The organism is Curtobacterium sp. MCPF17_051, from assembly GCF_003234595.1.
In the GTDB taxonomy this organism is placed as follows: Bacteria; Actinomycetota; Actinomycetes; order Actinomycetales; family Microbacteriaceae; genus Curtobacterium; species Curtobacterium flaccumfaciens.
The window spans coordinates 1-56,831 of sequence record NZ_QKSE01000005.1 but is presented as its reverse complement, the minus strand read 5'-3'; the positions used below and the strand labels follow the sequence as shown (position 1 = coordinate 56,831).

At 72.3% G+C, this 56,831-nt stretch carries 51 protein-coding genes (1 of these 51 running past the window's edge); 20 read left to right on the top strand and 31 right to left on the bottom strand.

The features are described from left to right. Positions 1-205, top strand: partial view of a DUF4396 domain-containing protein gene (locus DEJ35_RS05025; RefSeq protein WP_220032948.1) — the 3' end only. It extends 368 nt beyond the left edge of the window; 205 of the gene's 573 nt are visible here — the last part of the coding sequence; the start codon falls outside the window, past its left edge; the stop codon is at positions 203-205. 69 nt (positions 206-274) lie between these two features. On the opposite strand, the gene DEJ35_RS05020 is transcribed toward DEJ35_RS05025, so the two are convergent. From DEJ35_RS05020 to DEJ35_RS05005, 4 genes are all read right to left on the bottom strand, one after another. Then, the gene (locus DEJ35_RS05020; RefSeq protein ID WP_110861105.1) at positions 275-1,249 is read right to left on the bottom strand and encodes a zinc-binding dehydrogenase; all 975 of its coding nucleotides are present in this window, start codon (positions 1,247-1,249) and stop codon (positions 275-277) included. Between the two features lie 27 nt (positions 1,250-1,276). Then, positions 1,277-1,699, bottom strand: coding sequence for an organic hydroperoxide resistance protein (locus DEJ35_RS05015; RefSeq protein WP_027466009.1), 423 nt, complete (start codon positions 1,697-1,699; stop codon positions 1,277-1,279). 111 nt (positions 1,700-1,810) lie between these two features. After that, positions 1,811-2,263 (bottom strand): MarR family winged helix-turn-helix transcriptional regulator, encoded by a 453-nt coding sequence (locus tag DEJ35_RS05010; RefSeq protein ID WP_181420085.1) that lies wholly within the window; start codon positions 2,261-2,263, stop codon positions 1,811-1,813. 36 nt (positions 2,264-2,299) lie between these two features. Then, entirely contained in the window at positions 2,300-3,904 is a 1,605-nt protein-coding gene (locus tag DEJ35_RS05005) for a Mur ligase family protein (RefSeq protein WP_110860905.1), read from the bottom strand. Between the two features lie 124 nt (positions 3,905-4,028). Between DEJ35_RS05005 and mvk the strand changes: the two genes are divergently transcribed. From mvk to DEJ35_RS04980, 5 genes are read left to right on the top strand one after another with little or no spacing between them, the layout of a single operon-like run. After that, the gene (mvk, locus tag DEJ35_RS05000) at positions 4,029-5,012 is read left to right on the top strand and encodes a mevalonate kinase (protein ID WP_110860903.1); all 984 of its coding nucleotides are present in this window, start codon (positions 4,029-4,031) and stop codon (positions 5,010-5,012) included. Continuing rightward, positions 5,006-6,007, top strand: coding sequence for a diphosphomevalonate decarboxylase (gene mvaD, locus DEJ35_RS04995; protein WP_110860901.1), 1,002 nt, complete (start codon positions 5,006-5,008; stop codon positions 6,005-6,007). The genes mvk and mvaD overlap by 7 nt, the downstream gene beginning before the upstream one ends. Next, positions 6,004-7,086 (top strand): phosphomevalonate kinase, encoded by a 1,083-nt coding sequence (locus DEJ35_RS04990; protein ID WP_111192171.1) that lies wholly within the window; start codon positions 6,004-6,006, stop codon positions 7,084-7,086. Before mvaD ends, DEJ35_RS04990 begins: the two co-directional genes overlap by 4 nt. Further along, a complete protein-coding gene (locus DEJ35_RS04985) occupies positions 7,079-8,143 on the top strand; it encodes a hydroxymethylglutaryl-CoA reductase (protein ID WP_111192170.1) in 1,065 nt (354 codons plus the stop codon). Before DEJ35_RS04990 ends, DEJ35_RS04985 begins: the two co-directional genes overlap by 8 nt. Continuing rightward, positions 8,140-9,291, top strand: coding sequence for a hydroxymethylglutaryl-CoA synthase (locus DEJ35_RS04980; RefSeq protein WP_111192169.1), 1,152 nt, complete (start codon positions 8,140-8,142; stop codon positions 9,289-9,291). Before DEJ35_RS04985 ends, DEJ35_RS04980 begins: the two co-directional genes overlap by 4 nt. 66 nt (positions 9,292-9,357) lie before the next feature. On the opposite strand, the gene DEJ35_RS04975 is transcribed toward DEJ35_RS04980, so the two are convergent. Then, a complete protein-coding gene (locus DEJ35_RS04975) occupies positions 9,358-10,341 on the bottom strand; it encodes an SRPBCC family protein (protein WP_111192248.1) in 984 nt (327 codons plus the stop codon). Beyond that, on the bottom strand, positions 10,341-10,724 hold the full coding sequence (locus DEJ35_RS04970) for a helix-turn-helix transcriptional regulator (RefSeq protein ID WP_110860892.1): 384 nt from the start codon (positions 10,722-10,724) through the stop codon (positions 10,341-10,343). The genes DEJ35_RS04975 and DEJ35_RS04970 overlap by 1 nt, the downstream gene beginning before the upstream one ends. A 79-nt stretch (positions 10,725-10,803) precedes the next feature. Here DEJ35_RS04970 and DEJ35_RS04965 point away from each other — a divergent pair, with 79 nt between their 5' ends. The 4 genes from DEJ35_RS04965 to DEJ35_RS04950 are packed head-to-tail and all read left to right on the top strand — an operon-like array spanning position 10,804 to position 13,787. After that, entirely contained in the window at positions 10,804-11,271 is a 468-nt protein-coding gene (locus DEJ35_RS04965) for a hypothetical protein (protein WP_027466017.1), read from the top strand. Next, a complete protein-coding gene (locus DEJ35_RS04960) occupies positions 11,271-12,176 on the top strand; it encodes a hypothetical protein (RefSeq protein ID WP_110860888.1) in 906 nt (301 codons plus the stop codon). The genes DEJ35_RS04965 and DEJ35_RS04960 overlap by 1 nt, the downstream gene beginning before the upstream one ends. A gap of 4 nt (positions 12,177-12,180) precedes the next feature. Continuing rightward, on the top strand, positions 12,181-13,383 hold the full coding sequence (locus DEJ35_RS04955) for a S9 family peptidase (protein WP_111192168.1): 1,203 nt from the start codon (positions 12,181-12,183) through the stop codon (positions 13,381-13,383). Between the two features lie 8 nt (positions 13,384-13,391). Continuing rightward, the gene (locus DEJ35_RS04950; RefSeq protein WP_110860885.1) at positions 13,392-13,787 is read left to right on the top strand and encodes an ATP-dependent DNA ligase; all 396 of its coding nucleotides are present in this window, start codon (positions 13,392-13,394) and stop codon (positions 13,785-13,787) included. Positions 13,788-14,188: 401 nt separating this feature from the next. On the opposite strand, the gene DEJ35_RS04945 is transcribed toward DEJ35_RS04950, so the two are convergent. The 6 genes from DEJ35_RS04945 to DEJ35_RS04920 form a co-directional block, all read right to left on the bottom strand. Next, positions 14,189-15,979 carry a sulfite reductase subunit alpha gene (locus DEJ35_RS04945; protein WP_111192167.1) on the bottom strand — a complete coding sequence of 597 codons (1,791 nt, stop codon included), beginning with the start codon at positions 15,977-15,979 and terminating at the stop codon, positions 14,189-14,191. Then, the gene (locus DEJ35_RS04940) at positions 15,976-21,546 is read right to left on the bottom strand and encodes a glutamate synthase-related protein (RefSeq protein ID WP_111192166.1); all 5,571 of its coding nucleotides are present in this window, start codon (positions 21,544-21,546) and stop codon (positions 15,976-15,978) included. Before DEJ35_RS04940 ends, DEJ35_RS04945 begins: the two co-directional genes overlap by 4 nt. Before the next feature lie 415 nt (positions 21,547-21,961). After that, positions 21,962-22,774, bottom strand: a complete 813-nt coding sequence (locus DEJ35_RS04935) for a fructosamine kinase family protein (RefSeq protein ID WP_111122878.1) — start codon at positions 22,772-22,774, stop codon at positions 21,962-21,964. Between the two features lie 53 nt (positions 22,775-22,827). Beyond that, complete coding sequence (locus tag DEJ35_RS04930) at positions 22,828-23,550, bottom strand: response regulator transcription factor (RefSeq protein ID WP_111192165.1); 723 nt, start codon at positions 23,548-23,550, stop codon at positions 22,828-22,830. Then, complete coding sequence (locus DEJ35_RS04925; RefSeq protein WP_258378433.1) at positions 23,538-24,752, bottom strand: sensor histidine kinase; 1,215 nt, start codon at positions 24,750-24,752, stop codon at positions 23,538-23,540. The genes DEJ35_RS04930 and DEJ35_RS04925 overlap by 13 nt, the downstream gene beginning before the upstream one ends. 63 nt (positions 24,753-24,815) lie before the next feature. Continuing rightward, a complete protein-coding gene (locus tag DEJ35_RS04920; protein ID WP_110860871.1) occupies positions 24,816-25,664 on the bottom strand; it encodes a LysR family transcriptional regulator in 849 nt (282 codons plus the stop codon). Between the two features lie 71 nt (positions 25,665-25,735). Here DEJ35_RS04920 and DEJ35_RS04915 point away from each other — a divergent pair, with 71 nt between their 5' ends. The 3 genes from DEJ35_RS04915 to DEJ35_RS04905 all read left to right on the top strand — a co-directional run bounded on the left by DEJ35_RS04915 (position 25,736) and on the right by DEJ35_RS04905 (position 29,211). Further along, positions 25,736-26,641, top strand: coding sequence for a DMT family transporter (locus DEJ35_RS04915; protein ID WP_111192164.1), 906 nt, complete (start codon positions 25,736-25,738; stop codon positions 26,639-26,641). Between the two features lie 71 nt (positions 26,642-26,712). Further along, the gene (locus DEJ35_RS04910) at positions 26,713-28,299 is read left to right on the top strand and encodes a long-chain fatty acid--CoA ligase (protein WP_110861101.1); all 1,587 of its coding nucleotides are present in this window, start codon (positions 26,713-26,715) and stop codon (positions 28,297-28,299) included. 42 nt (positions 28,300-28,341) lie between these two features. Continuing rightward, a complete protein-coding gene (locus tag DEJ35_RS04905) occupies positions 28,342-29,211 on the top strand; it encodes a UbiA family prenyltransferase (protein ID WP_111192163.1) in 870 nt (289 codons plus the stop codon). Positions 29,212-29,254: 43 nt separating this feature from the next. Here DEJ35_RS04905 and DEJ35_RS04900 read toward each other — a convergent pair whose 3' ends face one another. After that, positions 29,255-30,448, bottom strand: coding sequence for an NAD(P)/FAD-dependent oxidoreductase (locus DEJ35_RS04900; protein WP_111122887.1), 1,194 nt, complete (start codon positions 30,446-30,448; stop codon positions 29,255-29,257). Between the two features lie 138 nt (positions 30,449-30,586). Between DEJ35_RS04900 and DEJ35_RS04895 the strand changes: the two genes are divergently transcribed. Further along, positions 30,587-31,276 carry a hypothetical protein gene (locus DEJ35_RS04895; protein WP_181420084.1) on the top strand — a complete coding sequence of 230 codons (690 nt, stop codon included), beginning with the start codon at positions 30,587-30,589 and terminating at the stop codon, positions 31,274-31,276. 93 nt (positions 31,277-31,369) lie between these two features. Continuing rightward, positions 31,370-32,353 carry a DUF2382 domain-containing protein gene (locus DEJ35_RS04890; protein WP_111192162.1) on the top strand — a complete coding sequence of 328 codons (984 nt, stop codon included), beginning with the start codon at positions 31,370-31,372 and terminating at the stop codon, positions 32,351-32,353. 135 nt (positions 32,354-32,488) lie between these two features. Here DEJ35_RS04890 and DEJ35_RS04885 read toward each other — a convergent pair whose 3' ends face one another. Continuing rightward, positions 32,489-33,703: an acyltransferase gene (locus tag DEJ35_RS04885; protein WP_111090958.1), complete on the bottom strand. Its 1,215-nt coding sequence runs from the start codon at positions 33,701-33,703 to the stop codon at positions 32,489-32,491. A gap of 66 nt (positions 33,704-33,769) precedes the next feature. Continuing rightward, complete coding sequence (locus DEJ35_RS04880; protein ID WP_111090957.1) at positions 33,770-34,342, bottom strand: TetR/AcrR family transcriptional regulator; 573 nt, start codon at positions 34,340-34,342, stop codon at positions 33,770-33,772. Positions 34,343-34,436: 94 nt separating this feature from the next. Between DEJ35_RS04880 and DEJ35_RS04875 the strand changes: the two genes are divergently transcribed. Beyond that, a complete protein-coding gene (locus DEJ35_RS04875; protein WP_111192161.1) occupies positions 34,437-35,021 on the top strand; it encodes a hypothetical protein in 585 nt (194 codons plus the stop codon). A 321-nt stretch (positions 35,022-35,342) separates the two neighbouring features. On the opposite strand, the gene DEJ35_RS04870 is transcribed toward DEJ35_RS04875, so the two are convergent. From DEJ35_RS04870 to DEJ35_RS04860, 3 genes are all read right to left on the bottom strand, one after another. Then, positions 35,343-36,641 carry an NAD(P)/FAD-dependent oxidoreductase gene (locus DEJ35_RS04870; RefSeq protein WP_111192160.1) on the bottom strand — a complete coding sequence of 433 codons (1,299 nt, stop codon included), beginning with the start codon at positions 36,639-36,641 and terminating at the stop codon, positions 35,343-35,345. A gap of 102 nt (positions 36,642-36,743) precedes the next feature. Next, on the bottom strand, positions 36,744-37,292 hold the full coding sequence (locus DEJ35_RS04865) for a dihydrofolate reductase family protein (RefSeq protein ID WP_111192159.1): 549 nt from the start codon (positions 37,290-37,292) through the stop codon (positions 36,744-36,746). 21 nt (positions 37,293-37,313) lie between these two features. Then, positions 37,314-37,757 (bottom strand): hypothetical protein, encoded by a 444-nt coding sequence (locus DEJ35_RS04860; RefSeq protein ID WP_111090954.1) that lies wholly within the window; start codon positions 37,755-37,757, stop codon positions 37,314-37,316. Between the two features lie 82 nt (positions 37,758-37,839). Here DEJ35_RS04860 and DEJ35_RS04855 point away from each other — a divergent pair, with 82 nt between their 5' ends. Further along, on the top strand, positions 37,840-38,613 hold the full coding sequence (locus DEJ35_RS04855; protein WP_146244746.1) for an alpha/beta fold hydrolase: 774 nt from the start codon (positions 37,840-37,842) through the stop codon (positions 38,611-38,613). Between the two features lie 71 nt (positions 38,614-38,684). Further along, positions 38,685-39,368 carry a triacylglycerol lipase gene (locus DEJ35_RS04850; RefSeq protein ID WP_111192156.1) on the top strand — a complete coding sequence of 228 codons (684 nt, stop codon included), beginning with the start codon at positions 38,685-38,687 and terminating at the stop codon, positions 39,366-39,368. 61 nt (positions 39,369-39,429) lie between these two features. On the opposite strand, the gene DEJ35_RS04845 is transcribed toward DEJ35_RS04850, so the two are convergent. The 7 genes from DEJ35_RS04845 to DEJ35_RS04815 all read right to left on the bottom strand — a co-directional run bounded on the left by DEJ35_RS04845 (position 39,430) and on the right by DEJ35_RS04815 (position 47,209). Next, on the bottom strand, positions 39,430-40,437 hold the full coding sequence (locus DEJ35_RS04845) for a LacI family DNA-binding transcriptional regulator (protein ID WP_111122891.1): 1,008 nt from the start codon (positions 40,435-40,437) through the stop codon (positions 39,430-39,432). Positions 40,438-40,527: 90 nt separating this feature from the next. Continuing rightward, entirely contained in the window at positions 40,528-42,723 is a 2,196-nt protein-coding gene (locus DEJ35_RS04840) for an acyltransferase family protein (protein ID WP_111122892.1), read from the bottom strand. A 157-nt stretch (positions 42,724-42,880) separates the two neighbouring features. After that, entirely contained in the window at positions 42,881-43,906 is a 1,026-nt protein-coding gene (locus DEJ35_RS04835) for a Gfo/Idh/MocA family protein (RefSeq protein WP_111122893.1), read from the bottom strand. Then, positions 43,903-44,925, bottom strand: a complete 1,023-nt coding sequence (locus DEJ35_RS04830) for a Gfo/Idh/MocA family protein (protein ID WP_111122894.1) — start codon at positions 44,923-44,925, stop codon at positions 43,903-43,905. Before DEJ35_RS04830 ends, DEJ35_RS04835 begins: the two co-directional genes overlap by 4 nt. A gap of 108 nt (positions 44,926-45,033) precedes the next feature. Further along, a complete protein-coding gene (locus DEJ35_RS04825; RefSeq protein ID WP_181435511.1) occupies positions 45,034-45,888 on the bottom strand; it encodes a PASTA domain-containing protein in 855 nt (284 codons plus the stop codon). Positions 45,889-46,141: 253 nt separating this feature from the next. Next, positions 46,142-46,522 (bottom strand): VOC family protein, encoded by a 381-nt coding sequence (locus DEJ35_RS04820; RefSeq protein WP_111192154.1) that lies wholly within the window; start codon positions 46,520-46,522, stop codon positions 46,142-46,144. Positions 46,523-46,555: 33 nt separating this feature from the next. Beyond that, positions 46,556-47,209, bottom strand: coding sequence for a CatA-like O-acetyltransferase (locus DEJ35_RS04815; protein WP_111192153.1), 654 nt, complete (start codon positions 47,207-47,209; stop codon positions 46,556-46,558). Between the two features lie 41 nt (positions 47,210-47,250). Here DEJ35_RS04815 and DEJ35_RS04810 point away from each other — a divergent pair, with 41 nt between their 5' ends. After that, the gene (locus tag DEJ35_RS04810) at positions 47,251-47,808 is read left to right on the top strand and encodes a YbaK/EbsC family protein (protein ID WP_071246993.1); all 558 of its coding nucleotides are present in this window, start codon (positions 47,251-47,253) and stop codon (positions 47,806-47,808) included. Here DEJ35_RS04810 and DEJ35_RS04805 read toward each other — a convergent pair. From DEJ35_RS04805 to DEJ35_RS04780, 6 genes are all read right to left on the bottom strand, one after another. Beyond that, positions 47,789-48,157 carry a VOC family protein gene (locus DEJ35_RS04805; protein ID WP_110860834.1) on the bottom strand — a complete coding sequence of 123 codons (369 nt, stop codon included), beginning with the start codon at positions 48,155-48,157 and terminating at the stop codon, positions 47,789-47,791. The two genes, DEJ35_RS04810 and DEJ35_RS04805, sit on opposite strands and share 20 nt — an antisense overlap. A gap of 19 nt (positions 48,158-48,176) precedes the next feature. After that, positions 48,177-52,028, bottom strand: a complete 3,852-nt coding sequence (gene hrpA, locus DEJ35_RS04800) for an ATP-dependent RNA helicase HrpA (RefSeq protein ID WP_111192152.1) — start codon at positions 52,026-52,028, stop codon at positions 48,177-48,179. 39 nt (positions 52,029-52,067) lie between these two features. Further along, a complete protein-coding gene (locus tag DEJ35_RS04795; RefSeq protein WP_111192151.1) occupies positions 52,068-53,900 on the bottom strand; it encodes a thioredoxin domain-containing protein in 1,833 nt (610 codons plus the stop codon). Positions 53,901-53,991: 91 nt separating this feature from the next. Continuing rightward, positions 53,992-54,522: an AAA family ATPase gene (locus tag DEJ35_RS04790; RefSeq protein ID WP_111122899.1), complete on the bottom strand. Its 531-nt coding sequence runs from the start codon at positions 54,520-54,522 to the stop codon at positions 53,992-53,994. A 4-nt stretch (positions 54,523-54,526) separates the two neighbouring features. Continuing rightward, the gene (locus tag DEJ35_RS04785; protein ID WP_111192150.1) at positions 54,527-55,594 is read right to left on the bottom strand and encodes an NAD(P)-dependent oxidoreductase; all 1,068 of its coding nucleotides are present in this window, start codon (positions 55,592-55,594) and stop codon (positions 54,527-54,529) included. A gap of 99 nt (positions 55,595-55,693) precedes the next feature. After that, entirely contained in the window at positions 55,694-56,554 is an 861-nt protein-coding gene (locus tag DEJ35_RS04780; protein WP_181435510.1) for a sulfurtransferase, read from the bottom strand. An 83-nt stretch (positions 56,555-56,637) separates the two neighbouring features. On the opposite strand from DEJ35_RS04780, the gene DEJ35_RS17435 reads away from it, so the two are divergent. After that, the coding region (locus tag DEJ35_RS17435; RefSeq protein WP_220036874.1) for a hypothetical protein at positions 56,638-56,831 on the top strand (194 nt) is incomplete at its 3' end.

Here is a 56,831-nt window from a genome sequence, read left to right as displayed (position 1 = left end):
GTCGATCATCGCGTGGCAGGTCGGCATGTACGGACTGATGGCGGTGTGGCAGCTGGTCGTGTTCCCGGCACTCGTCGGCGGACGCGCGAGCGTCTTCTCGCCGGAGTTCTGGGTGGCGATGCAGCTGGCGATGGTGGCCGGCTTCGTCTGCTCGTACCCCGTGAACGTGTGGCTGGTGCGTCGGGGGATCAAGGAGGCCATGTGACGGACCAGCGAACGGACGGGAGGCCCGGTGCCAGCTGGCACCGGGCCTCCCGTCCGTTCTGTGGTCGCGCTACGGGCGCAGGAGCACCTTGCCGACGCGGCCGGCGGTGTCGCTGGCGCGCACGGCGTCGCGGACCTGCTCGAAGGCGAAGGTCTCGGCGACGGGGAGCGTCAGCGAGCCGTCGAGCACGCGGGTGATGAGCTCACCGAAGAGCTGCCCCTTCGTCTCGTCCGGCATCGTCTTGCTGACGACGGAGCCCCAGAAGCCCTTCACGGTGAGCTGGCCGAAGATGACCTTGCCCGACGGGATCTCGAGCGTCGGCGACGCCATCGCGCCGAAGACGACGAGGGTGGCGTTCTCGCCCAGCACCGAGGCGATGTCGCCGGCGGCCTTGCCACCGACCGACTCGACGCCCGCGATGATCGGGGCGCCACCGGTGATCGCGGCGACCTGGTCCTGCCAGTCGTCGGCGTCGGTGGCGACGATGCGCTCGATGCCCTGCTCGCGGAGCTCGTCGACACCGGCGGCGCGACGGACGAGTCCGATCACGTTGATGCCGCGGGCGGCACCGAGCTGGGCGACCATGCGACCGACCGCACCGTTGGCGGCGTTCTGGATGATCCAGTCGCCCTCGTGCAGGTCGAGCGAGTGCAGCAGGCTGATGGCGCTGAACGGCATCGAGACGAGCTGGGCTGCGGCCTCGTCGGTCATCGCGTCCGGCACCGGCACGAGTCCGGCGGCGTTCGCGGTGTAGTACTCGGCCCAGACGCCGAAGGCACCGCCGGCGACGCGCTGGCCGACCTGCAGGTTCGTGACGCCCTCGCCGAGTGCCTCGACGACGCCGAGTGCCTCGGTGCCCGAGGCGGCGGGGAGCTCCGGCTTGAAGCCGTAGGTGCCGCGGACGGTCCACAGGTCGTGGTTGTGGATGGGGGAGAGGACGGTGCGGACGAGGACCTCGCCGGCGCCGGGCGTCGGGACGGGGCGCTCCTGCACCTCGAGGACGTCGGCGGGCTCGGCGAACGTCTCGTGGACGACGGCGCGCATGGTGGTGGGGGTGGTGGTGCTCATGGGTCAGTCCTCCGAGACGACGATGGTGACGTCGATGTTGCCGCGGGTCGCGTTCGAGTACGGGCAGACCTGGTGGGCAGCGTCGGCGAGGGCCTGGGCCTGGTCGTGCTCCAGGCCGGGGATGACGACCTCGAGCATGACGGCGAGCTGGTAGCCACCGTTGCCGTTCGGGCCGATCGACACGCGGCCGCCGACGGAGGAGTCGGTGATCTTCACCTTCTGGCTGCGGGCGACGCCCTGCAGGGCGGAGTGGAAGCAGGCGGCGTAGCCGGCGGCGAAGAGCTGCTCGGGGTTGGCGCCGTTGCCGGAGCCACCCATCTCCTTCGGGATGGCGAGGTCGAACTCGACCGTGCCGTCGCTCGTGGCGACGTGGCCGTTGCGGCCTTCGCCGGTGGCCAGGGCCTCGGCGGTGTAGAGGGCTTCCATGGGGTTCCTTCCTTGTGGGCGGATCGTGCAGGACGTGGGCGCTGCGTTGGGGTGCTGCGTGCTCTCGCGCTCAGCGACAGTTCACGGGCGCACGTGGGCGTGAGCTGTCGCTCAGCGCGAAACGGCGCCAGCGGGATCGGCCGCCGCGTGCATCGTCTCGGTCAGCCGGTGCAGCGTCGCGATCAGCTCGGCGGCGGCGCGTTCGTCGGCCAGGCCCATCCCGGCGGCGATGCGCGCGGGGATGCCGCTCAGCTCGGACCGCAGTTCGCGGCCGCGCTCGCCGACGGTCACCGTGACGACGCGCTCGTCGGTGCTGCGGCGCTCGCGGCGGACCAGGTCGCTCTGCTCCATGCGGCGGAGCAGCGGCGAGAGGGTGCCGGAGTCGAGCTGCAGGTGTTCTCCGAGGCTCGAGACGGTCTGGTCGCCCTCGACCCACAGGGTGACGAGCACCAGGTACTGCGGGTACGTCAGGCCCCAGGGTTCGAGCATCGTGCGGTACGCCTGCGTGGTGGCGCGGGACGCCGCGTAGAGGGAGAAGCACACCATCTCGTCGGTCACGGGCATGCGTCCACACTGTCACGCAACTGAGTTGTGTGCAACCTACATCGACGGTTCGCAGGCGAGCTCACAGCGAGCGCCGGGCAGGTGCCCCGCCTCGGCGAGTGCGGCCTGGGCGTCCCGGAACGACGAGTAGGGCACGTGCACCCCGCGGACGTCCCGGTAGTCGGTCAGGCCCGGACCGGCCCAGTACACGACCCCGTCGTCACCGACCTCGGCGATCGCCCGGCGGATCGCCCGCGCCGGGTCCGGCTCCTCGACGACCAGCGCGTCGTGCCCGCTCGCCCGCGCACCGTCGACGATCGCCGCCCGGATCGGGGCGGGGGCCTCGAAGCGGGGATGGTGGTCGGCCACGACGACCACGTCAGCGGCCTCGGCCGCCACCGCTCCCATCGCCGCCCGCTTGCTCGGGTCACGGTCGCCGTCCGCCCCGAGGACGATCCCGACCCGGCCCGGCGCGAACGCACGCACCGCCGCCAGGCTCTTCGCGAAGGCGTCGGGGGTGTGCGCGAAGTCCACGAAGACACGGGGCCCGGTCGCCGCCGACGCATCCGCCATCCGCCCGGGCACGACGACGTCGAGGCGGCCTCGTGTCGCCTCGAGCAGGGCGGGCACCGGCACGCCCGCGGTCGCGAGCATCGCCACCGCCAGGCCCGCGTCCGCCGCCATGTGCACGCCGAGCAGCGGGAGGTCGAGGTCGATCGTCGTGCCGTCCGGTGCGGTCAGGGTCGACCGGGTGCCGTCGGGCCGCTGCTCCCGCACCAGCACGGTCCAGTCGGCCCCGGCCGCGGGGGCGGTCGAGATCGTCGTCACCGGGACCGTCGCCCGCCCGACGATCCGTCGGCCGGCAGGGGAGTCGAGTGACACCACGCCGGCGCGCGACCGAGCGGGCGTGAACAGCAGGGCCTTCGCCGCCAGGTACTCGTCCATGTCGGCGTAGTCGTCGAGGTGGTCGTGTGACAGGTTCGTGAAGCCCGCCACGTCGAACCGGACGCCGTCGGTGCGGTGACGGGAGAGGCCCTGCGCACTCACCTCGAGGGCGGCTCCGTCGACCCCGCGTTCGGCTGCGCGTGCCAGGAACGCGTGCAGTTCGGGGGCTTCCGGTGTCGTCAGCGCACTCGGCAGCGACTCGTCGTCGACACGGCGCTCGACCGTGCTGCTGATCGCCGACCGCCACCCGAGCCGGCGCATCAGGGCGTCGAGCAGGTGCACCGTCGACGTCTTGCCGTTCGTGCCGGTCACCCCGAACAGCGGGAACGGCAGCGACTCCGTGCCGGCGAGGAGCCGTGCGACGGCGCCCAGGTGGGCGCGGACGTCCGGGACGACGAGGACCGGCAGCCCGCTCCGTCGCGCCGCGGCCTGCCCGTCCGGGTCCGTCAGCACCGCGGCAGCACCGGCGTTGCGCGCCGCCTCGGCGAACTGCGCGCCGTGTGCGAGGCGGCCGGGGAGCGCGGCGAACAGCATCCCCGGCCGGAGTTCGTCGGTGGCGAGCGCCAGGCCGGCCACCGGGACGGCGCCGGGGCCGACACCGCCGCCGGCACCCGCGAAGGGCCCGGCACCCCCGCCGGGACCGTCGACACCGAGTGCTCGGGCGAGCTCGTCGAGCCGGACCGGGCGCGGTCGGGCCGGTCGTAGGGCGTGCGGCATCGCGGCTCCTCGTCGTGGGCGGACCCCGATGGTGCGCCACGCTCCCGGAACGGCGTCCCAGGTCCGCCCGCAGCGCACGACGAACACGCCGACGGCCGAGGCGGTTAGGCTGACGTGACCCACGATGACCAGCAGCGACCTCGACACCACCACGACCCCCGGCAACGGATCGGCGTCCTCCCACGGCAAGACGATCCTGATCGGTGAGCACGCCGTGGTCTACGGCGCACCCGCTCTCGTCCTGCCGGTGCTCGACGCACGGGTCGTGGCGACGGTCACCCCGGTCGCCGCCGACGCCGAGCAGCCCGGTCACAGCCTGCAGTCGACCGTGCACACCGGCCCCCTCGACCTCGCACCAGCGGCCGTGATGCCGACCGTCACCGCCGTCACCGCGACCCTGCGCCACTTCGGGGTCACCGACCGCCACTTCCACGTCCGGGTCGACAGCGAGGTCCCGACCGCCCGCGGCATGGGCTCGAGTGCCGCGGTCGCCGCCGCCGTGACCGCCGCCGTCGCCGATGCCCTGGGCGAGACCCTCGACGTCGAGACCCACCACGAGCTCATCCAGGAGTGCGAGCGCGTCGCCCACGGCCGACCGTCCGGCCTGGACGCCCGGGGCGTCGTCGCGTCCGCGCCGGTCTGGTTCGAGGCCGGCCGGATCGAACCCGTGACGCTCGGCGCCCGGTTCACCTTCGTCGTCGCGGACACCGGCGTCCCCGGGCACACCCGCGAGGCCGTCTCGGCCGTCCGCGCCCGCCACGACCAGGACCCGGTCGGTGTCGGCGCCGTGATCGACCGGATCGGCGCGCTCGCCCGGCGGGCACGGGGGACACTCGAGGACGGCGATGCCCAGGCTCTGGGTGCCACCATGGACGCCGCGCACGACCTGCTCAGCACACTCGACGTGTCGAGTGGCGACCTGGACCGGCTCGTCGACGCCGCACGCGATGCGGACGCCCTCGGCGCGAAGCTCACCGGCGGCGGGCGGGGCGGGTGCGTCCTCGCGCTCGCCGCGGACGACGACCACGCGGACCGCATCGCGGCCGCACTCCGCGGCGCAGGGGCCGCAGCCACCTGGACCACCACGATCGGAGCCCGCGCTTGCTGACAGCCACCGCCGTCGCGCACCCCAACATCGCCCTCGTCAAGTACTGGGGGAAGGCGGACGCGCAGCTCGCGCTGCCCGCCACGGGCAGCGTCTCGATGGGGCTCGACGTGTTCCCGACGACGACCACCGTCACGGTGGACGGCGGACGGGAGGCCCGTGACGCGTTCACGCTGAACGGTCACGTCGTCGACGACGGTGCGCTGGTGCGCGTGCAGCGGTTCCTCGACCTGGTGCGCGAGCTCGCGGGGTCGTCCGAGCGGGCATCGGTGGTGTCCGAGAACACGGTCCCGACCGGTGCCGGGCTGGCATCGAGCGCGTCCGGCTTCGCCGCCCTGGCGACCGCGGCCGCCGCGGCCTACGGCCTCGACCTGTCGCCACGGGACCTGTCCCGTCTGGCCCGTCGCGGTTCCGGCTCGGCCACGCGCTCGATCCCCGGCGGTGTCGCCGTCTGGCACGCCGGCGACGACCAGGGCTCCTTCGCCGAGCCGATCCCGGCCCCGCCGATGGCGATGGTCGTGGTCACGATCGACGCCGGCCCGAAGCCGATCGGGTCGCGCGAGGCCATGCGCCGCACCATCGCGACGTCGCCCTTCTACCCGGCCTGGGTGACCTCGACGACCGAGACCGTCGGCGACATGCTCACGGCCTGCGCGGCCGGTGACTTCACCCGCATCGGCGAGATCACCGAGAGCAACGCGCTCCGCATGCACGCGACGATCGAGGGCGCGTTCCCGCCGATCCGCTACCTCAACGCCCGCAGCGTCGCCGTGTTCGACGCCGTCGCCGAGCTGCGTGCCGGCGGCACCGAGGCCTACGCCACGGCCGACGCGGGCCCGAACGTCGTCGTGCTCACGAAGCCGCAGGACCGGTCGGCGGTCGCCGGCGCGCTCGCGTCGCTGGGGGACGTCATCGAGTCCGGCACCGGACCTGCCGCGCGGGTGCTCCGCTCCGAAGAGATCGGGAGCAATCCCGACCAGAAGGAGTCCGCGCAGTGATCGAGTTCCGTGCACACGGCAAGCTGTTCGTCGCCGGCGAGTACGCCGTCGTCGAGCCGGGCCAGCCGTCCGTCCTGATCGCCCTCGACCGCGCCATCACGGCGAAGGTGCGCGAGGGCCACGGCGCGGGCAGCGTGCACTCCGAGGAGTACGGGCACCTGCCGCTCACGTGGACCCGTGCCGAGGACGGCCTCGCGCTCGACCGTGAGCACCACCCGTACGACTACGTGATGGCCACGATCGACCTGGTCGAGAAGCTCCGCGCCGAGCACGGCATCGCCCCGCGGTTCCACGACCTGCGCATCGAGAGCCAACTGGACGACGCCAGCGGCCGGAAGTTCGGGCTCGGGTCCTCGGCCGCGGTCACCGTCGCCACCGTCGGCGCTCTCGACCGGTTCTACGGCATCGGCCTGACGCAGCGCCAGCGCTTCCAGGTCGCGCTGCTCGCCACCATCCGGGTGAACCCCCGGGCCTCCGGCGGCGACCTCGCTGCGAGCACGTTCGGCGGCTGGCTGCGCTACAGCGCCCCCGACCGCGAGCGTCTCGCCGCGATGCTCGGCGACCACGCCGTGTCCGCGATCCTGACCGACGCCGACGCGTGGGACGGCTTCGACGTCCAGCGGCTGCCCGCCCCCGAGAACCTGCAGCTCCTCGTCGGCTGGACCGGCTCGCCCGCGTCCACCACGAAGCTCGTCGACGTGGTGCGTCGGCACCGCGACGGCGGGTACCAGGCGTTCCTCGACGAGAGCCGCAGCTGCGTCGACGACCTGACCACGGGCCTCCAGACCGGCGACGCCGAGCGCACGCTCGGGGCCCTCCGACGCGCCCGCGGGCTGCTGCAGCGCCTCGGTGCATCCGTCGGGTCGCAGATCGAGACCGAGCGTCTCGCGACCCTGTGCGACGTCGTCGAGGCCGCGGGCGGGGCGGCGAAGCCGTCCGGGGCCGGCGGCGGCGACTGCGGCATCGCGCTCGTCCCGGCGGACACCGACCCCGCCGGCATCCACCGCGCCTGGGAGGCGCACGACATCAGACACCTCAGCGTCGCGGTGCGAGCACCAGAAGGAGCCCTCGATGAGTGACCTGCTCACACCGATCCCCACCAAGTGGGTCGGCCCGATCCGCGTCAGCGGCAACGCCGTGCAGGGGGAGCACGAGGTCCCCCTCGCCACCTACGAGTCGCCGCTCTGGCCGTCCGTCGGCCGCGGCGCACGCATCTCGCGCATGGTCGAGGACGGCATCGTGGCGACCGTCGTCGACGAGCGCATGACCCGCTCCGTCGTCGTCCGTGCCGACAGCGCCGCAGCAGCCCACGTCGCCGCGGGCGAGATCCTCGCGCGCCAGGACGAGCTCGCCGCGATCGTGTCCGGGCAGAGCCGGTTCGCCAAGCTCATCGAGGTGCACCCGGAGATCGTCGGGGACCTGCTGTTCCTGCGCTTCGCGTTCACCACCGGCGACGCCTCCGGCCACAACATGGTCACGCAGGCGGCGGACAAGCTGCTGCCGGCGATCCTGGACTGGCAGCCGGGCCTGCGGTACGTCTCGGTGTCGGGCAACTTCTGCACCGACAAGAAGGCCACCGCCGTGAACGGCATCCGTGGCCGCGGCCGCAACACCATCGCCGAGATCGTGATCCCCGGCGAGGTCGTCGAGAAGCGCCTGCGGTCGAGCACCGCGCGCATCGTCGAGCTCAACATCGCGAAGAACCTGATCGGGTCGACGATCGCCGGGGCCATCCGCTCGGCGAACGCGCACTACGCGAACATGCTGCTCGGCTTCTACCTCGCCACCGGGCAGGACGCCGCCAACATCGTCGAGGGCTCGCAGGGCATCACGAGCGCCGAGGACCGCGACGGCGACCTGTACTTCGCGACCTCGCTGCCGCACCTGATCGTCGGCACGGTCGGCAACGGCAAGGGCGGTGACCTGCCCGTCGTCGAGGACGCCCTGGTGCGCCTCGGCTGTCGCGAGGACCGCGAGCCGGGCGGGAACGCCCGCCGCCTCGCTGCCCTGTGCGCCGCGACCGTCCTGTGCGGGGAGCTCTCGCTCCTCGCCGCACAGACCAACCCGGGCGAGCTGATGGCCGCCCACGTCGCCATGGAACGCCGCGGCCCGAAGCCCGCAGGGGGTGCGGCATGACCGGCGTCGGCATCCACGACATCGCGATCGCGACCGGCCACCACGTGCTCGAGCTCGACGACCTGGCCGAGCGGCTCGGCGTCGACCCGGCGAAGTACCACGTCGGCATCGGGCAGGACGCCTTCAGCGTGCCCGCGCCCGACGAGGACATCGTCACGATGGGCGCCGCCGCAGCGAAGGAGCTCATCGACCGGCACGGCGTCGACGGCATCCGAACGGTGCTGTTCGCCACCGAGTCCGGCGTCGACCAGTCGAAGGCCGCCGGTGTGTACGTGCACGGCCTGCTCGGGCTGCCGAAGGCCGTCCGCGTGGTCGAGCTGAAGCAGGCCTGCTACGGCGGGATGGCCGCCGTGCAGCTCGCACTCGGCATCGTCGCCCGCGCCCCGCACGAGCGGGTGCTCGTCATCGCCGCCGACGTCGCCCGGTACGACGTCGACACCCCTGCCGAGCCGACCCAGGGTGCCGGTGCCGCCGCGATCCTGGTGTCCGCCGACCCCGACCTGATCGAGATCGAGCCGGCGGCGGGCGTCTACACCGCGGACGTCGACGACTTCTGGCGGCCGAACGACCGCTCCACCGCACTGGTCGACGGGCGGCTCTCGGTGAGTGCGTACGTCAACGCGTTCGTCGGCGCCTGGGACGACCTGGCGGAACAGGGCGGCCCGGCGTACGACGACATCGCCCGGTTCGTGCACCACCAGCCCTTCACCAAGATGGCGATCAAGGCGCACCGCAAGCTCACGCAGCACGTCGGGGCAACCTTCGACGAGGCCGACCTGGCGATCGGGTTCACCTACAACCGGCAGACCGGCAACACCTACACGGCGTCGCTCTGGATCGGGCTCGCGGCACTGCTCGACCTCGACGACGATCTGGCTGGGGAGCGACTCGGCCTGTTCAGCTACGGCTCGGGCAGCGTCGGCGAGCTCATCACCGGCATCGTCCGGCCCGACTACCGCGAGCACCGTCGTGCGGGTCGCGTGCGGTCGCTGCTCGAGGCACGGGTCCCGCTGACGGTCGACGCGTACCGCGCGCTCCACGCCGCGGGTGCCGCCACCAGCGAGGACGTCGAGCGTCCACGCGTCACGACCGCGCCGTTCCGGTTCGCGGGCGTTCGCGGCGGCGCGCGCCACTACGAGGCGTCCTAGACCGGACACCGGGACGGACGGGAGGCCCGTGGCGGCGCCGCCACGGGCCTCCCGTCCGTCTGTCGGTCACGCTGCGGACAGGACCTCGCGTTCCAGCCGCTGGTAGCTGGCCTCCATGCCCTCCGTCATGCCGGTCGCGAGGATCGCGTCCCGCTGCTCCCGGTCCGGGTAGGTGACGAGCAGGGTCATGAGTGTGACGCCGTCGTCCTCGTCGAACTGCAGGTCGTTCGTGTTCGGCGGGAAGGGCGCCCCGGTCATGCGTTCGGTCGACACCATCCGGCGTTCCGGTTCGACGACGAGGTTCTCGCCCTCGAACCCGAAGGGCTCACCCTCGGTGTCACCCGTCGGCGCCCAGGCCTGCCGGAACGCGCCGCCCGGGGTCAGGTCGTTCTCGTACACCGTCATCTCCCACCCGTCGGGGCCGAGCAGCCACCGGCGCACCAGGTCGGGCTCGGTGTGCGCCCGCCAGAGCAGGTGTCGCGGCGCCGCGAACGCCCGGGTGATCCGGACGTGGGTGTCGTCGAGGACCTCGGTCTCGGTGCCCGCACCGAGAGCCCACTCGCGCAGGTCGGCGAGCACCCGGTCGAGCTGGCCGAAGGCCTGCTGGTAGCCCTCGAGCATGCCCATCTGGAGCATCGCGTCGAGGTCGGCGGCCGAGGCGAACGAGGACACCACGGAGACCCGGACGCCGCCCTCGGCCGGCTCGAACGACAACACGGTCTCGCCTGCGGGCAGTGACTCGTCGACGGTGCCCTGGGGGTCGGTGAACAGGTCGCGGAAGACGATGCGACGGGGCTCGTCGACCTCGGTGACCTGCCAGACGGCGTGGAACCGCTCGCCCTGCGGTGACGTCATCCGGTAGTCGGCACGGCCACCGGGGCGCAGGTCGAACGTCGTGAACGTCGCGGGGAACCCGGGCGGTCCCCAGAACCGCTCGAGCTGGCGCGGGTCGGCGAAGGCGGCCCATAGGCGTTCGACGGGGACGGGGAACTCGGCGACGAGGGTCATCGAGAGGGTGTCGGGATCGGTGTGGACGGACGTGGTGGGCATCATCGCTCCTGGTGTCGTCGGGTGTCGTCTGGTGCTGGGTGTCCGGAGGCGTCGCCGTCGAGGAGGTCGCCCAGACGGTCCATCCGGCTGTGCCAGAGGCGGCCGTAGGCGTCGAGGAGGGCACGGACCCGTTCGAGCTGCTCCGGCTCGGCGCGCACGATGCGGGTGCGGCCGCGGGCTTCCTTGCTCACGAGTCCGGCTCCTTCGAGGACGGCGACGTGCTTCTGGACGGCGGCGAACGACATCGAGTAGGCGTCCGCGAGCTCGCTCACGGACGACGACCCGACGAGCGTGCGCCGGACGATGTCACGACGGGTCGCGTCGGCGAGTGCGTGGAACACCCGGTCGACCTCGGCGTCGGACAGTTCGATTCGTACAACCATTTGGTTGTAGGTTACGTCCGGCCGGTCTCGTCCACAAGGGGGACCTGCCGGTAGTCTTGCCGCGGAGATCGGAGGGGCGATGGCGGAGCAGCTGGGTGCGTCCGGTGCCGTCCGTGCCCTCGTCGCCACCCTGCCCCGTGCGCCGCAGCTGTCCGACGTGGTGACCGGCGTCGGTCGGATGGTCGGCAAGCCCACGCGCGTCGTCGACGTCGACGGGCCGAGCTGGGGTCCGCTCACCGCGCTCGTGTCGCAGTTCGAGCACGAGAACCTGGTGCTCGTGCCGGCCGACGCACCGCCGCTCTACCGCATGCACTGCGTGCTGCACGAGCTCGGGCACCTGGTGCACGGCGACGTCGGCACACCCACCCCGTCATCCGTCGCCGAGTTCGCCGCCGGGGGTCACGTCTGCCGTCGTGCGCTCGACGCCGACTCCGGGCTCGTGAGCATCTCCGACGACGACGAGCACTTCGCCGAACGGTTCGCCTACGAGCTCGCGACGGTCCTGCTCGCCGGGGCCACGGGCGCGGACGAGCGGGCCTACGGCTGATGGCCGTCCTGCACGCCGCGGCCTTCTGGTTCGCGGCGCTGATCTTCCTCGCCCGCACGCCGTACGTGCTGCGGAACCCCCGTGGTCGGGCGGCCTGGGGTGCCACCGGCGTCGGGGCGCTCGGGCTCCTGACGCTCGGCAGCGTCGTGCCGCAGCCGGCGCTCGACGGCGCCCTGGGCGGCTCGAACCTCATCAACCTGGTGCAGAACGTCTGCGCGACCGTCGCGTTCTGGCTGATGCTGCGCGCGAGCACGGACGACCTGCCGGAGCGCCCGGTGCTCGCCAGGCCGATGGCGCTGCTCGTCGTGGTCGTGGCCTTCACGGTGCCGTTCCTGCTGGTCGAGGAGCGCGGCGGGACCGACTTCCACTTCATCGTGCGCGAGATCGAGCAGACGCCGATGTGGCTCTACGCGAGCGTGTACATGGTGGGCGTGGGACTGATCGCCGCGACGACACTGCGTCGCGGCGTGCTGCAGGACCCGGTGGCACTCGTGGTGTTCCGCGTCGGGCTCGCCCTGGTCGTCGTGGCGAGCGTCGACGAGGTCGCCTCGCTCACCGCCGACCACTTCGGACTCTTCCCGGCCGGGGTGCGGGACGGCCTGCGCCTGGCCTTCGATCCGCCGTTCTACCTCGGCATCGTGCTCATCGTCGTGGCGATGGCCTCGCTGACGTTCCGACGGTGGGGTCGTGACCTGCGGCACCGCGGGCACCACCGACGCCTGCGCCGCATCGCCCGTCGGCACGCGGTGCGGGCGGTCGAGCGGCCGGGGGACCCGCAGGCCCGGACCTACGACCTGGTCATCGCGATCCGCGACGCCGAGGTGCAGGGACGGACCCTCGACGACGCCGAACTCGCGCAGGTGCGGTCGGCGGAACGGACCCTGACCCGGAGCCTCGGAGGATGACGGCGTGACGATCGTGTGGTGGGTGCTCGGAGCGCTCCTGGTGCTGGTGGCGGTGTCGCTGGTGGTCCTGGTCGTCCTGCGGAAGGTCGTCGGCAGGATCGTGCTGCCCGGCGGCGATCGGTGGACGCCCGTGATCGAGTCCGACGCTGACTCCGTCCGGCTGCCGATCACCGACGACACCGTGCGGCCGGGGGAGTACGGGCTGTGGCACGACGGCCCCGGGCACACCACCGTCGGGCCGGTGCTCGAAGTCGACGAAGCCGCCGGGTTCGTGCGCCGGGCCGTGGTGCGGACGACCGGCGCGGTGTCGTCGCGGGTGCGGTGGAGCGGACACGTGCACCCCGACCCGGCGGCGATGGACGTCGACTGGTCCGAGGTGTCGCTGCCGACCCCGGTGGGGCCGGCACCCGCGTGGGTGGTGCGGCCGGGTCCGGGCGGCGCTGCCGACCGCGCTCCGTCTCCCGACCGCGCGGCTGCCCAGGGTGCGGACCCCGAGGCTGTCCGCACGTGGGCCGTCCACGTGCACGGGATCCGGACGACCCGGGTCACCGCGCTCCGGACCGTCCCCGCGGCGCTCGAGCTCGGCTGGACCTCGATCGTCCCGTCGTTCCGCGGCGACGGCGAGGCACCGTGGGAAGGACGGGCCTCGCACCTCGGCGCCCGTGAGTGGGCGGACGTCGAAGCGGCGCTCGACCACGCCGTCGCGAACGGCGCCGAACGGCTCGTCATCGTGGGGTGGTCGATGGGCGCGACGATCACACACGAGCTCCTCGCCCGCTCCGCGCACCGCGACCGCCTGGCCGGCGTCGTGCTCGTCGCCCCGGCCCTGGACTGGGCCGTCACCGTCCGGTCCCAGGCCCGCCGCGCCGGCCTGCCGGACATCGTCGTCTCGGCGGCCCTCGGGGCGATGGCGGCACCGGTCCTCTGCCGGCTGGTGGGGCTGCGCTCGCCGGTCGACGTGCGCGCGCTGTCCTGGTTGCGCGCACCCCGGTCGCTGCCCCCGACCCTGCTCATCCACTCCACGGGCGACACCACGGTGCCGTTCTCGGCCAGTCAGGAGTTCGCGGATGCGCACCCGGGCACGGTGACCCTGGCGGTCAGCGAGCCCGCCGAGCACGCGTGGGAGCGCAACGTCGACGCCGTCTGGTTCGACCGCACCATCACGAACTGGGCATCGCACCTCGAACACACCGGAGCGCAGGAGTAGAAGGAGCCATGGGGCAGCTCATCTACGACGGCCAACCGCTCGACCTGCGGATCGACGACCGCGCGCTCACGCACCTGCAGATCGTCATCGTCAACATGCTCCGACGCGACCACCGCTTCGCGTTCTCGTGGAAGGACGACGTCGTCCACGGCAACGGTCGCAGCACGATCTGGCTGAACCCCAACGTGAGCCTGCACTTCAAGTTCACGGGCAGCCGGGTGCCGTCGATCAACCGCAGCTGGCTCGAGGACCTCTACGCCTCGGCCACCTCGGGGTCGGGGCTCGTGCTGACGCCGGAGCCGCCGGACACCAGCACGGCGGCCGACTCCGCGTGGTCGCGGGCGGTGGCGCCCGGCGACGCGGACGACGCCTCGGGGACACCGAGCGGGAGCACGGCGCGCTGATCCCGGGAGCAGTAGCACAGCGGGCTGATCCGGGTCAACGGGTTCCACTCGAACTCCACACCTCGTACGGTTTCCGTACCGCGGTTCGCTGTCGTTCCCCCGCACCGGCCCGCCAGGGCGCCGGTGCTGGCAGTGTCCGCGGCAGGAGGGGAACCCGAACAGCCCGTGACGCACAGCGAGTCCGGTGCCGACCAACCACCGGTGGCCGAGACGAGCGAGGGACGTGAGTCCCGGATCAGGGGACTCCCTGCTCGGGTCACCGACGCCACGCGTCGGTGATGCGTGCGTCACGCTGCAGGGCTCGCCGGTCCGCCCCCATCGACCGGCGCTCCTCCGGGACCGCCCCGGCCATCGGATTCGGGTTCCGTGGCCGGGGCGGACTCATCCCGTCTGCATGCGGCTCAGTAGACGTCGCGCACGTACCGCTTCGCGCGACGCATGTCGGCCAGGTACGCCTGCGCGTCGTCCTCGCCGCGCCCGCGTCCGGTCCGGATGACCTGGAGCAGCGCGGCCTCGACGTCCTTCGCCATGCGTGAGGCGTCGCCGCACACGTACACGTGGCCGCCGTCCTCGAGCCAGGCGAACAGCTCCGCCGAGCGCTCGAGCATCCGGGTCTGCACGTAGACCTTCTCGGCCTGGTCGCGCGAGAACGCAAGGTCGAGGCGGTCGAGCACGCCCTGTTCCTGCAGCTCGGTGAGCTCGTCCTGGTACACGAAGTCGGTGTCCCGGTGCTGGTCGCCGAAGAACAGCCAGTTGCGCCCCGTCGCCCCGGACACGGCCCGCTCGTGCAGGAACCCGCGGAACGGCGCGACACCCGTGCCCGGTCCGATCATGATCATCGGGGCCGACTCCTCCGCCGGCACCCCGAACGACGCGTTCGGCTGCAGGTAGACGTCGACGGTGCCGTCCGGGTCGACCCGGTCGGCCAGGAACGTCGACGCGACACCGGCGTACATCCGGTGCGGGTCGCCGTAGCGCACCGACGCGATGGTCAGGTGGATGCGGTCCGGGTGGGCCAGCGGACTCGACGAGATCGAGTACTGCCGCGCCTGCAGCGGCCGCAGGTTCGGCAGCAGCTCGTCGAGTCCCGGGGCGGCCGGGCCGGCGTCGCGGAGCAGGTCGAGGACGTCGCGTCCCCAGAGCCAGCGGTCCAGCTCGTGCTTGTCGCCGTGCGCCACGACGGCCGCGAGCTCGCTCGACGGCGCGCGCTGCACCAGGTCGGCGATGAGGTCCTTCGAGGGCGTCCGGATCTCACGGTCGGTCCGCAGGACCTCGGTGATCGGCCGGCCGTCGAACGCCTCGCCACCGTTCGCGCCGACCTGCTCGAGCAGGTCCGCCACGAAGACCTCGTCGTTCACCGGCACGACCGCCAGGGCGTCGCCGGCCGCGTACTCGATGCCCGAGTCGCCGAGGTCGAACTCGTAGTGCCGGATCTCCTTCGCGCTGCGCGGCGAGGAGAGCAGCCGGTTCTCGACCAGGCGCGACGGGTACGGGTTGCGCTTGTTCCACTGCGACCCCGGACGGGAGGCACGGCTCGCGCCCGCCCCGCCGGTCGCGCCGGCACCGTCGCCGCCACCACCGCCCGTGGTCGCGCCGGGTGCGGCCGTCGCGCCGGCCTCGGCGGCGAGGCGGTCGAGGACCGCCGCGGTCCACAGTGCGGCCGGGTCCTCGAAGTCGACGTCGCAGTCGACGCGGTCGTGGACCCGGGTCGCGCCGAGCTGCTCGAACCGGGTGTCGAGGAGCTTGCCGGCCTGGCAGAACTCGTCGTAGCTCGTGTCGCCGAGGCCCAGGACGGCGTACTGCAGCCCCTCGAGCCGTGGCACGGTGCTCGCCTGGATCGCGTCCCAGAACAGCCCGGCGTTGTCAGGCATCTCGCCCTCGCCGTAGGTCGAGGTGACGACGAGCACGTGCGACATCTCGGCGAGCTGCTCGGGGGTGACGGCGTCGAGCGCGCTGGCACGACCGCCGAGTCCGCGGGCCTTCGCGCCGGCGACCAGCTCGTCGGCCAGGAACTCGGCGTTGCCGGTCTGGGTGCCGAAGAGCACGTCGATCGTCGTCGTGGGCGCGCTGGCTGCGACCTTCTTGCCGGCGGCGGCGATGCCCGCGATGAACCCGGCGAGCCAGGACTCCTGGGCGGCCGAGAACGGTGCGTCGACGGGGATCAGCGACCCGGTCGGGGGGAGCAGGCTCACGCGGTCACCGCCTCGGTCGGCGCCTGCGGTGCACGGCGGGCGATGTCCTCGAGCGCCGCGGTGGCGAGCAGCTCGTCGAAGCGCGCCTCGCGGACGCGGCCGTCGTTCTTGGCGTTCTGGTGCATGATCCACCCCGTGGTGCCCGGCGCGTCCATGCTGCGGTTGTTCCGCTGCGTGAGCGCGCGCTTGTAGTCGTCGAGCCGCTTGATCGCGATGAGGGTCGCGAGCTGGTCGTCGGCGAACCGGTCGAGCGTCCCGCGCAGGTACTTCACGACGCGCTGCTTGACGGAGAAGTCCTCGGTGAGCACGAGGTTCTTGACGGCCTCGGCGACCCGGGGGTCGGCGGCACCGAACGCACCCGGGACGCGCTCGAGGGCGACGTCCTGGGCGACCCCGAGCACGGTGTACGACGACAGCAGCGAGAACATGTCCTCGCCCTGGTCGCCGAGCGCCGGGGCACGGCCGTCGAGCACCGTGCGCTGGTCGCGGTAGTCGAGCTTGAACGCGCGGAGCTTGTCGGTGGCGATCGAGGTCGCGAGCTCGTCGAGGAGCTCGGGCCGGGTCGCCGCCGCGAGGATCTCGCCGGCGTCCTGCGTGAGCAGCAGGGCACGGGGCATGCCGACGTACACGTGCGCGCGGGCGGTGTCCCACTCGGCGAGCAGCCGCTCGGCGAGGGCCGAACCGGTCGCCTCGAGGTGCCACTCGAGCAGCAGGCGGGCGGCGGCCTCGTGGAACGCACCGCGCTCGGTGTCGGTGACCGGGAACACCAGGAGCGAGTCCGTGCTGGCACGCTCGGCGACCTGGCCGGAGGGGTCGTACTGGTACAGGAACCCGCCGGACATGCCGTTGCCGAGGCCCTTGCCGAACGCGCCGAGGTTGAACACGGCGCCGCCGGTCATGTACTCGCAGCCGAAGTCGCCGAGGCCCTCGACGACGGCGGTCGCACCGGAGTTGCGGACGGCGAACCGGTCACCGGCCTCGCCCTCGACGAAGGTGCGACCACCGGTGGCCCCGAACAGCGCGAAGTTGCCGACCAGCACGTTGCCGCCCCGCTCGGCGCTGCCGCCACCGGGGGCGCGGACGATGATCCGTCCGCCGCTCTGGCTCTTGCCGACGCCGTCGTTCGCGGTGCCGGTGTGCTCGAGCACGACGCCGTCGTTGTTGAAGACGCCGTAGGACTGCCCGGCCGAGCCCTGCGTGCGGATCGTGACCGCGCCGTCCACCAGCCGGCGGCGTCCGCGGTCGTCCGTCGTCACGGCGGGCAGGCCCTGCACGTCCTCGGCCCCGAGCTCGTGGTTGAGCAGACGCTCGAGGTCGATGCCGAGCTGACCGCCGACCGACTTGTCGGCGTTGCCGAGCAGCACGCCGTGCACGAGCACGTGCTCCTGCGCGTGGTCGACGAGGGCGGTGCGGACGCGCTCGAGCAGGGCGTCGTCGGTGTGGAAGTCCTTCTCCAGGTACTCCGGGTCCGCGACGACCTTCTCGGGCACCTGGGCGAGCAGGGCGCGGGCGTCGAGCCGGCCCACGCTCGCCGGGTGGTCCAGGAGCTGCAGCAGGTCGGTCCGGCCGCGGGCCTCCCGCAGGGAACGCAGGCCGAGACGGGCCAGGATCTGCCGCACGTCGTGGGCGATGTTGAGCAGGTACTGCGCGAGCGCGCGGGGGTCGCCCTCGAACGCCTCGGCGTTCGTGGTCAGGCCCGCCGGGCACTTCACGTTGCAGTTCTTGGCCATCACGCAGCCGAGCATCATGAGCGCGGTCGTGCCGAACTCGAAGCTGTCGCCGCCGAGCAGGGCGCTCGTGACGACGTCGCTGCCGGTCTGGTGCGCACCCGAGCAGCGGAGCGTGACCTTCTGGCGCAGGCCGTTCGCGACCAGGGCCTGGTGCACCTCGGCGACGCCGATCTCGGCGGAGCGGCCGGCGTACTTCAGGCTGGTGACGGCCGCGGCACCGGTACCGCCGGTGTTGCCCGCGACGTTGATCACGTCGGCGCCCGCCTTCGCGACGCCGACCGCGATGGTGCCGATGCCCTCGGACGAGACGAGCTTCACGATCACCCGGACGCGGGCGGCCTTGCAGTCGTGGATGAGCTGCGCGAGGTCCTCGATCGAGTACGTGTCGTGGTGCGGCGGCGGCGAGATCAGCTCGACGCCGGGTGTGCCACCACGGGCCGCGGCGATGTCCACCGTGACCTTGGGTGCGGGCAGCTGACCACCCTCGCCGGGCTTCGCGCCCTGGCCGATCTTGATCTCGAGCTCCTCGAGCATGGGGTCGGCGAGGTAGCCGGCCCAGATGCCGAACCGGCCCGAGGCGAACTGCTTGATGCGCGAGCCGCGGATGGTGCCGTACCGGGAGTGGTGCTCGCCGCCCTCACCGCTGTTCGACATGCCGCCGACCATGTTCGTGCCGTGCGCGACGGCCTCGTGGGCGGTGGCGACGAGTGCGCCGTGGCTCATCGCACCGGACGCCAGGGTCCGGGTGATCTCGTGGGCCGGCTGCACCTCGTCGAGCTCGACGCTCGCCGGGGCGCTCTGCAGCAGCGCGAGCAGGGCGACGGCCGCACCGGTGGCGCGGAGCGTCACCCCGGTGTCGTCGACGGCGTCGACGTCGATCTGCCCGGGGTGGAGCAGCGCGAGGCCGTCCGCCAGGGCCGCGTGGCGCAGTGCACCCGTGGTCCCCGTCGACGTGAGCTCCAGGCGGAACCGCTCCGTGCCTCCCGGCAGGTCCTGGTCGTCCGACGGACGCGAGCCGGAGAGCCCGCGCACGGTGACGCTGGCGTTGCCGCTCGTCGAGAAGCGGCCGAGCTCGCGGGCGAAGTCCTCGGCCGTGTCGATGCCGGTGACGTCCGCGGGCAGCGCGAGCACGTCGCGGAGCGCGGCGGGGCGGCGGGACCGCTCGTCGTGGGTCGTCTGCAGGAACGTGACGTAGCCCGGCGTGATGCGGTGTGCGTCGATCTCGGCATCGCTCAGCCGGTCGTACCCGGTGTTCCGGTACGCGGCGTCGGTGATGCCGAACGAGTCGTCGAGCTGGCCGAGCGTGAGCAGGCGCAGCGCGTCCGAGTCGCCGGAGCGTTCGAAGGCCGGGCGCTCCTCGGTCATGCCGCCGAACCCGCGGACGCTCGCGACACCGAACGAGTGGCCGGCGCCGTCGGAGCGTTCCTTGAACAGGCCGAGCAGCGGGACCTGGCCCTCGGACGCCACCGAACGGGCACGCTCGTGCCAGTCCGTCGCCGCCTGGGCGATGCGCGCGAAGCCGACGCCGCCGACCGGTGCCTGCATGTGCGGGAAGATCCGCGCGAGCACGTCGTCGCCGGTGTCGAGGTAGTTCGGCTCGAAGAACTCGCCACCGATGTAGCTCTCGGCGGTGCACAGGCCGACGCGGCCCATGGTCTTCGCCAGGGCCTTCTCGGCGGCCTTGCGGAACTGCTTGAGTGCCAGGTCGGTCGCGGTCAGCTCGCCGGCGGGTGCGGGTGCGGCGGGGTACTTCTCCTCCGCACGCAGCCGAGCGCTCAAGCTGTACACAGCGGCGGCACCGAAGCCCAGCGCGGTCGCGACGTGGTGTGACGATGGCAGCTGACCGCTCTCCGCGACGACGGACACCCGCAGGCGCAGACCGGTCTCGATGAGCCGCTGGTTCACGGCGGCCACGGCCAGGATCACGGGGAGGGGCGCATGGGTCGACGACACCTCGCGGTCGGTCACGACCGCGATCCCGCCACCGCGCGCCGCGAAGGCCTCGATCGCGTCGCACAGCGCGTCCAACGCGCCGCGCATCGCGTCGGCGTTGGCCTGCTCGTCGGCGGGCACCGGCACGTAGAGCATGTCGAAGCGCTCGAGCGGGACGATGTCCTGCTCGCGCAGCCGCACCATGTCGAGGTGCCCGAGGATCGGCGACTGCACGACGAGCTGACGCCCCGTGGTGCCCGTGCCGTCCGGCTTCGCGCCGAGTGCCACGCGCATCGACATCCCGTCCGCCTCGCGGATCGAGTCGAGCGGCGGGTTCGTCACCTGGGCGAAGCGCTGCGAGAAGTACTTCGCCATGCCGCCCTCGGTGTCGCTCAGGGCGTTGATCGCGTTGCCGTAGCCCATCGCCGAGATGCGCTCCGACCCGTTCTGCAGCATCGGGTCGAGCATGAACCGGAAGCTCTCCTGGTTCAACGAGTACGCCACGTACCGGCCGGCGAGCGACAGGTCGCCGTCGTAGCCCAGGGTGGACGTCGTGCGCTCGTAGTCCGGAGCGGGCACGTCGTCCAGGTTCACCCGGGCGGCGTCGAGCAGGGTGCCGTAGTCACGGCGGGCCGCGAGCATGCGCAGCACCTCGCCCGTGCGCATGCGGGTGCCGGTGCGGTGGTCGACGACGAGCATGCCGCCGGCCTCGATGCGGCCGCGGTGCACGACCTCGTCGGCGTCGAACTCGACCTGGCCGGCCTCAGACGACACCATCAGGTACTCGGCCGTCTCGACGGTGCGCAGCGGGCGCAGGCCCAGGCGGTCCAGGCGGGCGCCGACGACATCGCCGTCGCTGAAGATCACGGCGGCGGGACCGTCGTTCTTCTCCTCGTACAGCGAGAAGTACTCGAGCATGTCCCGGACGTCCGGGGTCAGGGTGCGGTCGTTCTCCCACGCCGGCGGCATGAGCGAGACCACGGCCTCGATGATCTCGAGCCCGTCGTCGAACACGCGGCTCTGCAGGGTCTGGTCGAGCCGGCTCGAGTCCGACTGCCCGGGCGGGCGGACGATGCTCCGGGTGCGGGCCCGCGCGAGCGCCTCGTCCGACAGCCGGTTCTTGCGGTCGGTGTTCAGTTCGCCGTTGTGCGCCATCAGGCGGAACGGCTGCGCCATCGTCGGGTGCGGCTCGGTGTTCGTCGAGAACCGGGTGTGGAAGTACAGCGTCCGCACCGAGTGCCGGGGGTCGCGCAGGTCGGTGAAGTACCCGATCACCTCGCCGGAGTTCAGCCGGCCCTTCAGGATCTGGGTCCGGGCGCTGAGCGACAGCGGGTACAGGGCGGCGTGCTCGGCGCGCTCGGCGGCGGCCTGGGCGTAGGAGACGGCCTCGATGGCGAGCAGGGCGCGGTTCGCGGCGGCGTCGACCTCGGAGCGGTCCCAGTCGGACGGTGCCCGGAAGACCCATTGCACGATCGGCAGCTGGTACTGCTCGGCCTCGGGGCGCGCGACGGAGTGGTCCACCGGGACGTCACGGACCAGCAACAGCTCGAAGCCCTCGGCCGTGATGGCGTCCGTGACGGTCTGCTCGGCACGGGCGCGCTCGTCGGTGCCGTCGGCTCCGTCGCTGCTCGGCACGAAGCAGTTCGCGACGCCGAAGTGCCCGGCGCGCAGCTGCTCACCGGTGATGGCGCTGAAGAACTCCACCGACAGGTCGATGCTGACGCCCGCGCCGTCGCCGACACCCTCGGCGGACTTGCCGCCGCGGTGCGGGATGGAGCAGAGCGCTTCGTCGCCCTTGCGGATGACGTCGTGGCTCGGCGTCCCGTCGAGACGGGTGATGAAACCGACGCCGCAATCGCTCGATTCGCGGGCAGGGTCGTAGAGACCGAAAGAGGTGGGGTTCACGTGCGGGTCCAGTGGGGCGTTGCCGGCAGCGGACGGCGCGGGCTGCATCGATGGAGCGCTCGCCGCGGGCAGACCGATGGTGGCAGTCGGGCCCTGTGGGGTGGTGGTGCGGTAGGGCGATGCTACGGCTTGGTATACCGACCGTGCAACACGGGTGGTGTGGGGCGCGGCGCGGGGTTCTCCGGCTGGTGCGAGGTCGATCACCCGGTGCGAGGTCGCAGCGCCGCACGGAGTGGACGACCTCGCACCGGGAGGGGCGAGGCGGCGGCAGGTGCCGTGCTGCTCGCACCCGCCACGCCCGCCCGTGGGACGGACCCGGTGACCGCCGTGCTGGCGTCGGCCGCCGGGTGGTTCCGGGGCGGATGAGCTCGCCGATCCCGCGCGGCACCGCGCGCTCCTCGCACCGTTCGAGGGGTCAGGCGTACCGCTGTGCTGCCCGGAGTGCGGCGCCGGTGTACGAGCCGCCGAACAGGAACACGTGCAGCAGCAGCGGTGCGAGCTGGTGGAGCTCGACGCGCTCCTGCCAGCCGTCGGCCAGCCGTGACTCCCGGTCGTAGGCGGCGAGCACCGTCTCGAGCCGGGGGAGCCCGAACAGCCCGAGCAGTGCCAGGTCGGTCTCCGCGTGGCCGCCGTGGGCGATCGGGTCGATGAGCACGGCGCCGGTCGGTTCGGACGGGTCCGTCGGCCAGAGGACGTTGCCGGCCCACAGGTCGCCGTGCAGGCGCGCGGGGCGGTCCCCGACGAGCACGGGCTGCGGCGACCCGAGGGTTCCGTCCTGCACGCGCTGCGCGACCCGCTCGAACACGGCGGCCTCGGCGCGGTCGAACCCGCCGGCGTCGACGATACGGCGGACGAAGTCGCGGATCCGGTACTCGGCGAAGAACTCGCCCCAGGTCGCCGGTGCCTGCTCGGCCGCGACGAACGGCGTGCGCGAGCGGCCCATCCGCAGTGCCGCACCGCGAGTCCATCCGGCGGGCGGCGCACCCCAGTGATCGGCGCCGGCGGCGTGCGTGTGGGCGAGGGAACGGCCGAACCGCTCGGCCTGGGCGGCGGTGGGCGAGCCGTCGGAGATCAACTCGAGGTCGAGCACGGTCGGGCCCGGACGCCCCAGCACACGGGCGATGCGGGTCCCTCCGGTGTCCTCGGCCTGGGCGAGCCAGGCGAGCCCGGCGGCTTCGGCTGCCGCCTCGTCCGCGGTGGTGAACGTCTTCACGTGCGTCTCGGCCATCGGCCCATCCTTACCGAGGAGCACCGTCGACCGTTCAGCCGACGGTCACCCGGTCACGCGCTCGGCTCTCCCCGCCGGGCCGCGTGCACCACGAGTGCCAGCTGCACCCGGTTCTCGACGCCGAACTTCTCGTACACGTGCCCGACGTGCGTCTTCACGGTGGCGAGTCCCACGTACAGGTCGGCGGCGATCTGCGCGTTGGACGCCCCGTTCGCCACGGCGAGTGCGACCTCCCGTTCCCGCTCGGTCAGCAGGGCGAGCAGCGGGCGCGCCTCGGTGTCGTCCGCAGCGGCGCCGGCGGTTCCGCCGCCCCGGCCACCGGCCGCCTGGCCCGAGCGTGGCCCGGCCGCGAACGCGATGACCCGGTCGAGCACGGACGGGGACAGGATCGAGCGCCCGGCCGCCACGGTCCGCACGGCCTGCACCAGTTCGTGCGGCGGGGTGTCCTTGAGCAGGAACCCACGGGCACCGGCCTGCAGTGCTCCGAGCACGAGGTCGTCACCCTCGAAGGTCGTCAGCACCAGGACGGCCAGGTCGGGTCGTCGGCGCAGTTCACGTTCGGTGGCGACGAGTCCGTCGCACCGGGGCATCCGGATGTCCATGAGCACGACGTCGGGCGCGGTCGACGCGATGACGCCCTCGGCTTCGAGCCCGTCGCCCGCTTCGCCCACGACCACCAGGCCGTCGTCGCCGCTGAGCAGCATGCGGAGCCCGACGCGCACGAGCTGGTCGTCGTCGACCAGGACGACGCGGACGGGAGCGGTCACGGGGTCCACGGCAGCACCGCCTCGACCACGTGCACGCGTCCGTCGTCGCTGCCGGCGCGGAAGCTCCCGCCGACGAGACGGGCGCGTTCGGCGAGCCCGCGCAGGCCGTGCCCGGCCGAGTGCCCGGAGGCGTGCGCGGGCGCAGGTCCGTCGGCCAGCGTGTTCGACACCACCACCCGGATCGCCGACCCGCGGACCGTCTCGACCACGACGTCGACGGGCTCTCCTGGGGCGTGCCTTCGGGCGTTCGTCAGTGACTCCTGCACGATCCGGTAGGCGTGTCGCCCCACGGCGGTCGGTACCGCCGCACTGTCGGCGTCGACGCGCGCCCGGACGGTTGCACCGCCGGCACGCGCCTGGTCGAGCAGGGTGGGCAGGTCGACGAGGGTCGGCTGCGGAGGCGCGGTGCCGGTAACTTCATCGCCGCCGTTCGCCGCGGGGTCGCGCAACACCCCGAGGACGTCGCGCAGGTCGGTGAGCGCGGAGTGCGCCTCGGCCCGCACGACCCCGGCCGCCGCGGCGGTCTCGTCGGGGGTGAGCCCCGGGCCGCGGTACTCGAGTGCACCGGCGTGCAGCGCGACCAGGGACAGCCGATGGCCCAGGACGTCGTGCATCTCGCGGGCGATGTGGGCGCGCTCCTGCTCGCGGGCACGGTCCTCGCGCAGCTGCTGGTCGCGTTCGAGCAGGGCCGCGCGCTCGCGCAGGGACAGCACGAGCGCCCGACGCTGTCCGATCCCGATGCCGATCGCGACGAGCAGGGCGATGCCGACGGCGCCGGCGACGAGGATCTGCCAGAGCGGCATGGCGTCGTCCTGGGGAGCCAGGACGACGTCGTAGAGCACCGTGGCACCGAGCAGCACCGCACCGGCGACGGCGAGCTCGACGGCCCGGCGCCGGGTGGCGAGCGACACCGTGGCGATCGCGGCCGCCCCGACCGCCAACGTCGACACCGAGCTGAGGGCAGCGATGACGACCGTGATCAACAGCGGTGCCCGGTGCCGGAACGGCAGGAGGACGAGGGCAGCCAGACCGGCACCCACATCGCCGAGGATCAGCGCGCCGACGTGCAGGTCGCTCCAGCCGCGGGTGTCCATGGACGGCCACACGAGCCCCGCCGTGAGCAGTCCGGTCAGGGCCGCGACGGCGACACGCCAGCTCTGGGACCACACACGCTGCCCGAGTGGCACAGCGGGGAGCGCGGTCGAGGTCACGCCCCGAGCCTAGGGAGCCGTCGGGACGAGCGGATCCGCCGAAGGTCGGAGGTGCCCCGTCTCTCAGACCGCGTCGACCAGGGCCCGCGCCAGCGGGTGCCACGCACGGGACGACGGCCCGCTCAGCACCAGGGTCCGTTCGAGCCGCCGGGCCATCGGGATCATCACGAGGTCGGGCGGCAGCATCCCGCGGCCCAGGGTCGGCACGATCGAGACGCCCTCGCCCCGCTGGATCATCCCGAACATCGTGCTCATCTCCCGCACCCGGTGGGCGTAGCGGAAGGGGCGGCCGTCGAGCTCGTGGAGCTTCTGGACCTGGTACTCGCAGCCGCCGCCGCCCGCCACCAGGCCGTCCTCGTGCAGGTCGTCGAGCGTGAGCGCGGGCAGTTCGGCGAGGGGGTGGTCGCGGCGGATCACGGCGGCCATCTCGTCCCGCGCCACGACCACGCCACCGGCGGGTGCCGGCGACGGGTCGACGAGCACTGCGGCGTCGACGGTGCCCGCCTCGAGCCACTCCGGCATCTCGTCGTCGTCCCCCTCGTAGACCTGCACGTCGACGTCCGGCAGGGTCACCGCCCACAGCTCGCGGAGCCGCGGCAGCAGGCCCTGGCAGACGGTGGGGACGGCGGCGAGGCGCACGGTGCCGCGCGCCGAGGCGGGCCGGACCACCGCCTCCAGGGCTTCGACCGAGGCGAGCACGCTGCGGGCGTGGGCCAGCAGGCGGTCGCCCAGCGGTGTGGCGGCGGCGACCGTGCCACGGCGCACCACGGGGCCGCCGACCTCGCGTTCGAGCCCGGCGACGGCGTGGGACACCGCGGACTGCCCGACGCCCAGGGCGGTCGCCGCCGCGGTGAAGGACCCGGCGTCGAGCGTGGCGACGAACGCGCGCAGTTGCTGGACCGAGACGGTCATGCGTCCTCCTCATGTCGGCATGAGCCCCATGCGTTTGCCGCATGTCACTCGCTGGTCCGACACTAGGCCACGTGAACGCCCTCCTCTACGCCCTCGTCGCACTGACCTGGGGCTCGAGCTTCCTCTTCGCGAAGATCGGGCTCGACGGTCTCGCCCCGCAGCAGGTCGCCACCGTGCGGACCGTGCTCGGTGGGGTGACGCTCGTGGTCGTGTTGCTCGCCGCCCGGCGCCGGTGGCCCCGGGAGCCGCGGACGTGGGCACACCTGGCGGTCGTCGCGGTGTTCCTCAACGCGGTGCCGTCGTCTCTGATGGCGTGGGCCGAGCAGACGGTGCCGTCCGGACTCGCGAGCATCTACAACGCGACCACGCCGATCATGACGCTGGCCGCGCTCGCGGTGCTCGTGCCGTCCGAACGGCTGCGCGGACGGCAGGTGCTCGGGATCGTGCTCGGCATCGTCGGGGTGCTCGTGCTGGTCGGCCCGTGGGACGTCCTGACCGACCCGGAGGTCCTGGCGAGCGTGCCGGGGCAGGTCGCACTGCTCGGCATGACCGCGTCCTACGGCATCGGGCTCGCCTACCTGCGCCGGGTGGCCGTGGCGAGCGCGTACGACCCGGTCACGCTGGCGACGGTCCAGCTGACGCTGGCCTCCGGGATGCTCCTGCTGGTCGCGCCCGTCATCGCGACCGGTCCGGTGCAGCTGGACGGGAGGATCGTGGCCGCGATGATCGCGCTCGGTTGCGTCGGCACGGGGCTGGCCTACGCCTGGAACACCCGGCTCGTGCAGGCGTGGGGCGCCGGTCGCGCCTCCACCGTCACGTACCTGACGCCGGTGGTCGGGGTGGCCCTCGGTGTGCTCGTGCTGGGGGAGCGGGTGCGGTGGAACGAGCCCGTCGGCGGACTCGTCGTCCTGCTCGGGATCGCCCTGGCGTCCGGGGTGCTCCTCCGGCGGCGGGAACCTGCGGCGTCCGCCGCCTGACCGGTCCGCCGGGTCGAGCCGTAGGATCGGCGGTGACGACGACGAGGTCGTCGACGAAGACGGAGACGGGCATGCACGACACCCACACCACCCGCGCGACCGCGTCGGTCGCAGCCATCCTCGCCGAGTCGGCGGCGCGCTACCCGGACGACATCGCCGTCATCGTGGGCGACGTCCGCACGACCTACGCCGAGCTGTGGGCGCAGACCCTGGCCTACGCCGGGGCGCTCCGCGCGCGGGGTGTGACCGAGGGGGCGAAGGTGGCGATGCTCGTGCCGAACGTCGCGGACTTCCCCCGCGTCTACTACGCCACACTGGCCCTCGGCGCGGTGGCCGTGCCCGTGCACGCGCTGCTGAAGCGCCGCGAGATCGAGTACGTCCTGCGCGACAGCGGAGCGACCCTGCTCGTCTGTGCTGCCCCGCTGCTCGGTGAGGGCGCTGCCGGTGCCGAGCTCGCCGGTGTCGACGTCGTGACCGTGCTCGCGCCGGCGACGACCGACGACGGGTCCGCGGTCGGCCCCGACCGGCTCGAGGCGCTGGCGCAGCAGAGCGTGCCGCTCGACACCTACGTGCCACGGCACCCGTTCGACACCGCGACGATCCTGTACACGAGCGGCACCACCGGCCAGCCCAAGGGTGCCGAGGGTTCGCACTTCTCGCTGCTCGAACAGGTCAACACGAACCTGATGACCACGTTCGACATGCACCGCGGGGACGTCCTGCTCGGCGCCCTGCCGCTGTTCCACACGTTCGGGCAGACCTGCACGATGAACACCGGGTTCCGGACCGGCGCGACGCTCGTCATGCTGCCGAGGTTCGACGGCGACTCGGCGCTCGCCGCGATGGTCGAGCACGGCTGCGGCATCTTCATGGGCGTCCCGACGATGTACATGGCGCTGCTCGACGCCGCGACCCGCTCCGAGGCCCGTCCGACACTCCGGTACGCGATCTCCGGCGGTGCCTCGCTGCCGCTCGCGGTGCTCGAGCGGTTCCAGCAGGTCTTCGACGCGCCGATCCACGAGGGGTACGGGCTGACCGAGACCTCGCCGGTCGCCACCTTCAACCACGTCGGACGGCCCCCGCGGCCCGGCACGATCGGTACCCCCGTGTGGGGCGTCGACGTCGAGATCGCCGACCCCGAGGTCCGCGACGCCATCGTCATGCTGCCGCACGGCGAGATCGGCGAGCTCGTGATCCGCGGCCACAACCTGATGAACGGGTACCTCGACCGGCCCGAGGACACCGCAGAGGCCATCGTCGACGGGTGGTTCCGCACCGGTGACCTCGGTACGAAGGACGACGACGGGTACCTGACGATCGTCGACCGCACCAAGGACATGATCATCCGCAACGGCTACAACGTGTATCCGCGGCAGGTCGAGGAGGTCCTCGCCACCCACCCCGACGTCGCGATGGCCGCGGTGTTCGGCGTGCCGCACGCGGTGCACGGACAGGAGATCGAGGCCGCGGTGGTCCTGCACGCGGGCGCGTCCGTCGAGCCGCAGGTCCTGGTCGACTTCGTCGCCGCCGAGATCGCCGCGTACAAGTACCCCCGGGTGGTGCACGTCCTCGACGCGCTGCCGCTCGGTCCGAGCGGCAAGGTGCTCAAGCGCGAGCTCGTCGACCGGTTCGGCGTCGCGGTGACGGCCGTTCCGTGATCCCTGCCACGACCGCGCAGGGGCGATCCGTACGCTGACCGGGTGACCGCCAGCAGCGCCCCTTCGATCGTCCGACTGCTCTTCGCGTCGTCGCATCCCGGGCCCACCGTCACCGTGACCGTCCTCGCCGCGGTGATCGCCGCGGCCGTCGGACACCCGGTGTGGCTCGTGGTCCTGGTGGCGCTGACGGTCGTCGCCGGGCAGCTGTCGATCGGCCTGGCGAACGACTGGATCGACGCGGACCGCGACCGGGCCGTCGGGCGGAGCGACAAGCCGGTGGCCCGCGGGCTCATCGCCGTCGGCACCGTCCGCACGGCCGCGTACGCCACGGCCGGGGCCGCCGTGGTGCTCTCGCTGTTCCTGGGTCCCGTCGCCGCGGTCGCGCACCTGGTGCTCGTCGCAGCGGGGTGGGCCTACGACGCCGGGCTGAAGCGTTCGGTGTGGTCGGTGGCGCCGTTCGTCGTCGCGTTCGGGCTGCTGCCCGTCGTGTCCGTCGCGGCCGGGCCGGAGGGGCAGTGGCCGGCGTGGTGGGCGATCGCCACGGGTGCCGTCTTCGGGATCGCCATCCACTGCACGAACGTGCTCCCCGACCTGGTCGACGACGCCGCCACCGGTGTCCGGGGGTTCCCGCACCGGCTCGGGCTCCGTGGCGCGGGGATCGTCGCGTTCGCCTCGCTCGTCGTCGCGGCCGCCCTGGTGCTCGGCGAACAGGTGCTCGGCGACGACCCGGTGCGGGGCCTCGGGGTCGTGCTCGCGGTCCTCGGTGCCGTCGTGGTGGCCGGGCTCGCGGTCGTCGGCGTCCGGTTGGTGCTCGCGGGACGGGCATCACGCATCCTGTTCCGGCTGGTCATCGCGTCGTCCCTCGTGCTCGTCGTCGAGCTCGGCTTCGCGGGCGCGCGACTCGTCGCCTGACGACGCGGAACACGCTGCGCGTCTGCGCGCCCGACGCGAGCCGTCAGGCCCAGCGCATCGCGTAGAGCCGGGCCAGGCCGTGCGCGGTCGGCAGTGCCAGGGCGGTCCGGAGCAGCGCCTCCCGGCCGGTCGCCGTGACGGAGCCGAGCGGACGGCCGAGGGCCATGTTCACCTCGGCCTGCCGGGCCGCACGACGGGCGGCTGCTTGACGGCGGGCGGCGTACCTCGGCCAAGGACCGGCGACTCCGGTGCGGACCGCACGCGCGAGCAGCGGCGCCAGCTCGGCGGCGTCGAGCCAACCGAGGTTCATGCCCTGCCCGCCGATCGGGCTGATCTCGTGGGCGGCGTCCCCGATGAGCACGACCCGGCCGACGCCCACGCGGTCGGCGGTGCGACGGCGTACCCGGAAGCCGCTGGTCATCGAGCAGCTCACGGGGTCGGGGACGACGCCGGTGCGGTCCGCGACGAGTGTGGCCAGACGTCTGACGACCACGGGGTCCGGAGCAGCCGTCGCGCCGCGTTCCGCCGCCGCGAAGGCGTCGTCGTCCGGCACCAGGGCGACGTACCGGCGCCGTGCACCCGGCAGCGGGAAGGACTCGACGACGCCGTCCGGGCCGACGTCGACCAGCGCGGCGGACCGGGCTGACGGCTCCTCTGGATCGGCGAAGTCGCCCATCACGTAGCGGTCCGGGTACTCGCGTCCGGTCGTGCCGATGCCGAGCAGATCGCGGACGACGCTCCGGGCACCGTCGGCACCGACGACGAAGCCCGCGCGGATCGTCACCGTGTCGCCGTCCGGTCCGGTCCCGGTGGCGTCGACGTGGTCGGTGTGCGGGGACAACGCGGTCAGGGTGGTCCCGGTGCGCAGGGCGTCCGGTGCGCTGGTGCCGAGCCGGGCCCGGAGCAGGGACTCGGTGCGGTGCTGGTCGAGGGTGGCCACGTACGGATGGGTCGGCGAGGCTCGCTCGAAGCGCAGGGTGCCGAGGGTCCGACCGCGGCTCCTGGCCACTCCGGCGTGCACCAGCGAGGCCTCGGCGAGCACCGCGGCGTCCAGCCCGATCTCGGCGAACGCGTCGAGGGACGGCGGGTGGATGCCGATGGCCCGCGAACCGGTCGGGGGTTCGACCCGTCGTTCCCACACACGGACGTCGACACCCCGCCTGGCGAGGAGCGTCGCGAGGAACAGACCGACGGGCCCACCTCCGACGACCAGGACGTCCGTTCGTTCCGCGCTCACGGGCCGAGCCTACGGAGCGACGGTGCCGCCGGGCCGGATGTACCGAGAGCGCAGTCCGGTGCCGGCGTCTGTCCGGCCTCACACGTGCGCCGGAGTTGCCTTCCGCCGAGGGGACGACCAGCACCTTGGAGGTTGACCATGAGCACACCCGACGACCGCACCCGACCCGACGTCGATGCCGCGCGGCGGGACGCAGGGACCGGGCCGGCGCACGACTCCGACGGCGCGACCCGAGCAGTCCCGGCGGAACGCGGCGCGACCCAGCGCGAGACCGTGCTCGAGCGCGAGAAGGAGGAGTTCTCCGGCTTCAAGTGGGGATCGGCCTTCTTCGGTTGGCTCACCGCGACGGGCACCGCCCTCATCCTGACGGCGATCCTCAGCGCGGTGGGCGCCGGGGTCGGCCTCGGCCAGAACGGCGGCGACGTCGACGACGCGGCGAAGGACGTGACCCGGAACGGTGACGTGGTCGGGATCGTCGGTGCGATCGCCCTGGCCGTGATCCTCTTCGTCGCCTACCTGTGCGGCGGGTACGTCGCCGGACGGATGGCCCGGTTCGCCGGTGCGAAGCAGGGCATCGCCGTGTGGATCTGGGCGGTCGTCATCGCCGTCGTCGTGGCGGTGGTCACCGCCGTCGCGGGGTCGCAGTTCAACGTCCTCGGCAACCTCAACAGCTTCCCGCGGATCCCGATCGACGAGGGCACCCTCACCGTGACGGGCATCGTCACGGCGGTCGTCGTCGCCGTCATCAGCCTGGTGGGGGCCGTCCTCGGCGGGATCCTCGGGATGCGCTACCACCGCCGGGTCGACCGCGTCGGCCTCGGCCGCTGAGCGCCGGCCGCCACGACCGCAGGACGGCACGTCAGCACGTCAGCACGTCAGCACGTCAGCACGTCAGCACGTCAGCACGGAAGGGAACACACCATGATCGACTCCACGAACCTGAACAGCGTCTTCGGCGCGCAGGTCACCGATCCGGACGGTGCCAAGGTCGGCACCGTCAAGCAGGTCTACGTCGACCAGCAGGACGGACACCCGCTCTTCGCGAGCGTCAGCACCGGGCTCTTCGGGCGGTCCGAGTCCTTCGTGCCGCTCGAGGGAGCCGACCTCAGTGGCGACGAACTCCGCGTGGCCTACGGCAAGGACCAGATCAAGGACGCTCCGCGGGTCGAAGGCGACGGCGAGCTCAGCGACGAGGAGCAGGACCGCGTCTTCGACCACTACGGGATCGGCGGCGGGCACCAAACCGGGCAGCAAACCGGGCAGCAGGCCGGGCACCAAACCGGGCACCAAACCGGGCACCAAACCGGGCAGCAGGCCGGGCAGCAGGCACCGCAGGAGACAGCCCAGCAAGCCGACCAGCAGACCGGCGGGACCTCCGACGCGACCGATGCGACGACCGGTACCGACCCCGATCTGACGGCGGGCGCTGCCGGCCGCGACACGTCCGGATCCACCGGGCAGGGTTCGTCCGCGTCGACCGGGCAGGGCACGACCCGCTCGGCCGGACACGACACCTCGGGTCCGGACACCGACGACGCGATGACCCGCTCCGAGGAACGCCTCGAGGTCGGTACCGAGCAGGTCCCCGCCGGCCGCGTCCGACTCCGCAAGCACGTCGTCACCGAGCAGCAGAACGTCACGGTGCCGGTGCAGCACGAGGAGCTCCGCGTCGAGACGGAGCCGATCACCGACGCGAATGCCGGTGCGGCGCTCGACGGCCCGGCCTTGTCGGACGAGCAGCACGAGGTGACGCTGAACGAGGAACGCGTCGTCGTCGACAAGGAGACCGTCCCGGTCGAGCGGGTCCGGGTCGGCAAGGAGACCGTGACCGAGCAGCAGCAGGTCTCCGAGGACGTCTCCCACGAGGAGATCGACCTCGACCAGGACGGCACGACGCGTCGCTGAAGCGTCGCCGACGCGTTCTGGGACCGAGAACGGGAGAGCGGACGGACGGGAGGCGCGGTGCCAGCCGGCACCGCGCCTCCCGTCCGTCCGTGGCCCCGGGCCAGGGCCCCGCTCCCGCTGCGTCAGCCGGTCACGTCAGCCGGTCACGTCGCGGACGTGCGTGCCGCGCTCGGCCCTGGCGCGACCCGCTCGGACCCGTGCGCGGAACCGCTCGACGGGCACCTCGACGGCGTACGCGGCACCGATCGACACGATCACCACGGCGCCGACCAGGCCGACCGTGCCCCAGGGACCGATCGCGAAGGTGCCGAGCAGCGCGATCACCAGCGGGTGCCAGAGGTACGCCGAGTACGACACCCGGCGACCGAACCACGACACCGGTGTCCAGGCCAGGGCGGCCGACACCGGGGAACGCACCGAGACCAGCCCGCCGATCGCCACCGCCGCGATCAACCCGGTCAGCGGCAGCACGATGCCGAACGTCGACGCGTGCCGGGTCCAGTCGTCGTCGATCCAGAGCAGCACCCCGACCAGCAGCGCGAGACCGAGCCAGGTCGCCACGTGCCCGAGGACCCCGGCGGCCCGCACCCGCACCCGTTCGTCGTCGAGCAGCAGCGCCAGCCCGCAGCCGATCGCGAGCGGCACCACCCCGAGCACCGGCGAGAAGTAGACGTCGGGCGTGGCACCGCCGCTCGGGCTGCGGTAGCTCGCCCACGACGCCGCCGACGCCCCGACGACCAGGACCCCGAGCCCCGTCAGCAGCCAGCGGCGGCGGACCCGGAGTGCGGCGAGCAGGACCAGGACCGGCGGCCAGACCAGGTAGAACTGCTCCTCCATCGACAGGCTCCACGTGTGCGCGAAGACGCCCTGCGAGGTGTCCCAGAAGGCGCGGAACAGGTTGCCCGTGTAGGTCAGCGCGATGAACGCCGCTTCGCCGGACGACAGCGACGCGCCCTTGTAGTCACCGACCCAGTTCCAGAGGAGCAGCCCGACGACGACGAACGCGAGCAGCGCCGGGTACAGGCGGAGCAGCCGCTTCACCCAGAACGAGCCGAGGCGCACCCGCCCGGTGCGACGCCGTTCGCCGAGCAGCAGCGTCGTGATGAGGAAGCCGGACAGCACGAAGAACACCGTCACGCCGATGAAGCCGCCCTCGAACTGCGGCACGTGCAGGTGGTACAGGACGACCACCAGGATGGCGAGGGTCCGGAGTCCGTCGAGCGCGGGTGCACGGTGCGTCAGCGGGGGTGGTGGAGCCTGCGACGACCCGGCCCCCGCGTGCGCCGGGGTGGCCGTGGGGTGCTGTGGTTGCGCCTGCGTCGGCGCGTGGGTCAGCGTGGTCGTCGCCATGGTCCCTCCCCGCGCTGCTCGGTTGCGTGTCGCCGACCAGGGTCCTCCTCGCGGGTAAGAGGAGTCTCAACGAGCGGGGTGCACCAGGCTCGTCAGGGCATCGAGTCGCTCGTGCGCGATCGCGGCGAAGGGGCGGTCCTCGTCGGGTGCGATCCACTGGGCGAACGACAGGTGGAACACGGTGACCGCGGCCTCGGCGGCCATCGTCGCGACCGGCTCCGGCACCGCTTGCTTACGCAGGACCTCGCCGAGGCGGGCCTTCAGGGTGGCGAGCTTGCCGAGTTCCCGCTCGCCGAGGGCCGCGTTCGCGTCGATCACGTGCTGGCGCGCACGGGACCACCCCCGACGGTCCTCGGGGAAGAAGTCGGCGCTGGCGTCCAGCGCGAGGCGGATCAGCTCGAACGGCGCGGTGCCCTGGGGAGCGGCGGTGATCGGGTCGACGAACATGGCGAGGAATCCGTCCTGTCCCGCGAACAGCACCTCGGGCTTGTCGGCGAAGTGCCGGAAGAAGGTGCGCTCGGTGACCTCGGCCGCCGCCGCGATCTCGGCCACCGTCGTGCGGTCGTACCCCTGCTCGGCGAACAGCTGCAGGGCGACCGCCTGGAGTCGCGCGCGGGTGCCGGGTTGCCAACGAACCATCCCCGCAGTCTACTGATGACAGTGGCTGACATCGAGTGCTACGGTGATGTCAGTTCATGACATCAGGTTGTGAACACTGCGGAAGGGAACGCTCATGCACGTGTTCGTCACCGGGGCCTCCGGCTGGATCGGCTCACACACCGACCCCAACCCCTTCGTCGGTCCGGACGCTCCGCGCGGTGGCGGCGAGAATCGCGGCTTCGACTTCGTGGAGCAGCGCGTCCGCGCTGTCGCAGCACGCTTCAGCCCCACCACACACGGCCCGGGGGACCACGGGTTCGTCGCGTACATCGTCGCCACCGCCCGGCAGCACGGGGTCTCCGCGTACATCGGCGAGGGCACGAACCGCTGGGCCGCCGTGCACGTCGCCGATGCCGCCCGGCTCGTGCGGCTCGGCCTCGAGCAGGCGCCGGCGGGCACGCGGATGCACGCCGTGGCGGAGACCGGCATCCCCACCCGGGCGATCGCCGAAGCCATCGGCGAGGGCCTCGGGCTTCCCGTCGCCTCGATCGACCCCGCTGACGCGCCCGCGCACTTCGGGTTCATGGCGTCGTTCTTCGGCATGGACATGTCCGCCACGTCCGAGGCCACGCGCGAGCTGCTCGACTGGCGGCCCACCGGCCCGGGGCTGCTCCAGGACATCGCCGCCGGCGCGTACTTCGACGTCCGGGTGGCGTAGGACGGCTGACGTCGAACGACAGCGACGACGTCGTTCGTTGCACGCGCGCACTGTTGCGAAGCGCGCGCAGCGACAGTGTCGACGTCGCCCGACAGCGACATCGTCGTTCCGCGTCGGCCGGTCCCACGGTCCCGGCCACGCGTCGGCGCCAGCCCCGCGCACCACGCGCCGGCTGGGAGGCCCGTGGCCGGCCCGCACCGCGCCTCCAGGCCGCCGCGCCCCGTGTCCACGGCACGCAGATCGTGAGCAGGAACGGCCGGGTCCGACGTGCGGACCCGACCGTTCCTGCTCACGAAGCGAGCGCGCGAGCGACCTCGGCGGCTACTCGGCCTTCTGCAGCTGCCAGGGGTCCGGCTCGCGGTCGCCGTTCGGGCGCACCGGGCGCACGTCGCCGACGATCGGGATCGAGCGCTTCCGCACGAACCAGACGTAGCGCACGAAGAAGTGCGTCAGGGTCGACATCCGGTTACCGGCACCGAGCAGGCTCGTGATGTGCACGAACACCCAGGCGAGCCAGGCGACCGGGCCGACCATCGTGATCCCGCCGCGCAGCTGTGCGACCGCGGCGTTCGTGCCGATCGTCGCCATGGTGCCCTTGTCGAAGTACTTGAAGCGCTCGGTGGCCTTGCCCTCGAGCAGGCGCACGATCTGCCGCGCCGAGTGCCGTCCGCCCTGCAGCGCGGGCTGGGCGAGCTGGGCGAGGGCGTCGTCCTGCGCGGCGATGTCGCCGGCGGAGAAGATCCGTTCGGCGCCCTTCACGCTCAGGTCGTCGTTCACCTGGATGCGGCCACCGTGGGTCTGCGGCAGGCCCCAGCCCGAGACCTCCTTGTGGGCGGCGACACCGGTCGCCCAGATCACCTGCGACGCGGGGATGAACTCGCCGTCCGCCGTCATCACGCCGTCGCGCTTGACCTCGGAGACGCCGGTGTTCAGCCGCAGCACGACACCGCGCTTGCGCAGCACCTTGGCGGCGTAGCGGCGCAGGCGCGGCGCGAACGGCTTGAGCAGCTCGCCGCTGCGGTGCACGAGCGTGATCGAGATGTTGCCGCGTTCGATCTCCGGGTACGCGCCGACGAGCGCCTGGTCGCGGAGCTCGGCGAGCGCGCCGGCCATCTCGACGCCGGTCGCACCGCCACCGACGATCACGATGCGGATCTCGTCGGGGCCCTGGTTCGCCGCCGCTTCTTCGAGCCGGGTGAACAGCTCGTCGCGGATGCGGAGCGCCTGCGAGCGCGAGTACATCGAGTAGGCGTACTCGTACGCACCGGGGGTGCCGAAGTAGCTCGTGTTCACGCCGTTGGCGAGGATCAGGTAGTCGTAGTGCAGGTGCTCGCCGTCGGACATCTCGGCGATGCGCTCGTCGGTGCGGATGCCGGTGAGCAGGCCGTGACGGAACTCGGCGTTCGACTGGCGGGCCCGGAGCGAGCGCAGGAAGTACGTCACGTCGCCGGCGTTCAGGCCGCCCGTCGCCACCTGGTACATCAGGGGCTGGAACATGTTGTAGACGTGACGGTCGACCAGGGTCACCCGGACCGGTGCGTCGGCGAGCTCGCGCATGGCGGCCACACCGGCGAATCCACCGCCGACGATGACGACGTGCGGGCGGGTGTCCTGGGTCATGCTTGCTCCGGTGTTCCTCGGGTGCGTGTGGTCACCCACGAGGGTACGCGCGGTTTGCCGGGGCGCATGACGGGTGGGGCCGGGAGGCCCGTGGTGCGTCCGTCAGGCGTCGAACCGCCCGTAGGTGTTCAGCACGTTCCCCTTGCTCGTCACGGTGCTGTCGACGAGACGCAGGCGCGTGGGCGGGTCGGTCGGTTCGAACAGTCGCCGGCCACGGCCGGCGATCGCCGGGTGGATCATGAGCTGCAGTTCGTCGAGGACCCCGGCGAACAGCAGGCTGCGGACGAGCGTGACACTGCCGCAGACGGCGATGTCGGCTCCCTCGCGCTGCTGCAGTTCGCGGACGAACGCGGGGACGTCGCCCGGGATCTGCGTGCTGTTCTGCCAGGTCAGGTCGCCGCCGAGCGTGGTGGAGGCCACGTGCTTCTCGATCGGGTTGATCCACTGCCCGAACGGGTCGTCCGCGTGGGCGGGCCACCACTCGGACCACTCCAGGTAGCTGTTCCGCCCGAGCAGCACGGTGTCGGTCCGGGCCATCCAGGCGCCCATCGCCGCACCGAGCTCGTCGTCGAAGCTGTCGTACTGGAACTCGTAGGGGTCCTGCACGACGCCGTCGACCGACGTGAACAGACCGGCAGTGGTCTTCCGCATGGAACGGATCGTACCCGCCGGTCAGCTCCCGGTGCCGTCGCCCGGGAACCGGTTCGTGCCGGGCACCTGGGTCGTCGACTGCGTCCGGTCCGCACCGATCGCGTGGCCGATGGCGAAACCGACGCCACCGCCGACGAGCAGTGCGGCGAGCCCGACGATCGCGGCGAGGAGCGGCCAGAACCACGGGGGCTTCGGGCCTGCGCTGCGCCGGTTGGCTGTGGCCCCGGCTCCGTACCAGGGGGTGGTGCCGTTCGGGGCGGTGGAGTCCCAGGCACCCGGGGTCCAGGCGCCGGCGTCCGCACGGTACTGCGGCTGCGGCTGCTGTTGTTGTTGCGGCGCGGGGGCGTCGAGCGTGGAGGTCGACGTCGGGGTCGGGGCGGCGCCCCAGCCGGTCGGCGTCGTCGCCCGGTCCACCGGGTGGGAGCCGTCCGGCTGGTGGTCGTTGGTGGGAGTGGTGTCGCTCATGTCAGGAGTGCACACGGCCCGGCTGTGTGCGGCCGATGACGAGGCTGACCCGGCGCTGCGAACCGCCGCGTAGCCTCGGCTCGTGCGCGCTGCTGTGGAGACCGTCCGGATCGACGGGTTGCCCGTGCGCCTGCACGCGATGGCGTCGCGGCAACCGGTCCGCGACGACACCGACCCCACCGTCGTGTTCGTCCACGGCATCGGGATGTCCCACCGCTCCTTCGCTCGGTCGCAGCGCGCCGTCGCCGCCGAGCACCGCACGATCAGCGTCGACCTGCCGGGGTTCGGCTGGCTGCCCGCAGCCGGTCGACGGCTGTCGATCGAGGAGCTCGGCGACGTCGTCGTGCGGGCCGTCCGCCACCTGGTCGACGGCGACCTGGTGCTCGTCGGGCAGTCGATGGGTGCCCAGGTCGTGGTCGAGTCCGCCCGGCGCCACCCGGAGACCGTCGCGGCGATCGTGCTCGTCGGTCCGGTGATCGACTCCGAGCGGCGATGGCTCCCGCTGCAGGCGCTCGACCTGGGCCGAGACGGGTTCGTCGAGGGCGTCCGGATGAACGGCGTCCTGGTCACCGACTACGTGCGGAGCATGCGGCAGTACACGCGTGAGCTCGGGCCGATGCTCCGCTACCCGACCGAGCGGACGATCACCGAGGTGACGCAGCCCGTCCTCGTCGTCCGCGGCACCCAGGACCCGATCGCGCGGCACGACTGGTCGGCTCGGGTCGCGGCCGCTGCGCCGAACGGCACCTTCGTGGAACTGGCCGGCCCGCACCACGTGCAGGAACGGCAGCCGGACGCCTTCGCACGCCTCCTCGAGACGTTCCGCAGCGCCGAGCGCCTGGAGGGGCTGCGATGACCCGGCCGGCCACGTCGGGGACGGAGGCGGCGCGGACGGCGCGATCCGGGCCTCCAGGCCGTGTCCCGCTGGTGCGACGCGCGTGGTGGGCCGCACTCGACTGGGGGTACGCGGCGAGGTGGCAGGTCCGGAGCCTCGGCCCGACCACCGCGGACGACTACCGGACCGGCGCCGGGCAGCCCGTCGTCGTGGTCCCCGGCGTCTACGAGACCTGGCACTTCATGCGGCCGCTGATGGACGCGCTCCACGATCGGGGACACCCGGTGTACGTGCTGCCCGTCCTGCGGCACAACCTGCGGCCCGTGCCCGACTCGGCGCGCGAGGTGATCGCGACCCTGGAGGAGCAGGACCTGCGCAACGTGCTCGTGCTCGCACACAGCAAGGGCGGACTGATCGGCAAGTACGCGATGACGCAGCTCGACCAGCACGATCGGATCGACCGGATGGTCGCGGTGTCGACGCCCTTCGCGGGCTCGGTCTACGCGCGGCTCGCACCGGTTCCGCACCTGCGGGCGTTCCGGGCGGCCGACCCGGTGCTGGCGGGGCTGGCACGGGAACTCGACGCGAACGCGCGGATCACCTCGGTGTACGGGGTGTTCGACACGCTCATCCCCGAGGGCAGCGAGCTCCAGGGGGCGACGAACGTGCGGCTGCCGGTGGGTGGGCACTTCCGGATCCTCGGCGATGCAGGGACGCGGTCGGCGGTGCTGGCGGCGGCGGATCCGGGTGGGGGCTCCGGCGGTCTTTCGCGCTGAGCGACACTCCACGGGCGCGTTCCCGCGTGAGGTGTCGGTCAGCGCGAAACCGCGTCGGCCGTCACCGGTCGGCGACGCTCGCCCGCTCGACGATCCGGTGCGGCACGACGACGGTCTCCGGCGCGGCACCGCGGTCCGCGATCCGACGGGTCAGCAGGTCGAGCGCCGCCGTCGCGAACGCCCGACGGTCGAACGACACCGTGCTGAGCGACGGGATCGCGTACGCGGCGCCGTCGACGTCGTCGAACCCGATGACGCTGACCTGGTCCGGCACCCGGACGCCGCGGGCGGCGAGCACGTGCAGCACTCCGAACGCGATCGAGTCGGTGAAGGCGAAGACGGCGTCGGGCAGGGGGTGCTCGTCGAGCCAGGCCGCGAAGGCCGTCGCCGCGGAACTCGTGGTCCACGCCGGCAGCGGGACACGGAGCGACGGGTCGGGCGCGATGCCGGCGGCCGCGAGCGCGGCGGCGTACCCGCGTTCACGGAGCTCGCTGGTCGCGGTCGCTGAACCCTCGGGTGACGCCCCGACGATCGCGATGCGTCGGTGGCCGTGGGCGATGAGGTGTGCGGTGACCTGCTCGGCCGCCGAGCGGCTGTCGACGTGCACCTGGTCGACGTGCTCGGGCTCGACCTCGCCGATGACGACCGTGGGCGGCAGCCCCTCGGTCGAGGCAAGGACGCTCGCGCTGAGCGACACCGGGTTGAGGATCAGCCCGTCCACCAGGTGTGCGCGGGCACGGGAGACCAGTTCACGTTCGCGGGCCGGGTCGTTGCCGGTCTGCTCGAGCTGCACGACCCAGCCGCGTTCGCGGGCGAGTTCGACGAAGGACTGCGCGAGCTCGGCGGAGTACGCGCTGCCCATCTCCGGCAGTGTCAGCGCGATCGCTCCGGAGCGGCCGTTCCGCAGCCCACGTGCGGACAGGTTCGGCACGTAGTCGAGCTCGGCGACCGCCCGCTCGACGCGTTCACGGGTCTCCGGGCGCACGACCACGCCGCCGTTGACGACGTTGGAGACGGTCTTCGGGGACACCCCGGCGAGGGCGGCCACGTCCCGCACGGTTGCGCGCATCGGGACGAGCGTAGCGCGGGCGCTCCGGTGAGGACGCTCCCGGGCGGTACCCGGCTGGCCGCTGCGGCCGCTGCGACCGTTGCGGCCACCTCAGCCGGCGACGGCGGCCTCGACCGCAGCGGTCACCTTCGGCTCCAGGAACGGCGCCATGGACCGCGCGTAGGTCTGCGTGACGTGCTGCACCTGTCGGTAGACGACGACGCCGCCGATGACCGAGGGGCAGGTGCCGTCAGCGCAGAACATCGCCGTGGAGTCGATCAGCGTGACGCCCGGCGTGGTCCGCGCGGCCTGCGCAACCGGGTCGTCGATCAGCGCGTCGGCCTCGGAGACGTCGCAGGCGGCGCCGTCACCGTGCTGCTCGACGCAGCTCGGCACGTCGGACACGCCGCCGATGCCCGGGTCGGGATTGTCGCGCAGGGCCACGATGCTCGACCCGGCCTGCTGCAGGCGGACCCAGGTCTTCGCGTACTGGCCCGCCGCATCGTCGCGGACCTGGGGCGTCATCTCGTCGGCGTGCCGGATGATGCCGTGCGGCCACGGCGTGCGGGACATCGCGGCGACGAACACGACGTCGTACCGCTCCTGCTGCAGCCGCTCGAGGGTGTCGGCCTTCCAGGTGTTGCACGACGGGGTCACGAGTGCTCGGGTCATCGGACAGCCGGAGTGCAGGTAGGTGGTGAGGCTCCAGTGCTGCGCCTTCGCGATGAGCTCGAGGGACGGCACGTAGTTGGCGGCGTGGGAGTCGCCGACGATCGCCAGCCGCACGGTGCCGTCGGGGTCGCCGACCTCGCAGCCCCGGACCGTGGTGTCCTCGCCGGCGACCTGGCACCCGGCGCCGGACTGGTCGGCGAACGAGTCGGACGCCGCCTGCACCGGGCTGGGCGTGAGGTCGGCCGCGTCCACCTGCGGGCAGTCCGCCCCGGGCTGCATCGCTGCGGCACCGTGGCAGGCTCGGCTGGTCAGCGTGCCGTCCGCGGTGACGGTGACCCCGGTGGCGGCACCCGCGGACTCCTCTCGCGCCACCGACCAGTACATGCCGGCGGCGGGCACGGCGACGACGAGCATGCCGGCGATCGCGAGCACCAGGACGCCGCGGTGCCGCGGGTGCCGCGCACGCATGCGCTCGCTGGAGAACGCGATCACGGGCTGCTCGATCAACCGGCGCGAGAAGTGCGCGAGGACGAGCGCGACGACGAGCACGATGCCCTTCGCCCAGAGCGGGGTCGCTTCGCCCGTCGGGGTCCCGATCACGAAGGGCATCACGATCAGCAGCGGCCAGTGCCAGAGGTAGAGCGAGTACGACACGTCCCCGAGCCACTGCACGGGTCGCAGCCGGTACAGGAACGCCGGGCTCCACGCGGGCTCGGGCATCCCGCCCGCGATGACGAGCGAGACCCCGATGATGGGGATGAGCGCCGTCCAGCCCGGGAACGGCGTCGACGCGTCGAACCGGAGCGCGGTCGTCGCGACCAGCACGAGGCCGGCCCAGCTCATCGCCGCCGCCAGCGCCGCGGGGATCCGGACGCGCTGCAGGCCGAGCCAGAGCAGGCCGCCCGCGGCGAACTCCCACGCCCTGGTCGTGGTGAGGAAGTAGGACGCGGGGGTGTGCGCCGTCGCCCAGATCGAGTACGCCAGCGACAGCACGAACACGATGCCGAGCGCGACGGCCATCGCCGGAGCGAGGGACACACCGTTCCGGCGTCGGCGCCGGTACCGCACGAAGGCGCAGAACCAGAGGACGAGCGGCCAGACGGCGTAGAACTGCTCCTCGGTCGACAGCGACCAGAAGTGCTGCACGATGCTGGCGTCGGACGCCAGGGCGGAGTAGTCGACGGCGTTGCCCGCGAGCGCCCAGTTCTCGACGTAGAGCGCGCTGGCGATGATCTGCTCGGTGAAGTCCTTCCAGAGCGTCCGGGGGACGAACACCGCGGTCAGGATCACGGTCACGAAGAGCGTCGCCATCGACGCCGGCAGGAGTCGCCAGGCGCGTCGAGCGTAGAAGGCCCGGAAGCTGAACCGGCCGGCCGCCAGTGGTTTCGCGATGTGCGCGGTGATGAGGAAGCCCGAGATCACGAAGAAGACGTCGACGCCGACGTAGCCGCCGGGCAGCACCTCGGGGAACAGGTGGTAGAGCACCACCGCCCCGATGGCGACGGCACGGACGGCCTGGATCTCGAGTCGCAGCGTCCTGGTGTCGGCTGCGCCGCCCGGACGGCGAGCGTTGTGACGGGCACGGTGGCGCGCGACAGGAACGTGTCGCGCTGCGCGCGCGGGCGCGACCGTCACGAGCTACCCCTTGCCTCACGGTGCGCGGTCCCTACCGCGCGCCCCGAACATACCGCCCGGGCCGCCACGACGCGAATCCGCCTCGCCTCCGAGGCCGCGGCTGACGCTGACGCCGATGTGGACGGCCACAGCGGACTCGCGCTGCGGCGCTCCGGCGTCACGCCGGGGTGACCGCCACCGTCCTGCCGGTCCGCACCGACTCCTGCGCCGCCAGCACGATCGACAGCGTCCGCAGCCCGACCCCGACGTCGGGCTGCGGCTGCTCGCCGGACCCCACGGCCGCCAGGAACGTGCGGAGCATCGGCAGGTCGTGGTCGGGTCCGTACCGGAGCTCGATCGGCCGGCCCCCGACCGCGTCGAGTCCGCGAGCAGCCGCCCCGAAGAAGTCCACCGACACCGTGCCACCGGTCCCGGCGACGTCGAGCGTCAGCCCACCCCACACCGGCGACGTGTCCGGTCGGCTCCACGAGCAGTCGATCGCCGCGATCGTGCCGTCGTCGTACGTGATGGTCACCAGACCCGCGGTCTCGGCGTTCGCGCGGTCCGCGTGCAACACCCGGTTGGCGACCGCGGTGACGGACACCGGCGCCGCTCCGGTCAGCCCGTCGATCAGGTCGGCGACGTGCACGACGTGGTCGACGAGGGCGCCGCCTCCGCTGGACCGGACGTCGGTGAACCAGTGCCGGGCGAGCGGCAGCATGCCGTTGTTCGCGCCCCGGACCGAGAACACCCTGCCGAGTGCGCCGGAGTCCCGCGTCGCGCGCAGCCGGTCGAACGCCGGGGCGAAGCGCACCGGGAACGCCATCATGAGCAGCACCCCGGCGCGGTCCACCGCATCGCGGATGGCGAGGCCGTCCTGCCACGAGGTCGCGAGCGGCTTCTCGCAGAGCACGTGCGCCCCCGCTGCCGCCGCGAGCTCGACGTGCCCACGGTGCCGGGCGTTCTCGCTCGTGACGATCACCGCGTCCGGGCCCCAGGCGAGCAGTTCGTCGACGGAGTCCGCGTACCCGGCGCCGAGCGCGTGTGCCAGCTCGGCGCCGCGCAGGTCGCCGAGTTCCGTCCCCGTCGAGACGCCGTCCGGATCCGTGCCGCGCACCTCGACGTCGGGCATCGCCGCCAGGGCGCCGAGGTAGCTGATGGCGTGCGTGTGGGCGAAGGAGAGCACCCCGACCCGGAGCGTCACCGCGACACCTCCACCGGCTGGCCGGACTCGATCGAGGCGATCGCCGCGTTCGCGAGCCGCACCGCAGCGACGCCGTCGTCCACGCTGACCCGGGGCGGTGCACCGCCGTCGAACGCGGCGAGGAAGTCGGCGAGCTCCAGCGCGTACGGGTCGTCCGCCGGATCGACCGCCGGCAGGAAGCCGTCCACGGAAGCCGGTGCCGCGAGGTCGCTCCGGGTGTCCTCCTCTGCCCGGGACGAGTGCGACAGGCTGCCGAGCGTCCCCGTCACCGAGTACTCGGTCGTGAAGGCGAGGTGCTGCGGCCCCCACAGCCCGGCGACGTGGCTGATCGCGCCCGACTCGTGCGTGAGCAGGACGTGTGCAGCCTCGACCGGCTCCGCCTCGGAGCCCGCGCGGACGCTCACCGCCGACACCCGGGTCACCTCGCCCGCCACCCAGCGTGCGATGTCGAGGTCGTGGATCATCTGGTCCATCACGATCCCGCCCGACAGCGCGCGGTCGCCGAACCAGGGGACGTGGGTGGGGAAGGCGCCGGACCGCGAGAACCGCAACACCGCCAGGTCGCCCAGGAGGCCCGTGGTCGCGGCCTCGTGCAGGCGCGCGTACGCGGGGAACCAGCGCACCACCTGGGCCGGGTAGAGCTGGACGCCTGCGTCCGCAGCGCGCGCCGCCAGGTCCGCCGCGTCCGCGTCGGTCCGGGCCAGGGGCTTCTCGGAGACGACGTCCTTGCCGGCCGCGATCGCCGCACGGACGACCTCGGCGTGGGCGTGCGTCGGGACCACCACGTCGACGACGTCGACCCCGGCGAGGAGTTCGTCGAGGCTGTCGGCGACGGTGATCGTGCTGCCCTCGGCCCGGGCGGTGTCGGTGAACGCGGCGACGAGTTCGTGTGCGCCCTCGCGAGCGTGCACCACCACGTCGCCCAGACGGAGCAGCCCGGGCAGGTGGGCGACGGAGATGCCGCCCGCGCCGACGAGCCCGATGCGTTTGCGGGCGAGGGACTCCGACTGCGACGTCATGGGGTCAGCGTAGGAGATGCAATGGGAGGACTCCACGGGCGTCACGAGGGCCGAGGCGTTCTTCGTGGTTGGGCGCCCCAGAACACGGGTCGTGTGGAGCGAAAGCGGTCAGTTCGTCTTCACGAAGACACTCCCGTCACCGAACGATGCGATTCCGCCGTGGAAGGTATTGGGGACCTCGAACACGACCTTGCCGGTCGCGCTCTGACCAGCACCGAGCGTCACGCTCGGCATCTCCTCCAGGTCGCTGAGGTACGTCGACTCGTACACAGCACCGTCGGTTGCCGCCAGAGCGACGTCGTATGCTGCAGAACTCGCGTCAACTCCGGCAGTTGACGCCGTGACGTGCACCGTGAGCACGACGTACTTCATGTTCGCGTCAGGTTGCTCGTACTCGTTCGTCGGGGTGAAGTTGTCGTTGTACCCGTCGATCCACTGTGTGTAATCAGTCTCAGTGCCATCGAGACGGTTCGTGTTGGTCATTTGGAACTTCGTGCCGACAGGAGCCGGGGAATTGGCGCTGGAACCATCCGCTTCTGCCGGCGTCAGTCGGACGGTCGAGCCTTTTGCTACTCGTTCACCTGCGGCAGGTGACTGGCTAGCGATCCCCGCGGATGAGTCTGTGTCGCTCGTTTCCGGGACGAAGCCCGCATCTGTCAATGCAGCGGCTCCGTCTTCGATGGTCTTGCCTACCACATCGGGAACCTCAACCTGCGCGCTGTCTGCAGCGTCGTCGGTCGCATCGGCGGTGCTCGTCGCCTGTAACGCGGTGAGACCGTAGACGGTGCCGAACACGAGCGAGAGCACCACCCCGATTCCACCCAGGACTGTCCCCGTCACTCCGGCTCTGACTCGGCGAGCCAGCGCCACGATTCCGAAGATCAACGCGAGTACGCCCAGCACGAAGCCGAGATGCAGAACCACTGGCACGAACGACAGGACGACGGAGATGATGCCCAACACCAGTGCCGCAGTTGCGAGGCCCTTCGCCGGATGCGACCGCGGGGATTGCGGCTGCATGGGGAATGGAGCCGGCGCACCCGGGGCGTATGGACCAGACATGCTTACTCTCCTGAGATGAGGGACGTTCAGGAGGACAGTACTGGGGGCTCACGCCGATCTGGAAGCCGCCTTCACCCCCAGATCGGGAGGTGGGCGATGAGCCGTACGTGCTCGAAACACCGACCGCACGCGTGATCGAGGTCCAGGGGACCCATCAACGGGGTCCTGCCACGCCGACCAGGTTGCCCGCCGGGTCGTGGAAGTGTCCGATCGTGACACCGCCGCCCTCGTTGCGCTGCGCCGGCAGGACGACGGTGCCGCCGAGTTCCTCGACCCGCTCGAGCGCCGCAGCGGCGTCCTCGACCCCGACGTAGAACAGCGCGTGGGCGGTGAACCCCGGGCCACCGCCGATGCCGCCCGCGACCGGCCCGGCGCCCGGCACCGGTTCGAGGAACGAGTACGAGGACTGGTCGGAGACAGCTGCGGCGACCGCAGCGCCTGCGGGGGAGTCCCAGCCGAAGAGCGCGGCGTAGAAGGCCCGCAACCGGTCCGGGTCGGGGCCGATGAGTTCGACGTGCACCACTGCGTTCGTCATGCGCGCCGTTCTACTCCGACCGAGGCCCTGAGGTCAGCCCAGCCAGCCAGGGTCGGCGAAGAGCTCCTCGAGTTCGCGCAGCAGTCGCGTCGTGTGGAAGCCGTCGGCAGCAGCGTGGTCGACGTGCAACGCCAGCGGCAGCAACGTCCGGTCACCAGCGGCCCGGTACCCGCCGAGCGTGATGATCGGCAGCAGGTGGTCCCAGCCGTCGCGCACCTGGAGCGAGAAGCCGGTGAACGATGCTCCCGGCAGGGTCGAGACGTCGAAGACGTTGCCGGGCCGGTCGTCCTGCGGGAACATCCGGGTGTCGTCGCGGTACTCCGCCATCGTCGACACCGCAGCGTCGTGGAACGTCTCGAAGTCGTCGTGGTACGGCACGACGAGGGCGGAGAACGTCTCGGTGTCCGTGTGGAACACGGTGAACATCGGGTGGACACGGTCCCACACGGCGGGGGAGCCGTCGTCCAGCAGCTGCATCCGGAACTCGTCGTGCCGGTTCACCACGGTCGCGATGGCCCAGAGCTGCGACGCGTAGGTCCGACGGCCGGTCGCTCGGACGCGCTCGACGAAGGCGCTGACGTCGAGTTCGACGGTCACCTCGTACGCGCACGGCACGCGGTGCCGGTAGTGCTCGAAGTGCTCCCGGCGGGGCCACTGGTCGACGTCGATCGCCCGGAGTTCGGTCATGGCTCCACCCTCGTGCGGGATCGCTTCCCTACGGTGGAGCCATGCCGACGCTCGAACGTGTTCCCGCCCTGGTCGCCACCGGATTCCTCGCGATCCCCGTCGCTGAAGCCCTCGTCGCGTTGCCGACCGAGGTCGTCATGAAGATCGAGGGTGCCCCGATCGACGCCGACCTGGCGGACACCGCAGCATTCTCGGAGGCGTACGGCTACCCGCTGGCCGGCGGCGCCAACTGCATCGTCGTCGCGGGCAAGCGCGGCGACGAGGTCCGCTACGCCGCCTGCGTCGTCCTGGCATCGACCAAACTCGACGTCAACCGGGTCGTGAAGCAGCTGCTCGACGTCCGCAAGGCGAGTTTCGCCCCGATGGACGAAGCGGTCGAGCTGACCGGCATGGAGTACGGCGGCATCACCCCCATCGGGCTGCCGTCGTCGTGGCCGCTCTACATCGACGCGCGCGTCCTCGACGCCCCCGAGGTCGTCATCGGTGCCGGGCGTCGCGCCGCGAAGCTGTTCCTGCCCGGCGCCGCACTCACCGCGCTGCCGAACGTGACCGTGGTCGAGGGTCTGGCGACCGAACCGGTCAGTCCGACGGCCGGATGAGGCAGAACGGGTGCCCCGCGGGGTCGAGGTAGACGCGGAACGTCTCCGTGCCCGACCCCGTGGCCGTCGCACCGATCGCGAGCACCGCGGCCTCGCCGTCGTCCAGGTCGTCGACCTTCACGTCGAGGTGGCTCTGCTGCGGCACCGCTTGCCCGGGCCACTCCGGCGCCCGGTAGTCGTCGACCTGCTGGAACGCCAGGATCGGACGGTGGTCGGTGAACGGGAGGGCGAGCTCCGCCCAGTCCTCGTCGAAGCCGACGATCTCCCCGCCGAGCAACTCGGCGTAGAAGCGGGCGAGGGCGCGGGTGTCCGGGCAGTCCAGGACGACGACGTCGAGTGTGCCGATCATGGCCGACACGGTAGACCCATCAGCGTGCGGCGGTCAGGGCCTTGGTGATCCGCTGCAACGAGACGGTCTCGGCGGTCCCGAGTTCCTGCGCGAACAGGCTCAGCCGGAACTCCTCGAGCATCCACCGAGCGTGCACGAGCTCCGGGTGCGCCCCGACCGCGGGCGGGAAGGTGCCGCCGGCATCGGTGTAGCGGTCGGTCGCCACGGTCACCTCGCGCATCCAGGTCGCGTCGCGTCCGGGGTTCTGCAGCAGCTTCTGCACGCGCGCCTCGATGCCCTGCAGGTACACGCGGATGCGGCGCAGCCGGTCGAGCCCCGCGACGGCGACGAACCCGGGGAACACCAGGCGCTCCATCTGCTGCCGCATGTCGCTGAGGGCGGCGAGCAGCGACATCGAGTTCGCCTGCTTGAGTGCTCGTTCGGCGGAACGCTGCGCGGCCAGGACGGCCGCGACCTCGGACACCGCGGTGAACATCGTGTCGACGACGGAGGCCGACACGGCATCGCGGACGGACTCGAACTCGGCCTTCGTGAAGACGAGGCCGTCCGGGTGTGCCCGACGGATACCGGCGTCGACCACGGCGGCCAGCACGTCGTCGAACAGCGCGGCGGTCGACGGGTAGGGGCTGGCGGCGAGCGCGAGCTTCTCCTGCGCGGTCAGGTGCGACTGGATGTACGACACGGGCGACGGCACCGCGTGCATCACCAGACGGCGGACCCCGGCGGGCATCCGGACGACGCGGTCGGAAGGGGTGGCGAGCAGCTGCACGCCGACGGTCGCCTTCGGACCCGTGCCTTCTTCGACCAGGGACGGGTACGCGCGGATGACACCGCCGGCCTGCCTGGTGTCGAGGGTCTGCGGCAGGTCCTGGTCGGGCCAGGTGGTGAGTCCGGACTGTTCCAGCGGGCGACCGGCGCCGGCGGATGCGACGCGAGCCGCGCCTCCTGGCCGTCCTGCGCCCTGCACCGTGGCGGAGGCGACACTCTGCCGGGTGCGGTCCTCGAGCTTGGTCTGCAGGGCCGACAGGTCCTTGCCGGTCTCGACCCGGCGACCACGCTCGTCGACCACGGCCCACGTCGGCAGCAGGTGCGCGGGGACACGGGACAGGTCGAAGTCGGACTCGGAGACCGGCACGTAGGTCATGCGCTGGATCGCCTTGGCGAGGGTGGCGCGGAACGACTCCGTCGGCTCGGTCGGGGCGTCGTCGGGCAGCTCGGCGACGATCTTCTCGGCCCAGTCGGCAGCGGGCACGACGTTCTTGCGGATCTGCTTCGGCAGCGACTTGATGAGCGCGGTGACGAGTTCTCTCCGGAGGCCGCGCACCTGCCAGTCGAAGCCCTCTTCGCGCATCCGGGGCAGGAGCGCGAGGGGGACCTGCACGCTGACGCCGTCGTCCTCGGCGCCGGGCTCGAAGCGGTACTTGATGGCGAGACGCTGGTCGCCGCTCCGCCACTGGGTCGGGTACTCCACGTCGTCCTCGGCCGCCTCGGCCGCTGATTCGTCCAGCAGGTCCGAACGGCGCATCGTGAGCAGGTCCGGCTGTTCACGGCGAGTCGTGCGCCACCAGCCCTCGAAGTCGCGGGTCGTGGCGACGTCGGCCGGGACGCGGGCGTCGTAGAACTCGTAGACGTTCTCGTCGTCGAGCAGGATGTCGCGGCGGCGGGTGCGTTCCTCGAGCTGCTCGAGTTCCTTGCGGAGCTTCCGGTTGGCGCGGTCGAAGGCCTGCTGCGAGTCCCACTCGCCCTCGACCAGGGCGTGGCGGATGAAGAGCTCACGGGAGTGTTCCGGGTCGATCCGCGAGTACTGCACGCGGCGGCGCTGCACGATCGGGACACCGAACAGGGTCACCCGCTCGTAGGCGACGACCGCGCCCTGCTTCTTCTCCCAGTGCGGCTCGCCGTAGGTGCGCTTGAGCAGGTCCCCGGCGAGCGGCTCCACCCAGGCGGGGTCGATCCGGCCGACGGTCCGGGCGAACAGCCGGCTGGTCTCGACGAGTTCGGCGGCCATCACGGCGTCGGGCTGCTTCTTCGCGAGCACGCTGCCCGGGAAGACCACGAACCGGGTGTTCCGGGAGCCGAGGTAGTCGCGCTTCTCGCGGTCCCGCAGCCCGATCTGACTGAGGAGTCCGGCGAGCAGTGCCCGGTGCACGGCGTCGCCGTCGTCGGAGCGGGACTGCCCGACTCGGACGTCGACCTGCTTCGCGGCACGGGAGAGCTGCCGGTACAGGTCCTGCCACTCGCGGATGCGCAGGTAGTTCAGGAACTCGGCCTTGCACAGCCGACGGAACGCGCTCGACGAGAGTTCCTCCTGCTGGTCCTCGATGTGGTTCCAGAGGTTCAGCAGGGTCAGGAAGTCGCTCGTCGGGTCGGCGAAGCGGGCGTGCAGCTGATCGGCGTGCGCACGCTTCTCGAGTGGGCGTTCGCGGGGGTCCTGGATGCTCAGGGCGCTGACGATCGCGATGACCTCGCGTCCGACGCCCTGCCGTCCGGCCTCGAGCACCATCCGACCGAGCCGGGGGTCGATCGGCAGCCGGGTCAGCTGTCGCCCGGACTTCGTGATGCGGCCGTCCTTGTCGACGGCACGGAGCTCACGGAGCAGGTCGAGGCCGTCCTTCACGCCCCGGCTGTCCGGCGGCTGCAGGAACGGGAACGACTCGATGTCCCCGAAGCCGAGCGAGATCATCTGCAGGATGACCGCGGCGAGGTTCGTGCGGAGGATCTCGGGGTCGGTGTACTCGGGGCGTCGGCCGAAGTCGTCCTCGGAGTAGAGCCGGATCGCGATGCCGGCACTGGTGCGGCCCGCTCGACCGGAACGCTGGCTGGCGCTGGCCTGCGAGATCGCCTCGATCGGCAGGCGCTGCACCTTGGCCCGCGGGGAGTACCGCGAGATGCGTGCCGTCCCCGTGTCGATCACGTACTTGATGCCGGGCACGGTCAGTGAGGTCTCGGCGACGTTCGTGGCGAGGACGACACGACGGCGGGTACCCGGGGTGTGCCGGCGCTCGAAGACCCGGTGCTGGTCGGCGGCGGACAGGCGGCCGTACAGCGGCAGGACCTCGGTGCCCGGGTAGCGCTTGCCCTCGATCGCGTCCTGCGCGTCGCGGATCTCGTTCTCGCCGGACAGGAACACGAGCACGTCGCCCGGGTCCTCCTGCGCCAGCTCGTCGAGGGCGTCGGTGATGCCCTGCAGGGTGTCGCGGTCGTCGGCGGCGTTGCCGCTGTCACCGGTGCGGGAGTCCGACTCGTCGTCGACGTCGTCGTCCTGGTCTTCGGCAACGAGGGGGCGGTACCGGATCTCGACCGGGTAGGTGCGGCCGGACACCTCGATGATGGGGGCGTCGTCGAAGTGCTTCGAGAACGACTCCGGGTCGATCGTCGCGCTCGTGATGATGAGTTTCAGGTCGGGGCGACGGGGGAGCAACCGCTTCAGGTAGCCCAGCAGGAAGTCGATCGTCAGGGACCGCTCGTGCGCCTCGTCGATGATGATCGTGTCGTACCGCTTCAGGTCGCGGTCGAAGTGGATCTCGTTCAGCAGGATGCCGTCGGTCATCAGCTTCACGCGGGTCTCGGAGCCGACCTTGTCGGTGAACCGGACCTGGTAGCCGACGAGTCCACCGAGCTCCCCGCCGCCCAGTTCTTCCGCCACCCGCTCGGCGATGGTCCGCGCCGCGATCCGGCGGGGCTGGGTGTGCCCGATGTGCTCACGACCGAGCTCGAGGCAGATCTTCGGCAGCTGTGTCGTCTTGCCCGAGCCGGTGGCCCCGGCGACGATGACCACCTGGTTGTCACGGATGGCAGCCGCGATGTCGTCCCGCCGCTGCGAGACCGGCAGTTCGGGCGGGTACGTGATGACGGGCAGCGGAGAAGACATGAGCATTCCAGGATACAGGCGCGCCGGGCGGGAGGGGCGTCAGGCGATCTGCTGGGCCAGGGCGTCCGCCGACCGGGAGGGTAGTTCGCACACCCGGTCGTGGCAGACGTACGCGGCAGGGTCGAGCACGTCGCGTCCCTCGAACAACGAGAACCCCGCCTCGGCCCAGTCGCGTGCCTGCTCCGGCGTGGTGGTGGCGACGACCGTGCCGGGGCGACGAGCACGGTGTGCCACGGCCCGCATCGGGTCGTCGGTGCCGCTCGTGACGACGACGATCTCGCGCGACGGCCGTTGCAGGGCGAGGGCGACACCGAGGGCATCCGCGTGACCGAGGGGTCGCTCGGTCCCGGTGTGGGCGCGGTCGGCGACGAGTCGTGCCGCGGCGACCCGCAGTGCCTCGTCGCCCGTCAGTGCCCCGAGCGTCGCGGCGGCCGATGCCAGCGCCACGGTGCCGGACCGCATCGCGGTCTGCGGCTGTTCGCCCGTGGCGGTCCCCGCGGAGGCCAGCACCGGGTCGACGTCGAAGCGCTCGGCCAGGCCGTCGTCGACCAGCGAGCGTGCGACGGTCGCGTAGGAGACCTCGCCCGTCACCAGGGCCAGTTCGAGCAGCCCTTCGGCGAGCAGTCCGACGTCCTCGACGGTGGCCGGGGCGGAGGACGCTCCGCGCGGTGTGCTGGACCGCACTGTCACGTGGCCGTCCTGCACGTGGGCGGCGAGGACCGCGTCGGCCGCACTCCGCGCGAGCGCGACGAGTTCTGGATCGCCGTGCCGCGCGCCGGCGATCGCGAGCCCCCGGATCGCCAGCCCGTTCCAGCCCGTGAGCACCTGGTCGTCCAGCGGTGGCGGGTCGAGCTGGGCGCGCTCGGCGACCGGCCGGCGGTACCACTCGCCCTCGACCCGACGGCCGTCGATGGTCGACTCGCTGTCCTGCGCGGCGACGAACGCCCCGTCGGCACGGCGCAGGGTGTCCCGGAGGAAGTCGGCGATGCCGCGGGCCTGCTCGGCACCCGCGACCGCGAGCAGCCCTGCGTTGTCGTAGAGCATCCGTTCGTAGTGCGGCACGCTCCAGTCGCGCCTGGTCGCGTACCGGAAGACGCCGCCGTCGGCGTCGGTCAGCTCGGACGCGCGGATCGCGTGCAACGACCGGTCGAGCAGCCCGTCGGCCTCGGCGTCGCCGTCGGCCGCCGCGTCGGCGAGGAACTCGAGCAACGGCGTGCTCGGGAACTTCGGCGCGCCGCCGAAACCGCCGTAGGTGGTGTCCTCTGCCCGGGACAGCTGGTCCGTGACGGCCCGGATGGCGTCGACGGACGGGAGGCCCGGGTCGGCTCCGGCACCGCCGTCGCCCGAACGGGTCGCTGCGTCCGCCACGGCGCCCTGCCGGATCGCCGTCGCGATGGCCGAGGCGTTCGCGTCGACCTCGTGCCGACGCTCGGTCCAGGCGTCGAGCACCGCGGCCAGGATCTGCCGGAACGCCGGGACCTGCCCGACGGGAGTGGGCGGGAAGTACGTCCCCGCGAAGAAGACGTGGCCGTCCGGCGTCAGGAACGTCGTCAGCGGCCAGCCGAGCTGTTGCGTGAAGGCACTCGCCGAGGCCATCAGGCTCGCGTCGACGTCCGGGCGTTCTTCGCGGTCGACCTTCACCGACACGAAGTCCCGCCGGAGCAGCTCGCCGATCTCCGGGTCGGCGAAGCTCTCGCGCGCCATGACGTGGCACCAGTGGCACGTGGCGTACCCGACGGACACCAGCACCGGGACCCCGCGCTCGCGCGCTTCGGCGAACGCCTCGGGACCCCACTCGCGCCAGTCGACGGGGTTGTCGGCGTGCAGACGCAGGTACGGGCTGACCGAAGTGCCGAGGCGGTTGTCGTTCATGGCTCCAGCGTGCCCGCCCGCGACTGGGCGGACCGCCGCCCGGGGACATCTGTGGACGGGACGGCCGCTCTGCACAGGCCGTGCGGGGAGATCAGCGCTCGAGCCACCCCGTGATCGACGCGAGCCGCGCGGCCACCTGGGCGGGGCTCTGGCCGTCGGTGTCCACCCGGGCGACCGTGCCGGCGGTGGCCGAATCGAGCCTCCCGGCCGTCCGCGTGCTGTGCGCGAGCTGCGCCTGCGGGACGGCACCACCCGCTCGTCGAGCGAGCCGGTCGGCGGTCGTGTCGTCGGATGCGCGGAGCAGGACGACGCTGACCAGCGGATCGTCGCCCATCGCTGCAGCGAGGCGCTCGTGTTCGAGCACGGACACGGTGTTCGTGTAGACGAGTCGGTGGTGACCGATCGCCCGGTAGCCGGCCCAGATCGTGGCCAGGTTCCGCTGGGCCAGGTGCGCCTCGGGGTGTTCGACGTGCGGTGCCGGGTGGGCGAGGTCGAGCAGGTCGCCCTCGATCACCGCGTGCCGGACGTCCGCAGCGACGAGCATGTCGTGCAGTGCCTCGGCCGCCGTGGACTTGCCCACACCGGAACGTCCGCCGACGAACAGGACCTCGGACCGGAGCACCGTGTCAGCCCAGGTTGAGGGACAGGAGTGCGAGCGCGGCGTCCTCGGGGCCGTAGTCGAACATGTGGTCCCAGAACGGGTCGTCGGCCCAGGGGACGTCGCCGTCGGCAGGCGTGGTGTGGGCGGTCTCGACCAGCCATGCCAGTTCCGGGGCGACGGCGGCCTGGAACTCCGGCGGTTCCCACCCCAGGGCACGTGCTGCCGTGGTGTCGAGGACGAACGGCGACGACGACGACCAGGGCGTGCCGCCCACGAAGGCGGGCGCGTCCTCGTCGAGCAGGACCTCGTCGAACCGGTGGTCCAGGTGTCCGGCGATCGTGCGGACGATCTCGAGCACGGTCGGGGCGGAGGCGTCCGCGACGTTGAGGATCCGGCGGTCCGGTGCGTCCGCCACGAGTCGGACGAGCGAACCGATGCCGCTCGCCGCCGTCGTGTGGTCGATGCCGCGGCCGTGGTCGGCGAGCAGGATGCGTTCCCGGCCGTCGAGCGCGCGGCGGACGACGAACCACTCCCGCGGGCGGCCGATGCCGACGCCGTACACCTTCGACGGGCGGAGCACGGTGACCGGGGCGCCGTGGTCGAGCAGGACCTGTTCGGCCGCCACCTTCGCGGCGCCGTACCCGTCACGACTCGTCGGGTCGCCGTCCCCGGCGGTGACCGTGGGCTGGATCTCGGTGACCGCGCCGCCGAACACCGGCTTGTCGAGCGAGTTCGCGTGCCGGCCCTGCTCGTCGGCGTAGACGGCCTTGGACGAGACGAAGACCGTCGAGCCGACGTCGTCGAGGAACGGCAGGAGCTGCTGGGCGTCGTCGCGCGTCACACCGACGGTGTCGACGAGCAGGTCGGCTCCGGGGCGGAGCAGGTCACGCAGGACGGAACGGTCGCGCCGGTCGCCGGGGACGAACGTGGCCCCGGAGGCCGTCAGACTGTCGGCGACCGGGCCACCGCGTCGGGCGACGAGGTCGACCTGCCAGTCGTCGCCGCCACGGCCCGAGGCGTCGAGGAGCGCACGTGCGACGGCCGAGCCGATCCCGCCGGTGCCGCCGAGGATGACCGCGCGTCTGGTGCTCATGGTGCAACGGTAGTGCGGTGTCGGCCGTTCGCCGTCGGTCCTCGGCTGTCGGTCCTCGGCCGTCGGCCAATCGCGGCCGCCGTTCCGCGATCGGTTCCGTCAGGAGGCGAGTTGCTCGTGCCGCCACCAGTCGGCCAGCGAACCGTCGTAGACCTTCACCCGGTCGTGCCCGAGCACCGTCAGGGCGAGGGCGTCGACGCACGCGGCGCTGCCCACCCCGCAGTACGTGACGATCTCGTCGGCACCGATCACGTCGGCGAAGGCCCGCTCGAGTTCGGCACCGCGCAGGTACGCGTTCGTCTCGGGGTCCACCAGGGTGTCCGCCGTGATCGGGGTGCTGCCCGGCACGATCGGCGGGTGGTCGTCACCGAGGGCGGCCCAGGGCGCGGCGAACACCAGTGACGCCGGCTCTTCGCCGGAGACGGCACGGGTGACGCGGTCGTGGTCGGCCCAGAGCGCACGTTCTTCGCCGGCCAGGAACGCATCGGCGTCGGGGTCGGACGGCGCCGCGGGCGTGCGCAGTGCGCCCACGCGCACCGGGCGGCCCTCGTCGCGCCACTTCGTGAAGCCACCGTCGAGGACCGCGACCGAGTCGAAGCCGAACGAACGGAAGATCCACCACAGGCGCGCCGACCACTCGCCGACGCTGTCGTCGTAGACCACGACGGTCGACCTGTTCGTCACGCCGAGCTGTGCCGCGGACACCTCGAAGCGCTCGGCACCGGGGCGGGTGAACGGGACGTCGGCGTCGGCGGCGGAGAAGTCGTCGATCAGGTCGGCGAAGCGGGCGCCGGGCACGTGGCCGCGCTGCTCGTGGGCGTCCCGCCCTGGGCGCCAGGTGGTGCCGAACCCGGCCCCGACCGTGTGCACCGAGGCGTCGAGCACAACGAGCTCGTCAGCACCGAGGTGGTCTGCGAGCCACTGCGTCGACACGAGTGGTGAGGTCAGGACGGGGGCCATGCCGCACACCATAATCCGCACCCCTGACGTGGGCCAGAGTCGTGGACACACGGCGCAACCGGGGGTGAGGGTGGGGTGCATGCGTGGGCATTGATCGACGATGCACCAGTCGTTCGACGAGTGGTCTGTCGGAACATGCGCGGGCATCGAGTGCGTGCGCATCCATCGACGATGCACGCGTTGTTCGACAGGTGGATCGTCGTGAAACGGGTGCCGCCGCCCCGACCAAGCTGCAGCAGGCCCAGGCGACGCTCGACGGCTACCACGCGGCGTTCGG

Excerpts from the sequence above, each read along its gene's own strand:
- DEJ35_RS05020 (WP_110861105.1), bottom strand. The coding sequence starts at position 1,249 with ATGCGCGCCGTCGTCCACGAGACGTTCGCCGAGCCCGCCGACGTCCTC.
- DEJ35_RS05015 (WP_027466009.1), bottom strand. The coding sequence starts at position 1,699 with ATGGAAGCCCTCTACACCGCCGAGGCCCTGGCCACCGGCGAAGGCCGC.
- DEJ35_RS05010 (WP_181420085.1), bottom strand. The coding sequence starts at position 2,263 with ATGCCCGTGACCGACGAGATGGTGTGCTTCTCCCTCTACGCGGCGTCC.
- DEJ35_RS05005 (WP_110860905.1), bottom strand. The coding sequence starts at position 3,904 with ATGCCGCACGCCCTACGACCGGCCCGACCGCGCCCGGTCCGGCTCGAC.
- mvk (WP_110860903.1), top strand. The coding sequence starts at position 4,029 with ATGACCAGCAGCGACCTCGACACCACCACGACCCCCGGCAACGGATCG.
- DEJ35_RS04985 (WP_111192170.1), top strand. The coding sequence starts at position 7,079 with ATGAGTGACCTGCTCACACCGATCCCCACCAAGTGGGTCGGCCCGATC.
- DEJ35_RS04980 (WP_111192169.1), top strand. The coding sequence starts at position 8,140 with ATGACCGGCGTCGGCATCCACGACATCGCGATCGCGACCGGCCACCAC.
- DEJ35_RS04975 (WP_111192248.1), bottom strand. The coding sequence starts at position 10,341 with ATGCCCACCACGTCCGTCCACACCGATCCCGACACCCTCTCGATGACC.
- DEJ35_RS04970 (WP_110860892.1), bottom strand. The coding sequence starts at position 10,724 with ATGGTTGTACGAATCGAACTGTCCGACGCCGAGGTCGACCGGGTGTTC.
- DEJ35_RS04965 (WP_027466017.1), top strand. The coding sequence starts at position 10,804 with ATGGCGGAGCAGCTGGGTGCGTCCGGTGCCGTCCGTGCCCTCGTCGCC.
- DEJ35_RS04960 (WP_110860888.1), top strand. The coding sequence starts at position 11,271 with ATGGCCGTCCTGCACGCCGCGGCCTTCTGGTTCGCGGCGCTGATCTTC.
- DEJ35_RS04950 (WP_110860885.1), top strand. The coding sequence starts at position 13,392 with ATGGGGCAGCTCATCTACGACGGCCAACCGCTCGACCTGCGGATCGAC.
- DEJ35_RS04935 (WP_111122878.1), bottom strand. The coding sequence starts at position 22,774 with ATGGCCGAGACGCACGTGAAGACGTTCACCACCGCGGACGAGGCGGCA.
- DEJ35_RS04920 (WP_110860871.1), bottom strand. The coding sequence starts at position 25,664 with ATGACCGTCTCGGTCCAGCAACTGCGCGCGTTCGTCGCCACGCTCGAC.
- DEJ35_RS04910 (WP_110861101.1), top strand. The coding sequence starts at position 26,713 with ATGCACGACACCCACACCACCCGCGCGACCGCGTCGGTCGCAGCCATC.
- DEJ35_RS04895 (WP_181420084.1), top strand. The coding sequence starts at position 30,587 with ATGAGCACACCCGACGACCGCACCCGACCCGACGTCGATGCCGCGCGG.
- DEJ35_RS04890 (WP_111192162.1), top strand. The coding sequence starts at position 31,370 with ATGATCGACTCCACGAACCTGAACAGCGTCTTCGGCGCGCAGGTCACC.
- DEJ35_RS04885 (WP_111090958.1), bottom strand. The coding sequence starts at position 33,703 with ATGGCGACGACCACGCTGACCCACGCGCCGACGCAGGCGCAACCACAG.
- DEJ35_RS04880 (WP_111090957.1), bottom strand. The coding sequence starts at position 34,342 with ATGGTTCGTTGGCAACCCGGCACCCGCGCGCGACTCCAGGCGGTCGCC.
- DEJ35_RS04875 (WP_111192161.1), top strand. The coding sequence starts at position 34,437 with ATGCACGTGTTCGTCACCGGGGCCTCCGGCTGGATCGGCTCACACACC.
- DEJ35_RS04870 (WP_111192160.1), bottom strand. The coding sequence starts at position 36,641 with ATGACCCAGGACACCCGCCCGCACGTCGTCATCGTCGGCGGTGGATTC.
- DEJ35_RS04865 (WP_111192159.1), bottom strand. The coding sequence starts at position 37,292 with ATGCGGAAGACCACTGCCGGTCTGTTCACGTCGGTCGACGGCGTCGTG.
- DEJ35_RS04860 (WP_111090954.1), bottom strand. The coding sequence starts at position 37,757 with ATGAGCGACACCACTCCCACCAACGACCACCAGCCGGACGGCTCCCAC.
- DEJ35_RS04845 (WP_111122891.1), bottom strand. The coding sequence starts at position 40,437 with ATGCGCGCAACCGTGCGGGACGTGGCCGCCCTCGCCGGGGTGTCCCCG.
- DEJ35_RS04830 (WP_111122894.1), bottom strand. The coding sequence starts at position 44,925 with ATGACGTCGCAGTCGGAGTCCCTCGCCCGCAAACGCATCGGGCTCGTC.
- DEJ35_RS04820 (WP_111192154.1), bottom strand. The coding sequence starts at position 46,522 with ATGACGAACGCAGTGGTGCACGTCGAACTCATCGGCCCCGACCCGGAC.
- DEJ35_RS04815 (WP_111192153.1), bottom strand. The coding sequence starts at position 47,209 with ATGACCGAACTCCGGGCGATCGACGTCGACCAGTGGCCCCGCCGGGAG.
- DEJ35_RS04810 (WP_071246993.1), top strand. The coding sequence starts at position 47,251 with ATGCCGACGCTCGAACGTGTTCCCGCCCTGGTCGCCACCGGATTCCTC.
- DEJ35_RS04805 (WP_110860834.1), bottom strand. The coding sequence starts at position 48,157 with ATGATCGGCACACTCGACGTCGTCGTCCTGGACTGCCCGGACACCCGC.
- hrpA (WP_111192152.1), bottom strand. The coding sequence starts at position 52,028 with ATGTCTTCTCCGCTGCCCGTCATCACGTACCCGCCCGAACTGCCGGTC.
- DEJ35_RS04795 (WP_111192151.1), bottom strand. The coding sequence starts at position 53,900 with ATGAACGACAACCGCCTCGGCACTTCGGTCAGCCCGTACCTGCGTCTG.
- DEJ35_RS04785 (WP_111192150.1), bottom strand. The coding sequence starts at position 55,594 with ATGAGCACCAGACGCGCGGTCATCCTCGGCGGCACCGGCGGGATCGGC.
- DEJ35_RS04780 (WP_181435510.1), bottom strand. The coding sequence starts at position 56,554 with ATGGCCCCCGTCCTGACCTCACCACTCGTGTCGACGCAGTGGCTCGCA.